This is a genomic window from Mesorhizobium sp. B2-1-3 (assembly GCF_006442495.1).
Lineage (GTDB): Bacteria > Pseudomonadota > Alphaproteobacteria > Rhizobiales > Rhizobiaceae > Mesorhizobium.
The window spans coordinates 52,311-106,807 of sequence record NZ_VFWL01000016.1 but is presented as its reverse complement, the minus strand read 5'-3'; the positions used below and the strand labels follow the sequence as shown (position 1 = coordinate 106,807).

Annotated in this window: 58 protein-coding genes, 1 pseudogene and 1 riboswitch (1 of these 60 only partly in view); of the genes and pseudogenes, 9 read left to right on the top strand and 50 right to left on the bottom strand. The window is 63.7% G+C overall.

Annotation, left to right across the window (positions count from 1 at the left end):
- On the bottom strand, positions 1-803 hold the 5' portion of the coding sequence (locus tag FJ973_RS23470; protein ID WP_140499891.1) for a sugar phosphate isomerase/epimerase. The gene continues 112 nt to the left of window position 1, outside the view; only the first 803 of its 915 coding nucleotides appear in the window; it begins with the start codon at positions 801-803; its stop codon lies beyond the left edge, outside the window.
- Between the two features lie 26 nt (positions 804-829).
- Positions 830-1,942, bottom strand: coding sequence for a Gfo/Idh/MocA family oxidoreductase (locus FJ973_RS23465; protein WP_140557931.1), 1,113 nt, complete (start codon positions 1,940-1,942; stop codon positions 830-832).
- A 459-nt stretch (positions 1,943-2,401) separates the two neighbouring features.
- On the opposite strand from FJ973_RS23465, the gene FJ973_RS23460 reads away from it, so the two are divergent.
- Positions 2,402-3,430 (top strand): LacI family DNA-binding transcriptional regulator, encoded by a 1,029-nt coding sequence (locus FJ973_RS23460; protein WP_140557930.1) that lies wholly within the window; start codon positions 2,402-2,404, stop codon positions 3,428-3,430.
- Between the two features lie 51 nt (positions 3,431-3,481).
- Here the strand turns inward: FJ973_RS23460 and FJ973_RS23455 are convergent, their stop codons facing one another.
- The 17 genes from FJ973_RS23455 to FJ973_RS31460 form a co-directional block, all read right to left on the bottom strand.
- The gene (locus tag FJ973_RS23455) at positions 3,482-4,501 is read right to left on the bottom strand and encodes an aliphatic sulfonate ABC transporter substrate-binding protein (protein ID WP_140557928.1); all 1,020 of its coding nucleotides are present in this window, start codon (positions 4,499-4,501) and stop codon (positions 3,482-3,484) included.
- Between the two features lie 36 nt (positions 4,502-4,537).
- On the bottom strand, positions 4,538-5,437 hold the full coding sequence (locus tag FJ973_RS23450; RefSeq protein WP_140557926.1) for an ABC transporter permease: 900 nt from the start codon (positions 5,435-5,437) through the stop codon (positions 4,538-4,540).
- A 12-nt stretch (positions 5,438-5,449) separates the two neighbouring features.
- Complete coding sequence (locus tag FJ973_RS23445; protein WP_140499899.1) at positions 5,450-6,286, bottom strand: ABC transporter ATP-binding protein; 837 nt, start codon at positions 6,284-6,286, stop codon at positions 5,450-5,452.
- A gap of 13 nt (positions 6,287-6,299) precedes the next feature.
- The gene (locus FJ973_RS23440) at positions 6,300-6,626 is read right to left on the bottom strand and encodes a ferredoxin family protein (RefSeq protein WP_140499901.1); all 327 of its coding nucleotides are present in this window, start codon (positions 6,624-6,626) and stop codon (positions 6,300-6,302) included.
- Positions 6,623-8,248 (bottom strand): FAD-binding protein, encoded by a 1,626-nt coding sequence (locus FJ973_RS23435; RefSeq protein WP_140557925.1) that lies wholly within the window; start codon positions 8,246-8,248, stop codon positions 6,623-6,625. The genes FJ973_RS23440 and FJ973_RS23435 overlap by 4 nt, the downstream gene beginning before the upstream one ends.
- Before the next feature lie 27 nt (positions 8,249-8,275).
- Positions 8,276-8,872 carry a thioredoxin family protein gene (locus FJ973_RS23430; protein WP_140515885.1) on the bottom strand — a complete coding sequence of 199 codons (597 nt, stop codon included), beginning with the start codon at positions 8,870-8,872 and terminating at the stop codon, positions 8,276-8,278.
- 246 nt (positions 8,873-9,118) lie between these two features.
- Complete coding sequence (locus FJ973_RS23425) at positions 9,119-9,568, bottom strand: DUF126 domain-containing protein (RefSeq protein WP_140557923.1); 450 nt, start codon at positions 9,566-9,568, stop codon at positions 9,119-9,121.
- Positions 9,565-10,815, bottom strand: coding sequence for an aconitase X (locus FJ973_RS23420; RefSeq protein WP_140557921.1), 1,251 nt, complete (start codon positions 10,813-10,815; stop codon positions 9,565-9,567). Before FJ973_RS23420 ends, FJ973_RS23425 begins: the two co-directional genes overlap by 4 nt.
- Before the next feature lie 58 nt (positions 10,816-10,873).
- Positions 10,874-11,938 carry an ABC transporter ATP-binding protein gene (locus tag FJ973_RS23415; protein WP_140515891.1) on the bottom strand — a complete coding sequence of 355 codons (1,065 nt, stop codon included), beginning with the start codon at positions 11,936-11,938 and terminating at the stop codon, positions 10,874-10,876.
- The gene (locus FJ973_RS23410) at positions 11,938-12,726 is read right to left on the bottom strand and encodes an ABC transporter permease (RefSeq protein WP_140521546.1); all 789 of its coding nucleotides are present in this window, start codon (positions 12,724-12,726) and stop codon (positions 11,938-11,940) included. Before FJ973_RS23410 ends, FJ973_RS23415 begins: the two co-directional genes overlap by 1 nt.
- A complete protein-coding gene (locus FJ973_RS23405; RefSeq protein ID WP_140521545.1) occupies positions 12,726-13,595 on the bottom strand; it encodes an ABC transporter permease in 870 nt (289 codons plus the stop codon). Before FJ973_RS23405 ends, FJ973_RS23410 begins: the two co-directional genes overlap by 1 nt.
- A gap of 65 nt (positions 13,596-13,660) precedes the next feature.
- Complete coding sequence (locus FJ973_RS23400; RefSeq protein ID WP_140499914.1) at positions 13,661-14,722, bottom strand: ABC transporter substrate-binding protein; 1,062 nt, start codon at positions 14,720-14,722, stop codon at positions 13,661-13,663.
- A 40-nt stretch (positions 14,723-14,762) separates the two neighbouring features.
- Positions 14,763-15,746, bottom strand: a complete 984-nt coding sequence (locus FJ973_RS23395; RefSeq protein ID WP_140557920.1) for a PfkB family carbohydrate kinase — start codon at positions 15,744-15,746, stop codon at positions 14,763-14,765.
- On the bottom strand, positions 15,743-16,795 hold the full coding sequence (locus tag FJ973_RS23390; protein WP_140557918.1) for an ADP-ribosylglycohydrolase family protein: 1,053 nt from the start codon (positions 16,793-16,795) through the stop codon (positions 15,743-15,745). Before FJ973_RS23390 ends, FJ973_RS23395 begins: the two co-directional genes overlap by 4 nt.
- Positions 16,796-16,798: 3 nt before the next feature.
- The gene (locus tag FJ973_RS23385; RefSeq protein WP_140557916.1) at positions 16,799-17,524 is read right to left on the bottom strand and encodes a GntR family transcriptional regulator; all 726 of its coding nucleotides are present in this window, start codon (positions 17,522-17,524) and stop codon (positions 16,799-16,801) included.
- A 458-nt stretch (positions 17,525-17,982) separates the two neighbouring features.
- Positions 17,983-18,147, bottom strand: a complete 165-nt coding sequence (locus FJ973_RS23380; RefSeq protein ID WP_023757858.1) for a DUF3309 family protein — start codon at positions 18,145-18,147, stop codon at positions 17,983-17,985.
- Positions 18,144-18,422: a hypothetical protein gene (locus FJ973_RS31460; RefSeq protein WP_224680453.1), complete on the bottom strand. Its 279-nt coding sequence runs from the start codon at positions 18,420-18,422 to the stop codon at positions 18,144-18,146. The genes FJ973_RS23380 and FJ973_RS31460 overlap by 4 nt, the downstream gene beginning before the upstream one ends.
- Before the next feature lie 151 nt (positions 18,423-18,573).
- Between FJ973_RS31460 and FJ973_RS23370 the strand changes: the two genes are divergently transcribed.
- Positions 18,574-20,973, top strand: a complete 2,400-nt coding sequence (locus FJ973_RS23370; RefSeq protein WP_246675933.1) for a tetratricopeptide repeat protein — start codon at positions 18,574-18,576, stop codon at positions 20,971-20,973.
- A 167-nt stretch (positions 20,974-21,140) separates the two neighbouring features.
- Here the strand turns inward: FJ973_RS23370 and FJ973_RS23365 are convergent, their stop codons facing one another.
- The 4 genes from FJ973_RS23365 to FJ973_RS23350 form a co-directional block, all read right to left on the bottom strand.
- Complete coding sequence (locus FJ973_RS23365; protein ID WP_140557915.1) at positions 21,141-22,163, bottom strand: ABC transporter substrate-binding protein; 1,023 nt, start codon at positions 22,161-22,163, stop codon at positions 21,141-21,143.
- Positions 22,156-22,923 (bottom strand): ABC transporter ATP-binding protein, encoded by a 768-nt coding sequence (locus tag FJ973_RS23360; protein WP_140557965.1) that lies wholly within the window; start codon positions 22,921-22,923, stop codon positions 22,156-22,158. Before FJ973_RS23360 ends, FJ973_RS23365 begins: the two co-directional genes overlap by 8 nt.
- On the bottom strand, positions 22,920-23,738 hold the full coding sequence (locus FJ973_RS23355) for an ABC transporter permease (protein WP_246675932.1): 819 nt from the start codon (positions 23,736-23,738) through the stop codon (positions 22,920-22,922). The genes FJ973_RS23360 and FJ973_RS23355 overlap by 4 nt, the downstream gene beginning before the upstream one ends.
- A gap of 35 nt (positions 23,739-23,773) precedes the next feature.
- On the bottom strand, positions 23,774-24,382 hold the full coding sequence (locus tag FJ973_RS23350) for a YkoF family thiamine/hydroxymethylpyrimidine-binding protein (protein ID WP_140557913.1): 609 nt from the start codon (positions 24,380-24,382) through the stop codon (positions 23,774-23,776).
- Positions 24,373-24,486: riboswitch (TPP riboswitch) on the bottom strand. (Overlaps the previous gene by 10 nt.)
- Positions 24,487-24,703: 217 nt before the next feature.
- On the opposite strand from FJ973_RS23350, the gene FJ973_RS23345 reads away from it, so the two are divergent.
- The gene (locus FJ973_RS23345; protein ID WP_140557912.1) at positions 24,704-25,024 is read left to right on the top strand and encodes a hypothetical protein; all 321 of its coding nucleotides are present in this window, start codon (positions 24,704-24,706) and stop codon (positions 25,022-25,024) included.
- A gap of 139 nt (positions 25,025-25,163) precedes the next feature.
- Here the strand turns inward: FJ973_RS23345 and msrA are convergent, their stop codons facing one another.
- The 6 genes from msrA to FJ973_RS23315 form a co-directional block, all read right to left on the bottom strand.
- On the bottom strand, positions 25,164-25,682 hold the full coding sequence (msrA, locus tag FJ973_RS23340) for a peptide-methionine (S)-S-oxide reductase MsrA (RefSeq protein WP_140557910.1): 519 nt from the start codon (positions 25,680-25,682) through the stop codon (positions 25,164-25,166).
- 184 nt (positions 25,683-25,866) lie between these two features.
- The gene (locus FJ973_RS23335) at positions 25,867-26,178 is read right to left on the bottom strand and encodes a hypothetical protein (protein ID WP_140516297.1); all 312 of its coding nucleotides are present in this window, start codon (positions 26,176-26,178) and stop codon (positions 25,867-25,869) included.
- 100 nt (positions 26,179-26,278) lie between these two features.
- Positions 26,279-26,479 carry a hypothetical protein gene (locus tag FJ973_RS23330; RefSeq protein ID WP_140557908.1) on the bottom strand — a complete coding sequence of 67 codons (201 nt, stop codon included), beginning with the start codon at positions 26,477-26,479 and terminating at the stop codon, positions 26,279-26,281.
- Positions 26,464-26,703 carry an ABC transporter permease gene (locus tag FJ973_RS23325; RefSeq protein WP_140557906.1) on the bottom strand — a complete coding sequence of 80 codons (240 nt, stop codon included), beginning with the start codon at positions 26,701-26,703 and terminating at the stop codon, positions 26,464-26,466. Before FJ973_RS23325 ends, FJ973_RS23330 begins: the two co-directional genes overlap by 16 nt.
- Positions 26,700-26,900 carry a hypothetical protein gene (locus tag FJ973_RS23320; RefSeq protein WP_140499933.1) on the bottom strand — a complete coding sequence of 67 codons (201 nt, stop codon included), beginning with the start codon at positions 26,898-26,900 and terminating at the stop codon, positions 26,700-26,702. Before FJ973_RS23320 ends, FJ973_RS23325 begins: the two co-directional genes overlap by 4 nt.
- Positions 26,901-26,902: 2 nt before the next feature.
- The gene (locus tag FJ973_RS23315) at positions 26,903-27,640 is read right to left on the bottom strand and encodes a glycosyl hydrolase 108 family protein (RefSeq protein ID WP_140557904.1); all 738 of its coding nucleotides are present in this window, start codon (positions 27,638-27,640) and stop codon (positions 26,903-26,905) included.
- 183 nt (positions 27,641-27,823) lie between these two features.
- Here FJ973_RS23315 and FJ973_RS23310 point away from each other — a divergent pair, with 183 nt between their 5' ends.
- Positions 27,824-28,651, top strand: a complete 828-nt coding sequence (locus FJ973_RS23310; RefSeq protein ID WP_140557902.1) for a class I SAM-dependent methyltransferase — start codon at positions 27,824-27,826, stop codon at positions 28,649-28,651.
- Between the two features lie 179 nt (positions 28,652-28,830).
- Here the strand turns inward: FJ973_RS23310 and FJ973_RS23305 are convergent, their stop codons facing one another.
- Positions 28,831-31,404 carry a hypothetical protein gene (locus tag FJ973_RS23305; RefSeq protein ID WP_140557900.1) on the bottom strand — a complete coding sequence of 858 codons (2,574 nt, stop codon included), beginning with the start codon at positions 31,402-31,404 and terminating at the stop codon, positions 28,831-28,833.
- 333 nt (positions 31,405-31,737) lie between these two features.
- Between FJ973_RS23305 and FJ973_RS23300 the strand changes: the two genes are divergently transcribed.
- A complete protein-coding gene (locus FJ973_RS23300) occupies positions 31,738-31,926 on the top strand; it encodes a hypothetical protein (protein ID WP_140557899.1) in 189 nt (62 codons plus the stop codon).
- An 844-nt stretch (positions 31,927-32,770) separates the two neighbouring features.
- Positions 32,771-32,902, top strand: a complete 132-nt coding sequence (locus FJ973_RS31630; RefSeq protein WP_263486248.1) for a hypothetical protein — start codon at positions 32,771-32,773, stop codon at positions 32,900-32,902.
- On the opposite strand, the gene FJ973_RS23295 is transcribed toward FJ973_RS31630, so the two are convergent.
- From FJ973_RS23295 to FJ973_RS23245, 11 genes are all read right to left on the bottom strand, one after another.
- Entirely contained in the window at positions 32,899-33,420 is a 522-nt protein-coding gene (locus tag FJ973_RS23295; protein ID WP_140499942.1) for a helix-turn-helix domain-containing protein, read from the bottom strand. The genes FJ973_RS31630 and FJ973_RS23295 overlap by 4 nt on opposite strands.
- Before the next feature lie 597 nt (positions 33,421-34,017).
- The gene (locus FJ973_RS23290; protein WP_140499943.1) at positions 34,018-34,491 is read right to left on the bottom strand and encodes a hypothetical protein; all 474 of its coding nucleotides are present in this window, start codon (positions 34,489-34,491) and stop codon (positions 34,018-34,020) included.
- A gap of 297 nt (positions 34,492-34,788) precedes the next feature.
- Positions 34,789-35,166 carry a hypothetical protein gene (locus tag FJ973_RS23285; protein ID WP_246675931.1) on the bottom strand — a complete coding sequence of 126 codons (378 nt, stop codon included), beginning with the start codon at positions 35,164-35,166 and terminating at the stop codon, positions 34,789-34,791.
- A 441-nt stretch (positions 35,167-35,607) separates the two neighbouring features.
- On the bottom strand, positions 35,608-36,087 hold the full coding sequence (locus FJ973_RS23280; protein WP_246671736.1) for a hypothetical protein: 480 nt from the start codon (positions 36,085-36,087) through the stop codon (positions 35,608-35,610).
- On the bottom strand, positions 36,084-38,465 hold the full coding sequence (locus FJ973_RS31015) for an HNH endonuclease signature motif containing protein (RefSeq protein WP_181170940.1): 2,382 nt from the start codon (positions 38,463-38,465) through the stop codon (positions 36,084-36,086). The genes FJ973_RS23280 and FJ973_RS31015 overlap by 4 nt, the downstream gene beginning before the upstream one ends.
- Positions 38,465-38,968, bottom strand: a complete 504-nt coding sequence (locus tag FJ973_RS23270; RefSeq protein WP_140557893.1) for a hypothetical protein — start codon at positions 38,966-38,968, stop codon at positions 38,465-38,467. The genes FJ973_RS31015 and FJ973_RS23270 overlap by 1 nt, the downstream gene beginning before the upstream one ends.
- A gap of 2 nt (positions 38,969-38,970) precedes the next feature.
- Positions 38,971-39,624, bottom strand: a complete 654-nt coding sequence (locus FJ973_RS23265; protein ID WP_140557891.1) for a hypothetical protein — start codon at positions 39,622-39,624, stop codon at positions 38,971-38,973.
- Positions 39,625-39,917: 293 nt separating this feature from the next.
- Positions 39,918-42,374, bottom strand: coding sequence for a hypothetical protein (locus FJ973_RS23260; RefSeq protein WP_140557889.1), 2,457 nt, complete (start codon positions 42,372-42,374; stop codon positions 39,918-39,920).
- The gene (locus FJ973_RS23255) at positions 42,374-42,985 is read right to left on the bottom strand and encodes a hypothetical protein (RefSeq protein WP_140557887.1); all 612 of its coding nucleotides are present in this window, start codon (positions 42,983-42,985) and stop codon (positions 42,374-42,376) included. Before FJ973_RS23255 ends, FJ973_RS23260 begins: the two co-directional genes overlap by 1 nt.
- A 177-nt stretch (positions 42,986-43,162) precedes the next feature.
- Positions 43,163-44,152, bottom strand: coding sequence for a Coat protein (locus FJ973_RS23250; RefSeq protein WP_140515933.1), 990 nt, complete (start codon positions 44,150-44,152; stop codon positions 43,163-43,165).
- A 44-nt stretch (positions 44,153-44,196) separates the two neighbouring features.
- Positions 44,197-45,108, bottom strand: coding sequence for a hypothetical protein (locus FJ973_RS23245; protein WP_140557885.1), 912 nt, complete (start codon positions 45,106-45,108; stop codon positions 44,197-44,199).
- 304 nt (positions 45,109-45,412) lie between these two features.
- Here FJ973_RS23245 and FJ973_RS23240 point away from each other — a divergent pair, with 304 nt between their 5' ends.
- Complete coding sequence (locus FJ973_RS23240) at positions 45,413-45,727, top strand: YMGG-like glycine zipper-containing protein (protein ID WP_140521524.1); 315 nt, start codon at positions 45,413-45,415, stop codon at positions 45,725-45,727.
- Positions 45,728-45,986: 259 nt separating this feature from the next.
- Here the strand turns inward: FJ973_RS23240 and FJ973_RS23235 are convergent, their stop codons facing one another.
- Positions 45,987-46,310 (bottom strand): hypothetical protein, encoded by a 324-nt coding sequence (locus FJ973_RS23235; protein WP_140557884.1) that lies wholly within the window; start codon positions 46,308-46,310, stop codon positions 45,987-45,989.
- Positions 46,307-48,082 carry a portal protein gene (locus FJ973_RS23230; protein ID WP_140557882.1) on the bottom strand — a complete coding sequence of 592 codons (1,776 nt, stop codon included), beginning with the start codon at positions 48,080-48,082 and terminating at the stop codon, positions 46,307-46,309. The genes FJ973_RS23235 and FJ973_RS23230 overlap by 4 nt, the downstream gene beginning before the upstream one ends.
- A gap of 322 nt (positions 48,083-48,404) precedes the next feature.
- Between FJ973_RS23230 and FJ973_RS23225 the strand changes: the two genes are divergently transcribed.
- Entirely contained in the window at positions 48,405-49,019 is a 615-nt protein-coding gene (locus FJ973_RS23225; RefSeq protein ID WP_224519113.1) for a methyltransferase domain-containing protein, read from the top strand.
- 143 nt (positions 49,020-49,162) lie between these two features.
- Here the strand turns inward: FJ973_RS23225 and FJ973_RS31625 are convergent, their stop codons facing one another.
- Positions 49,163-49,288: a hypothetical protein gene (locus FJ973_RS31625; RefSeq protein WP_263483546.1), complete on the bottom strand. Its 126-nt coding sequence runs from the start codon at positions 49,286-49,288 to the stop codon at positions 49,163-49,165.
- 4 nt (positions 49,289-49,292) lie between these two features.
- Positions 49,293-49,826, bottom strand: coding sequence for a hypothetical protein (locus tag FJ973_RS23220; protein ID WP_140515957.1), 534 nt, complete (start codon positions 49,824-49,826; stop codon positions 49,293-49,295).
- 158 nt (positions 49,827-49,984) lie between these two features.
- Between FJ973_RS23220 and FJ973_RS23215 the strand changes: the two genes are divergently transcribed.
- Entirely contained in the window at positions 49,985-50,356 is a 372-nt protein-coding gene (locus FJ973_RS23215; protein ID WP_140516300.1) for a nuclear transport factor 2 family protein, read from the top strand.
- A gap of 100 nt (positions 50,357-50,456) precedes the next feature.
- Here the strand turns inward: FJ973_RS23215 and FJ973_RS23210 are convergent, their stop codons facing one another.
- From FJ973_RS23210 to FJ973_RS23185, 5 genes and pseudogenes are all read right to left on the bottom strand, one after another.
- Positions 50,457-51,212, bottom strand: coding sequence for a terminase family protein (locus FJ973_RS23210; RefSeq protein ID WP_140515959.1), 756 nt, complete (start codon positions 51,210-51,212; stop codon positions 50,457-50,459).
- A 347-nt stretch (positions 51,213-51,559) separates the two neighbouring features.
- Positions 51,560-52,219 (bottom strand): annotated as a pseudogene (locus FJ973_RS23205) (terminase family protein); the annotation flags it as partial.
- A complete protein-coding gene (locus FJ973_RS23200; protein WP_140499976.1) occupies positions 52,176-52,571 on the bottom strand; it encodes a hypothetical protein in 396 nt (131 codons plus the stop codon). The pseudogene FJ973_RS23205 and the gene FJ973_RS23200, both read right to left, overlap by 44 nt.
- Positions 52,564-52,944: a hypothetical protein gene (locus FJ973_RS23195; RefSeq protein ID WP_140557880.1), complete on the bottom strand. Its 381-nt coding sequence runs from the start codon at positions 52,942-52,944 to the stop codon at positions 52,564-52,566. The genes FJ973_RS23200 and FJ973_RS23195 overlap by 8 nt, the downstream gene beginning before the upstream one ends.
- Positions 52,945-53,639: 695 nt before the next feature.
- Complete coding sequence (locus tag FJ973_RS23185) at positions 53,640-54,287, bottom strand: glutathione S-transferase family protein (protein WP_140499977.1); 648 nt, start codon at positions 54,285-54,287, stop codon at positions 53,640-53,642.
- Positions 54,288-54,497 lie beyond the last annotated feature (210 nt).

Sequence of the window (54,497 nt, the reverse complement as noted above, 5' to 3'; positions counted from 1 at the left end):
CGCTGAAGATAAAGGTCGTAGTTGAGCGAGCCGAGGCCGGGCGCCGGCAGTTCGATCTCGCCGACGCCGCGGAAGGTGTGGCTTTCCATGGCATCCTCATCGCCGATGTCGGCGTGCTTTTCCGACTTGTCGCTGCCCGAGCGCTTGACGTCCTTGGCATGCGCTATCCTGATCTTGTCCGTCAACGTGTCGAACACCTGGTTCAGGATCTGGTCCATCCGGTCGATGTTGTGCGTCTCGAAATAGTTGGTCGGGTCCATCAGCAGGCCAAGGCCCGGGTGATCGACCTGCGCGAACATCTTGACCGTCTCCTCGACCGAGCCGACGACGTTGTTGACATAGGTTTCGAGCAGGAAGACCGCGCCATGGTCATAGGCCGTCTGGGCAAGATCTGATATCACCTTGCGGCATTCCTCGAACCCCTCCTCGGTCTTGTTCTTGGGGTGGTGCACCCAGTCGGATTCGGTGTTGTAGGTGCCGGTTTCCGAGATCACGTAGGGCGAGCCGAAATGGCGGGCGTTGCGGATGATCTCCTTGAGGTAGCCGACGCGCTTGTCGCGCTCTGCCTTGTCGGGATGGATGATGTTGGTGTAGCCCGACACGCAGCAGACCGGCAGGTTGTGGTCGCGGAAGACATCGCGCACGGTCTTGGCCTTGTCCTTGGTGATCTGCCCGGCGGACAGGTCGATATCCCTGAAATGCAGGTCGAGCTGCACCGTGTTGAAACCGAGCCCGCGGATCTTCTTCGCCGTCTCTTCGAGGCCGTACGGGAAATAGCCCGTGAAAATGCCTGCCTGCATCATGGTGTGAATTCCTCCCTGTAAGCGATTCAGTTACCAGTGATTTCAATTGATCGGGTTGTCGAGATTTCGGAAAGCTTGACCGTGCGGCCCGAAGCGATCGAGCGATAGCCCGCCTCTACCAGCGCCATGGTCTTGACGTTGTCGGCGACGGAAAGCGCCGGTGGCGTGCCTGTCTTCACGGCGTGCTGGAGTTGTTCCATCACGCCGATGAAAGCATGCGGGAACCACATCGTGTCCCAGCTTGGGCTGACCCACTCGCCATCCGTCGTCTCGGCCGAGGCATAGGTGAGCGTCGAGGCCGCACCGGTCGGCCAGCCGATCGTGCCCTTGGCGACGCCCTTGGTGCCGTCGACGCGCCAGTTGATGTGCTGGTCGTCCTTGTAGCCTTCTTGCCGCGGACCGGACCAGACATCCTCCAGCGACACGGCGAGCACGCCGGACGGGAAGCGCAGCGTCGAGACGGTGATGCCGTCGGTGTGTTCGAAAGTCGTGCGCGGATCCTTGCGCGTCAGAGTGGTGATCTCATCGGGATCGCCGAACAGGAAACGCAGCACGTCGAGATGATGCACGCTCATATTGGCAAGCGTCAGCCGGTCGTACTCCTCGAGGAAGCCTTGCCAGTGCGGGATCGCATGCATGTCGATCTGCGCGAAGACGACGTCGCCGAGCGCGCCGCTGTCGATGATCTGCTTCAGCACGCGCATCGACTGGTCGTAGCGCATGTTCTGGTTGACCGAGAGGATCTTGCCCGCCTTCGCCGCCTCGTCGCGCAGCTTCACCGCTTCCTCGACCGACAGCGCCAGCGGCTTCTGCGCCAGGATCGCCTTGATGTGCTTCTGCTCCAGCGCGTGGCGGATCAGCGCCGGCTGCTGGTCCGGCGGGAAAGCCAGGTCGATGATCTCGACTTGCGGATCCTCGATTAGTCGTTCCGGCGTGTCGTGGACGGTCGGAATGCCCCAGCGCGTGGCGACCTTCTGCGCATTCGCCCTTGTACGCGAAGCGATCGCCACGACAGGAAAGCCTGCTTCCTTATAGGCCGCGAGATGGCATTCGGCCATGATCATGCCGGCGCCGACGCAGCCGATCTTGAATTCCCTGGTGCGAACCTTCACGTCCGGCTCGAAGCCTTTGCCTGCCATGTCTTCCTCCCAGAATTCTGTCTTCGCGGCCGTCGTCATCTCGCCAACGCGCCTCCAGATGCTGGCAACCGGAGCCGCGGCATGCGGATCGGATCAGGCATTGGAATTCCCTCCCTCGGGGCCAATGTTTCCTCCACGAGCCCATGAGGGATATTGACGGCAGTCACGGAAGGCTGTCAACATCATGAATAATCAAAACACCTCACAATCTAGCAGAAAGGCGAAGGAATGCGTCATACCGGAATCCATACACCGCTCCTGATGCCTCGATTTGATGGGAAATCTATCTTCCCACGGCGATGCGATCCTGCCGGGCGATCTGATTTAGCCCGGCGGCTTGCGCATCGGCCAAGGCCGGATACATCATTTCCCATCAGAATCGCGGATGGCGAAGAGCAGTCGCCACCCGGCCGGCGGTCGGCATTGCGTGATCCTGATGCATTGAGGAGATGAAAGACGGTGCGTTCCACCCTGACTGACATAGCCCGGGAAGCCGGCGTTTCCGCCGCCACCGTCGACCGTGTTCTCAACAACCGTCCGGGGGTGCGGGCGCGCACGCGCGAAATCGTGCTCGAAATGGCGCAGCGTCTTGGCTACATCGCCGAAGGCGCGAACGGGGCACCTCTCAAGCCCTTGTCCGGCGATGTCATCCGGCTCGACTTCGCGCTGCCGGCCGGCACCAATTCCTTCATCAAGATGCTGCATCGCCACATCGAAGCCCAAGCCTTGGCGCGGCCGGATCTCGATGTCCATATCGCCACCATTGAGGGTTTCAATCCCGACCGGCTCGCACGCCTTTTGCAGGATCTGCGCGGCCAGACGCAGGGCGTTGGGGTCATCGCGCTCGACCATCCAACGGTGCGCGAGGCGATCCGCTCGCTGTCGGCCAACGACGTCAAGGTGGTGACAATCGCCTCCGACATCCTGCATGTGCCAAGGGTCGCGTATATCGGCATCGACAACCGCGCCGCCGGGCGCCTGGCCGGCTATCTGCTCAACCGTTTCATGGGGTCGGAACGTCCTGGCAAGGTGGCGCTGTTCGCCGGCTCGCTCTCCTATCGCGGCCATGAGGAACGCGAGATGGGATTCCGGCACATATTGGCCGAGGAATCGCCCAATCTGGAGATTGTCGAAATGCGCGAGATGCTTGACGACCGCGAAAAGGCCTATTCGGAGGCATCAGCCCTTCTGGAGCGGCACCCCGACCTGGCCGCGATCTACAATGTCGGCGCGGGCAACACCGGCATTGCCCGCGCGCTCAAGGAGCGCGGCCGTGCGATATCGATGGTTTTCCTCGGCCATGAGGTAACCGAAGGCACCAAGGAGCTTCTGCTCGACGGCACGCTCGACGCGGTCATCGACCAGAACCCGCGCGTCGAAGCGCGCGAAGCGCTCAACACCTTGACCCATGCGGTCCGGAGACTGCCTTACGAATTGCACCAGCCGAGGCTCCAGGTGATCTTCAAGGAGAACATCCCGGAAATCTGACACTCTCTGAAATGGAGCGGCGCCGGAACCCCTGCCCGTTCAGCACGCCCACTACTGGACGGCCGCGACTTCCGCGCCGGCCGCGTCGACAAAGCTCTTGTCGATCCATTTGCCGTAGTCGATCGAGCCCTTCAAAAGCCCGGCACCGGCCATGAATTTCTCTTCGCCCTTGAGCGCCTCGATCGCATCGTCGGTCAGCCTCGGATCCTGGTGAAAGACGCCGTCCGCATAGGTCTTGCGTACCGATTTCTCCGACGACTTGGTCGCCTCGACGAATGTCTTGATCGTCTCGTCGGGATGGGCATCGGCCCAGCGCGAAATCTCGATGTCGACCTTCAGCAGCCGCTTGACCAGGTCGGGATATTTCGCCGCGAAGGCGCCGTTGACCGAAATGACGTTCGGCACGTTCCATTCCGGATGGGTGCTGGTGTCGAAGAGCACCCGTGCCTCGCCGGTGTCGACCAGCTTGGCCGCGGTCGAATCCGTTTCGACGAGGGCGTCGATGTCGCCGCGCAGCAGTGCCGGGCCGGATGCCCCGAAAGGCAGGTTCAATCCCTCGACATCACCGGTCGTCAGGCCGACGCTGTTCAGCGCCTTGCTGAAATTCGAGTGCCGCACCGTACCGGTGAGATAGGCGACCTTCTTGCCTTTGAGGTCCTGCAGCGTCTTCAGTGGAGAGTCGGATTTGACCACGATATACGAGCCGCCCGACCGCACATAGCTCGACAGGCCAATCAGCTTGACATCGGCGCCGGAGGCGGCGACGCGCAACGCGGGATTGTTGCCGGTATAGGTGAATTCGATGGCGCCTGTCGCAAGCGCCGTCGTCGCCTCGGAGCCGCCATTGAAGGTGACAAGTTCGACCTTGATGCCGTCTTTGGCGAACTCCTTTTCCCACCAGCCGTCCTTCTGTGCGAGGACGAATTTGAGGTGCCCCGGCGCGGTGCTGCCGATGCGGATGAATTCGGGCTTGTCCTGCGCGAAGGCGGGCATGCCGCCAAGGCCGATGACGACGGCAATGGCGCCCTTCAGGAACAGCCGGCGAAATCCGTCGAATGCAATGTTGGACATGAGGAAAATCCTTGCTGATTGGAATGAGTGAACGGCTCAGATGAGCGAGGACTCGGACTGGCCTTTCCAGGCGGTCGCCCAGCGCTCGAACCAGACGAGCAAATAGTTGACGGTGAGCCCGATGACGGTCAGCGTCAGGATGCCGGCATACATGTCCGCCGTTTCCATCATCAACTGCGAGTTCTGAATAAGGAAACCGAGGCCGGATTTGGCCGCCAGCATCTCGGCGCCGATCACCGCGAACAGCGACGACTTCACCGCCAGCCTTGCGCCGGCGACAACAGAGGGGATGCTGGCCGGCAGGATAACCTTCCGGAACAGGTCGAAGTCGGACGTACCCATCGAGCGCGCCGCCTTGATCAGCAGCGGATCGACCGACTTGACGCCGCTGATCGTGTTGACCAGCAGAAAGAAGACCGAGGAGTAGAAGGTGATCGCCACCTTCGATTCCTCGCCGATGCCGAGCAAAAGGATGAACACCGGAAGCAGCGCGAATTGCGAGGTGTTGCGCAGCGTCTGCACAAGCAGGTCAGAGACCTTCTCGAACAGCGAGTAGCGCCCCATCAGCAGGCCGAGCGGAATGGCCACCACCACGCCGAGAGCGAAGCCGATCGCAGCGCGCTGCAGGCTGATGCCGATATGTTCGACCAGAACGCCCGAGGCGAGCAGGTTCCACCAAGCGACCAGCACCTCGCTCAGCGGCGGAAAGAAGATGCGGTTCAGCCAGCCGAGCCGTGGCGCGATTTCCCACACGAGAAAGAACAGGCCGAGCAGCGGCAAGCTGTAAAGGAAAGTCCCGTGGCTCGTCCCTTTGCGCCGGACCTTGGCACTGTGGGCGGTGATGGCCGGGACTCTTGCGGCGGCCGCCGTCTCGCCGGCGCCGGCAAACAGATGAAGAGCGCCGGCAGGGCCGAACTTTTCGGTAAGATAAGCCATGGCTCTACCTCCTCAATGACTGAAGGCTGGCGACAGCGTCCAGTCCTTTTGCGCCTTGTTGACCTCATCGCGCAGCGCGTCCCAGACGCGGCCGCGATATCCGTTGAATCCGGCGCTGGCGCGGATGTCCCCGTCGCGCGGCCGTGGCAGGTCGATGTCTATGATCTCCTTCACCGCGCCCGGCCGCGCCGTCATCACCACCACGCGGTCAGCGAGGAAGATTGCCTCGTCGATCGAATGGGTAACGAAGATCACTGTTGTCTTGATCTTGCCCCAGATCCGCAGCAACTCGCCCTGCAGGAGCTCGCGCGTCTGCTGGTCGAGTGCGGCGAAGGGTTCATCCATCAAAAGCACTTCCGGGTTGCTCGCCAAGGCGCGGGCGATCGCCACGCGCTGCTGCATGCCCCCGGAGAGCTGGTTGGGGAAACGGTCCTCGAAACCGGCAAGACCGAACAACGACAACAAATGGCGCGCCGTCACCGTGCGCTCGGCCTTGGCGACGCCACGCACCTCCAGCGCGTATTCGATGTTGGCCAGCGCCGTGCGCCAGGGAAACAGCGCATATTGTTGGAAGACATAGCCGGTCTTAGGATCCGGCCTGGTGATGCGCCGGCCGTCGAGCTGGACATCGCCGCCGCTCGCCTGCGTCAGCCCGCCGATGATGTCGAGCAGCACAGATTTGCCCGAGCCGCTCGGGCCGACCAAAGTGATGAACTCGCCTTTGCGGATCGAAAGATCGACGCCGTCGAGCACGGTGACGCGGTCGGTCTCCTCGCCGTCGACGGTGACGAACTGCCCCGGCTTGAGCAGAAAGGTCTTCTTGATATCGCTGACGACGATGCGGTCCATGTCCTGTCGCTTCCTATTGCGCCACGCGGATGCGGTGCGTCGGGTCGAATTCAGAGCCGCCGGCCTTGCCGCGCTTCCAGCCGAGCGCGCGGGCGTAGCCGCCGAACAGTTGACGTGCCTCGACCTGCGCTTCCGTGATGCCGGTCGGCCCCTCGGCGAACTCGGCCACGTAAAGCGCGTCGGTCGGGCAGTAGATTTCACAGAGAAAGCAGGTCTGGCAGTCGTCCTGACGGGCGATCACAGGCGCGCCGTCCTTGGTAGCGTCGAACACATTGGTCGGGCACACCTTGACGCAGATGTCGCATTCGACGCAGCGCGCGGCCGAGACGATCTCGATCATGACGCCAGCTCCGCCAGGCGCTCCGGCGCCCCGGCAATGCGGAAGTCGTCGACGCCGGTGATGACCAGCCGATGCGCGAGGGCCGGGTTCTTGCCCTGCAGATCGGTGCGCCGATGCATGCCGCGGCTTTCTGTCCGATGCAGCGCGGCCGCCACCGACCAGCGCCCCGCGGCGGCGATCGACGCCGCCTCGCGCGCGCGGACCCGGTCCACCCCTTCGCCCCGCAGATGGTCGCGCACGTCGCGCCAGACACTCTCCAGCCGCCCCCGGCTTTTCTCCAAGCTCTCGCCGTTGCGGAAGAAATTTTTGTCGAGCGGCGTCACCTCGTTGCGCACCGCCTCGATGACCTCGCCTGCAGCGATGTCGGCACGCGGCGAGGCCGCCGGGCGCAGGCCGGCCTGACCGAGTGGTTCGACGGTGTCGCGGAACGCCCTGCCGCCGCGACGCTTCGAATGGGTCGAGGCGCCCTTGCCCGCCCACCAGCCGCTGGCCAGCGCCCAGGAGGAATTGACGGCGCCGCCGCCCGATACCGCTCCGGTCATGATCTCGCGGCTGGCGGCGTCGCCTGCGACATAGAGGCCGGGCACGCCGGTGGCGCAGTCGTCGGAGACGATGTCGATGCCGCCGGTACCGCGTACCGTGCCTTCGGCGCGCAGGGTGATGCGGAACAGCTCGGTGAATGGATCGACACCGGCGCGGTCATAAGGCACGAAGCAGTTCGGCTGCCCTTGGCGCAACCAGCCTTGCAGCGCCGGCTCCGCCTGATCGAGCCGCGCATAGACCGGTCCCCCGATCAATGCGCGCGCCACCTCGTCCTCGCGGTCGCCGATGCCGTTGCGCAGCGGCTCACCGGCAGGGCCCAGGATCGGCGATCCATCCTCGCGATGGAATGAGGCCCAGCGGAACGGCAGCCCCTTGTTCAGCGAAGACCCAAAGGGCCCCAACGTGTATTTGCCGGTAAACTCCATGCCCGACAGGCTGGCACCGGCCTCCGCCGCCATCAGATAGCCGTCGCCGGTCAGTCCAGTCCCGCCGAGGATGCGCTCACGGAAAGCGCAGCCGCCGGTCGCCAGCACCACTGCGTTGGCGTCGACGCGCCAGTCCTGGCCGGCCTGCCGGCCGATACCGGCCGCGCCTACGACGGCATCGCCATCCGACAGGAGTTCCAGCGCCGGATGATGGTCGAGCACGGTAACGCCAGCCAGAAGCACACGGCGGCGCATGAAGCGCATGTAGTCGGGCCCGCGCAGATTCGCGATGTAGAGCCGGCCGTCATCCTCGCTTGGGAACGGATAGCCCCACTCGGAAAGCCTGAGCAGGTTGCGATAGGCCGTGTCGACGCAGCGCAGCATCCAGCGCTGGTCCGCAAGCTCGCCAGTGCGCTGCCAGCGTCGCTCGACCACCGCATGCCTGTTGTCGCCCGGCGGTACGCACCAGGTACCCGTATTGGACGGCGCGGTGGCGCCGCTGGTGCCGAGATAGCCCTTGTCGGCCAGCACCACCTGCGCGCCGCTTTCGGCAGCGGCGACCGCCGCCCAGGCTGCGGACGGGCCTCCGCCCAGCACGAGCACGTCGGTCTGGAGTTGCAGCCTGTCGGACGCGGATCTTTGAGGCATGGACATGGATGCTCTGCGAAGGAGTGCGAGGCGCTAAGCAGCGCGCGCAGCGCCCGAGAACCACGCCGGCTCATTGCCGGCGCTCCATTTGATGTTGCAGCCGATCGACGGCACCTGGCCGGCGGCGGGCCTGCCGCCCTCCAGCACCGCGTCGACCGCCGCGCGCAGGTCGTTACCCGTCACCGCCTTGCCATTGCCCGGCCGCGCATCGTCGAACTGGCCATGATAGGCAAGCCGCCGGTCGGCGCCGAACAGGAAGAAGTCGGGTGTACAGGCCGCGCCATAGGCTTTCGCCGTCTGCTGCGAGGCATCCTTGAGATAGGGGAAGGAATAGCCGAATTTCTCCACTTCCTCGCCGATGCGGGCCAGCGTCTCTTCGGGATGCGCCTCATGGTCGTTGGCATTGATGGCCACCACTTGCAGCCCCTTGCCCGCATATTCCCTGGCGAAAGCGGCAAGCTGCTCGCGGATCAGCACGACGAAAGGGCAGCGGTTGGAGATGAAGGCGACGAGCAAGGCAGGCTTTGCATCGAAATCGCCGAGCCGGTGCAGCACGCCTTGTGCGTCGGGCAGCAGGAAATCGGCCGCTTTGGTGCCAAGCTCGATCGAGTTGGATTCTGTCTTCGGCATCGATGCGCTCCCTTCTTGCTGCCGCTCAGACGGACCATGCCGTGCAGCGCCGGACGAAGTTAGTCTATGAATTTAGTAGAATTATAGGCTAGACAACCCGCCTCCGGTCAACCGCGCCGCTTGGAATATCGTGCCAATGTTTCGGGCCGGGCGAAAAGTTTGTTCGAACGGAAGGCCGTTTTGAAAGAAATGAGATTTGGCGGGGAGCGAAGCGCCAACTGCCTTCGTCGTCCGCGTCGAGCTTGGTCAGGAAACGGTTTCCTTGCGGACAATTGCCCTGTCATCCCCGCCGACGCGTATCGCGATCCGCTCGCCGGAAACAATGCCGTCAATCTCGCAGACCACCAGCGGCATGCTGATCCCGTAGAGAAATTCCGCGACGATGGCGCCCACTGCCAGGATCGGGTCAGGCCGTTCCAGGAGGATGCCGGCCGGCGCCGTGCCCCTGCGGATTGCCTCGGCCAGCACCGAGGATGAGGACGAGGAGCCGCGCCCGCTCGGCATGATCAGGATTTTCCCGGCGACGTTCTGGCCGAGGCCAGGATGCGAGTGATCCATTATGTCGCCTGTCGTGGCATCAACGCCGCCCCAGAAGCTCAGCGGTTTCGAGAATACCAACGCCCGGCCCTCGGCACTCCCGGCCAGTTGGAAGGTGCCGGATCGCTGGACGACGCCCGGTTCCACCGGCGCGGTCATGACGCGCCCCGCACGACATGCCCCACCGCGGCGGAGCGGATGCAATCCGCCATATCCGCGAACGCAACCGTCACGCCGATATTGCCCGGAGCGTAATGCGCCCATTTGCCGGAATTGGTCATCACCACGCCGTCGAGCCGTTCCAGAATCGCAGTGACATAGGTGCAGGTGTCGGCGACGGGGATCAGGCCGAACGCCTGTGTGCCATCAAGCGCGCCCTCCTCCTGCAATCGCGTCAGCGTCGCGCGACCGGTGTTGACATAGATCGGGATGCCCCTGCCCGGCGCGATGGCACGCAGCAAGGGCAGCAGGCGCATCCATTCCGCATGCGAGAAATGCGGAGTGCCCAGCGACACGGCCGCCAGCGGCGCCCCGTCGGGTACGCGCGACAGCCTGGCCAGTGCATGATCGATATCGGCGCGCGTGATGCGGATCGTCCCTTCCGGCGCTTGACCATGGAACGCCTCGTCGAGCGTTCCCGCTTCCGGCGTGATGCCGACCGCATGGAACAGCGCCACGGCGCCGGTAGTCGCTGCTGCCGCGCCCAGCGCCTTCAGCTGGTCCTCGTCGCGCGGCCGTGGCAGACCTGTGACAACCGGAACGCGATCGCCGCTGGCTTGCCCGATGATCAGTCCGACGCCGACGAACAGGGCGTCGCTCGGCTCTGGCTCAGCAAAGTTCAGCTCGAACAGGATGCGGCCGCGCCGGTTCTCGCTCAGATGCAGGCCCCAGGCCGGCGCGCGGCCCGTCATGGCGCAGCACAGGTCGATGAAATCGCCATAGCGGTTGGTGCGCGCGCCGATCACCGAATTTGCAAACACGATGGCATTGGATTCGCCCCAGGCGATCTGCTGCCCGAAACCTGGCCGGAACCGCGTCTGGTAGGGCGCGCAGGTGAAGGTCGCCTGGCAGCCGAGCTCGATATGCGCCTTCATCAGCCGCCGCGCCGGCGCTTCCTCCGCCGCCGGCATCTTCACCATGCCGGGATGGATGAGATCGAATGAGCCGACATTGAGCGTCGTCGGCACCTGCACGCGGCCGCCGCCCTCGACCAGCCGTTCGACGAAATCGAGCCCTGCCGTGCCATGGTAGAGGCAGCCATCGATATGGGCGCCGGCAATGTCGAGGAGGCTGTCCGCTCCGACGGCTTTGGAGAAGGCGACGAGGATCTTCATGGCCGCGGCCGCCGACGGCCCTTGCTCGCCGTCGAGCATGGATTGGTCCTCGGCAGTCAATTCCAACGTCATTGCCGCTCTGGCCCCTACTCGATCTTATGGCGCGAAGGAACGCCAGCAGTTCAGTGAACTACCCCGCAGGGATCAACACCGTGCTCTGCGGCGACCAGCGTAGTACGACATGCTGACCTTCCGCCAGCCTGTCAGCGCCGGTGTTCTGGACGATGACCTTCAGCGTCTGGCCGGCACGCTCGACAAAGTAGGTGCTGTTGTTGCCGGCGAAGATGCGTTTGGAAACCTGGCCCTTCAGTATGTTGGCATCGCCCTCCGAAGTTCCGGCATCAAGGGCAATCCGAATACGCTCCGGACGCACGGCGCAGCTTGCCTTTGCGCCGGCGGCAAGCCTGGCGCCGGCCCCGGCGGCGATCGTCGTGCCGTCCGCTAAGCGGATGCCGTTGCCGGTGGTATCGCCGCGAAAGATGTTGGCATCCCCGAGGAAGATGGCGGCGAATTCGCTTTTCGGCCTGTCGTAGATCTCCTCCGGCGGCCCTTCCTGCACCAGCCGGCCATCGCGCAAGATACCGATGCGGTCGCTCATCGTCAGCGCCTCTTCCTGGTCGTGGGTGACGAAAATGGTTGTGATGCCGATCTCGCGCTGGATGCGCTTGAGCTCGATTTGCATGTCGACGCGCAGCGCCTTGTCGAGGGCGCCGAGCGGCTCGTCGAGCAAAAGCACGCGTGGCTTGGTGACGATGGCGCGCGCCAGCGCGACCCGCTGGCGCTGGCCGCCGGAGAGCTGATGCGGCTTGCGACCGCCGAGCGAGCCGAGCTGAACGAGGTCGAGCGCGCGTTGCACCTCGGTGGCAATCGCCGCCTTGGCCTCGCCGCGCACCGACAGGCCGAAGGCGACATTGTCGGCGACGCTCATATTGGGGAACAGCGCGTAGTTCTGGAACACCATGCCGATGCGCCGCTTCTCGACCGGTACCCGCTCGACGCTCTCGCCGCCGATGGCGATGCGGCCGCTGTCGGGAAAATCGAAGCCGGCGATTTGCCTGAGCAGCGTGGTCTTGCCGCTGCCTGATGGCCCAAGCAGCGCGTAGAAGCCGCCATCGACGAAATCGATCGAGACGTCGTCCAACGCCTTGTGCGCGCCGAAGCTGCGCGAGACGTTTGATACCTGGACGCCCGCCATTATTTCTCTCCGCCGAATTTGAAGAAGCGCGCTGTGAGCAGCATCAGCGCCATTGACACCACGATTATGATGGTGGAGACCGCGTTGATCTCGGGCGTGAAACCCTTGCGGATCGCGGCGTAGATCTCGACCGGCAGCGTCGTCTGCCCCGGCGTCGCCAGGAAGTAGGACACCACGAACTGGTCGAACGACACGGCGAACGCAAACAAGCCGCCCGCGATCACACCCGGCATGATCCACGGCAGCGTAACCCGGTTCGTCACCTGCCACTGATTGGCCCCGAGCGAGCGTGCCGCCTCTTCCAACTCCGGCGCGAAGGTTTGCAGCCGGGCCGAGACGACGACGATGACATAGGGCAGCGCCAGCGCGACATGGCCGAGCAGGATGGCGAACAGGCCGCGTCCAATGCCGATGCCGAAGAAGAAGATCAGCATCGCCGTGCCGGTGATCAGCCAGGGAATGGCGATCGGTGGGAACAACAGCGCCTGCAGGAATTTCTTGCCGCGGAATTCATTGCGGTAGAGCGCCAGGGACGCCGCCGAGCCGAGCACGGTCGAGATGACCGTGGTGATAACGGCGATCTCGATGCTGTTCCAGGTGGCGGCGATGAGCTGGTCGTTCTGCCACAGCGAGGCGTACCATTCCGTCGTCCACTCGAACGGCAGCTGGTAGAATGGCGAGACGTTGAACGACATCAGCGCCATGATAATGATGGGCAAATACAGGAAGGCGAGCAGCACCGCGATATAGAAGCGGCCGAGCCACTCCAGGATACGCGTCGTCGCCATCACGCCACCCTCCGCAGCACCGGTGCGGCCAGCGCCAGAATGATCAGCACGACGGCCAGCAGAATGAAGGAGAGTGCGGCCCCCAGCGGCCAGTTGAACACGGCGACGAACTGGTCCTCGATCACCGTGCCGTAAAAGGTGCCGCTGCGGCCGCCGAGGATCCGCGGCTCCATGAAGGAGCCGACGACGGGCACGAATATGAGGGCCGCGCCCGCCACCAGGCCCGGCATCGACAGCGGGATGATGACCCGCTTCAGCACCTGCAGCCGCGAGGCGCCGAGCGAGCGTCCGGCCTCGAGCAATGAATCGTCGATCGCCTGCAAAGTGAGATAACAGGTCAGCACCATGTAGGGCACATAGGAGTGCACCAGTCCGATGATGATCGCCGGATAGGAATACATGAGGTCGATGTTGATCTTGAACGGCAGCACAGCGTTGAGCGCGGTGTCGAGAATGCCACCTTCGCGCAGAACCATCGCCCAGGAGAAGATGCGCACCAGCCCGTTCGACCAGAACGGCAGGATGACGAGCAGGAAGATCGCCTCGCGGCTGCGCCCCTTCAGCACCTTGGCCAGTACATAAGCCGCGGGATAGCCGATGACGATGCACCACAAGGTCACCTCGAGGCCGAGGCGCAGCGAGGCGAGCAGCAGCGTCAGGTAAAGGTTCTGCGAGAAGAAGGCGGCGTAGTTGCCAAGCGTGAACGCCCACGGCTTTCCCGTCAGCGGCAGGTCGGTCATGAACGAGAAGAACACCATGGCCGACAACGGCAGGAAGATCGCCACCGTCAGCCAGAGATAGGCGGGCGCCAGCAGCGGCAGTGCCGACCTCAGCCCGCCGCGCACTGCGACCGCACCCTCTGCTGCCATGCTATCCTCCTCCCCGGATTGGAAGGACCAACCGGCGCGAACGCCGGCTGGCCCTGGCGCGGGTTTTACTTCACGTCGACCTTGAGCTGCTGCCAGAGCGTAAGATAAGCTTCGCGCTGCGCATCGGTGATCGGAGCCTGGAACTGGATGCGCTTGGCGACTGTGGGATCACCCATCACCTTGCGGTTGAACGAATCCTCGGGCAACGCTTCCACCGCCTTGGTGTTGGCCGACACCGGTGCACCGACCTTGGTGACCCATTCGACATAGAATTTCGGATCGATCATGTAATTGATGAAGGCTTCGGCGCCCGCGACATTCTTGGAGCCGACCGGGATGGAGAAGGCGTCCAGCCAGGCGACGGCGCCTTCCTGCGGGATCACGAGCGAGACCGGCAGCTTGAAATGCGTCTTGGCGCGGTCGGCCGAACCGCTCCAATAGGTGCCGATGTCGATCTGGTTGGAAGCCACCATCTGGTTCCAGTCGTTCTCCGAGCTCCAGAAGGTCTTGATCTGCGGCATCAGCGAGGTGAGCTTCGTCTTGACCGCGTCCATATCCTTGATGTCGTTGATGTTCTGGCCCGTCGCGATGGCGCCGAACTGCACCGCCTCGACGGCGTCGTCGCGGATGACGACGCGGCCCTTGTGGGCGGGATTCCACATTTCGGCGATCGACGTCGGCGGCTTGTCGAAGGACTTTTCGTTGATGGCAAGGGCGGTCAGGCCCCACACCCACGGCACGCCATAGACCTTGCCGTCATGGTCGAGCATCGGCGAGTTCGCCTTGTCCTTGCTGATATCGGCATAGTTGGGCAGCTTGGAGGTGTCGATCGGCTGGATCAGCTTTTCAGCCATCGCCTGGTCGTTGAAGGCGGCGTTGATCATGACGACGTCATAGAGGCCGGGATTGGTGCGGATCTTGGTCAGCATTTCCTGTTCGGAATTGAAGAAGTCGTTGACCACCTTATGGCCGGTCGCCTTCTCGAAGGCGGCGATCGCCCATGGCTCGTCGGCGCCGTAGCCCTTCCAGTTGAGCACGTGCACTTCATCGGCCTTGGCGGCAAAAGTAAGTGCGGAGGTGAAGACGGCCGTCGCCGTCAGCAGGGCAGTAAAGTCAGGCATGCGCATGTTCGTTCCTCTCTTTTGTTTGCCCGCTTCCCGGGCTTAATCAGGCTGTCTGATGGGCCTTCCGGTTCTGGCCTCGCGCGCCGGTCGAGGGACCGTCGGCATAACTCAGGAAAGTCTGGATTTCCGCGTCGGCGGGCGCGGATGAACCGCCATGGCGGGTGACCGAAATGGCCGCCGCCGCATTGGCGTAGCGCGCCGCCTCGAAAGGCGGCATGCCACGCGCGAGCGCACTTACGAAGGCGCCAATATGAGTGTCGCCGGCGCCGTTGGTGTCGACCGCCGCCACCTTGAAACCGGGAATGGTTCGGGCGGAGCCGCCCGCCAGTCGGATATGGCAGCCCTTGGCGCCGCAGCGGATGACGACGCCGTCGGCATTGGGACAATGATCGGCAAGCAATCGCGCCGCAAGGGCGTCGGCATCGCCCGGGCCGGCAATGTCGGCGGCTTCCGTCGCGTTGCAGCTCAGCCATGTCGTGCGGGCGAGCACCCGCGACAGGGTGGCGCGCGAAATGTCCGAAACGACCGGCGTCGGGTCGAGGACAAGTGGAATGTCCGCCGGCAGCGTCTCGATCCAGTCGGTGAGCGCGTCGCGGCTGCCGGGATAGCTCAGCGTGTAGCCTGACGTGAACACCCAATCCTCGGGTGCCACCAGAACCGGCGCCATCAGATCGAGGCTGAGCACGCTCTCCGCCCCCGGCCACGACACGAAAGTGCGTTCGGCATCGCTGGAGATCATGGCGACGCAATTGCCGCTGTCCATCAGTGGCGATGGCTGGATCAGCGTCTCGATGCCTTCGGCACTGAAGGCGGCGCGCAGGAAGTCGCCATTGGGTCCGCTGCCGAGCTGGCCTGCGAATACCACCTTCATGCCGGTGCGGATTGCCGCGACCATCATGTTGAAACCGCCGCCGGCGACCTGGGCGTAGCTCGACGCCGTCTTCTCCGTGCCCGGCGCCGGCAAGGCATCGATGCGGTAGACATAATCGACCACCGCGCTGCCGATATGGACGAGACGCGCGCTCATGCCGCCGCGTCCTTGCCGGGGCCAGCCTGCTCCAGGCGGCTGTTCGAAGTCCGCGCCGCGACGAGATCGACGGCGAGCGCACGAACGGCCGCCATGTCAAAGCCTTTGAGGCGGGCGATGCGGTCCTGCGGCAATCGTGAAAGGCCGGTGCAGGCGCCGGCCATGCCTGCGGCGATGGCGCCGATCGTGTCGGTGTCGCCGCCGAGATTGGCGCTGATGACCGCCGCTTGCCAAGCATCGCCGCCGGCGACCTCCAGCACCGCAAAGGCGGCCGGAACGGACTCCTGGCTGGCAACGCCGGTGCCGACCAGATCGGTGATCAGCCGGACCGCATCTTGCGGCGCCTTGCCGCGAACCAGATCCTGCGCCCAGGCGACGCGCGCGGCGATGTCACCGCCGGTCACCCAGTGGCCGTGTGTAGCCCCCCGCCTCGCCGCCGCGACAGCGCTGTCGGACGCGGCGCGCCAGTCGCCGCCGGCGATGCCGCGGCTGACGGCGGCCGCGACCGCCGCGGCGGAGGCAATGGCGATCGAGGTGTTGTGTGTCGCCCGGCAGGTTTCGGCCACCTTGTCGACGAGCGCATCCAGCGGCTCCGGCTGCATCATGATGCCGACCGGCGCGATGCGCATGGCCGCGCCATTGGTGTCGCCGCCGCGCCCAGCCTCCTCGGCTGGCACGCCCTTGTTGATGGCGTCGATGGCGCGCTTGGTCGACGGTCCCAAAAGGTCGTAGCTGCCGCGCGCCTTGACCTCGCGCTCCCAATCGAGCAGCGCGTTGACCCAGCGCGCATGGTCGAAGCGGTCGCCTGAGGCAACCAGGATGCGGCCGAGCAGCAGCGCCTGCTCGGTATCGTCGGTGATAGTCCCGGCCGGCAGCCCTTTCGACACCGGATGATCGGCAAAGGGCGAGACGAAATCCTCGACATGGCCGTAGAGTTCGGCGATGCGCTGAGGCGACAGAAGCTGCGTCGGCATGCCGAGCGCGTCGCCCAGCGCCCCGCCGACGAGCGCACCCATGGCGCGGTCCATCTCAAGCTCGTTCTCCGGCATCGCTCAGAACCTCATATGCAGCGCGAAATGGGCGGGATTGAGCAGGCTGGTGACATATTCGACCGGCCGCTCATCGGCCGCACGCGTCAGGCGACGGCCGCGCAGGAAGGGTGTGCCTTGCGGGCACCCGAGGATAGCGGCGTCATGGGCGTTCAACATCTCGATGTCGACCCACTCCTCGCCATGGTCGGGTACAAGCCCCGCTTCGCGTAGCGTCTGGTGCAGCGAGCCTTCGCGCAAGCCCCGCAGAGGCACGTCCTCCAGCTCTGGCGACAGCGGCAGGCGGCTGCGTTCGATGGAGATGGCATGGCCGTCGCTGGCATTGGTGCGGACCCGGTCGACGGCGATGAAGAGCGGACTTTCGACGCCTAACAGCACGGCAAGGTCGTGGTCTTCGATCACCTCCAGCCGCAGCGTCCGCGTTTCGGCGTTGGCGCCGGCATTGGCCAGCGCGCGCGACCATCCGATCGCATCATCGACAGGCTTGCCGTCAAAGGTGACGAAGGATCCGATGCCGACCTTTGTGGTGATCAGCCCGCGGCTGGACAGTTCCTCCAGCCCCTTGCGCACCGTGTTGCGGCTGACGGAAAAGCGTTGGACGAGTTCATTTTCGCTTTGCAGACGGTCGCCGAAACCCAGCACGCCGGAACGGATCTCGTGTTCGAGAACGGTGGCGATCTGCTCGGGCTTGCCCGTGCCGGGAGACAGTTTGATCGCGCTCCGCTTCATATAAGTACCTGTATAGTGAACCTGTCTAGTCTTGTTTAATCTCTCCTCGTATAGCGGGCTTGTCAATGGGACGGGTCATGTGCCCCGATGCACTGCTTTCGACGATCAGCCGGCCGCAGGCGGCAACGAAGAAGGAATTTCCCCATTGCTGGACGCGTCGCACCGTGTCGCGATCCTGCTGCGGTGACCCTACCGGCAGAAGAAGGAAAGCCCGCTCCGGGAACCGGGGCGGGCCTTGGAGGAGGACAAGGGTGGGACCTCTCCTCTTGCTTTCCACGGGGGGTGTGGACCAAAATCACCTTACGGGAGTTTCGCCAGACGCCGGATCACAAGCCTGTTTGCCCGCATCACGATCCGGTGCGCGCCGGCATCGACATGGTCACAGGATCGCGATCAGCGGCCAACGCATGTCGCCCCAAAGCGGTTCTCGACTTGTGAGAACGACGTGCACGACGCGCTTAAATGCGTCCGAGCACGACCAGAATAATGACGATCAGCAACACAAGCCCTAGCCCGCCGCCGCCATAATAACCGGTTCCGTAGAACGGACCGCCGCCGAGGCCGCTGAAGCCGCCGAGCAGGGCGAGGATAAGGATGATGATAAGGATGGTTCCAAGACTCATGGCTTCCACTCCCGCAGGCACTTGTGCGCCGGTTCCGGCACTTCTGGGTTGAGAATGTTGCTCACAGACAACGCTTTGAACGCGTTCGCGTTCCACCTAATGCAGGACGTCGAGAAGGCGACGGCGCAATTCGTGCAGCAGTCTTGCCGCAACGGCGGGCTTTCCGACCGGCCACCGCGCAGGATACGATACAGCTGAAGGTACGTGATCACGACGTGGACGGCGAGATTGTAGAAGGATAAAGCCGACAGCAAAAACAGGCAGTTGAGCGTCAAGATCGGATCCACTTCGACTTATCTCGATCTTGCATCGTCAGATCTGTGAGAGCGGATTTGCAATTCATGCTTGCATTTCTGGAACAAATAAGGAACAGTAGGGAACCTAGCTGCCAAGGCGGATTAAAGTTTTGGGGGGACCAGCGATTTGATGAGGTGGAAGGATGCGCGGCTCCTCGCCGCCGCGATCGCGATGACAAGCCTTGCGCCCGACCGGTGGCCCTCAGCCGGGCTTGGCGCCGCTCTCGCCCGGAACACGCCTGCGCTCGCAGCCGAGAAGGATTATGCAACCTGCTTCGGCGAGGACATCGAGCCGGACAAGCGCATTGTTGCCTGCTCCGCGATTGCGGAGGACGCCGCAGAGCCGGCGCGCAGCCGCGCCACAGCCTATTTCCAACGGGGCGTCGCTCTCGGCGACCAGAAGCAATACGACCGATCGATCGCCGACTACAGCGAGGCGATCGCGCTCGATCCGAACGACGCTTCCGCGTATCTCAACCGCGGCGCCGACTGGTTCAGCAATGGAGACGACGACCGTGCGATCGCGGACTTCAACATCGCCATCAGCCTGGAGCCGTCTTCCAGCGATGCCTACAGCAACCGTGGCCTCGCCTTCCTGCACAAGGGCAAGATCGACGCGGCCATCATCGATTTCCAACAGGCAATCGAGGCGGACCCTCAGAATGGCAAGGCGCATGCGGGCCTGGGCATCGCCTGGGACAGGATGGGCGACCCGAAACAGGCCCTGGCCGAGTATGACGAGGCGGTCCGTATCGATCCCAACAACATATTGGCCAATGTCAAACGCGGTATCGCCCGCGCCGCCGAGAGTGAGTTCGATCCCACTGTCACCGATGACGATGCTGAACAGGCGCCCGGCGAGGACTTATCCGCCGCCAAGGATACGACCAGCAATCGCGCAGCCGCAAAGACCTTGATCGAGCGTGCGGGGATGCGGCTGTCGAAATATGGCCTCGAAGGCGCGCTTCTCGATTTCGACAAGGCGATCAGCCTCGATCCCGACAATGCGGACGCCTATCTCGGGCGCAGCCGCGCAAGGACACTCAAGGGAGACAGCGCCGGAGCGGCGGCGGATTGCCTGCGCGCCATCGAGCTTGATCCGACGCGGGCAGGAAGCTGCGGCGCTCAGCTCGCCGCCGACCAAAGCAAGCCGGCACCGTTGCCGGACACCCAACAGCAAAAGCAGCGAGCCGTCGTTCCGGATATCACTGCTACCCAAGACACGCTGGCCGCAAGGGTTCTGGAGGCGACCGATCCGCGCGCCCTCGAAGCGATCCTTGGCGGCGATGCCTTCCTGGACATGGGCAAGTACGATCAGGCGATCGGCGCCTACAACAAAGCGATTGCGCTCGATCCGAACAACCGGTTCGCCTATTACGGCCGCGGCAAGGCCCAGGCCGCCAAACGCGTTTACGAGCAAGCGATCGCCGATTACGACACGGTCATCCAGCTCGCCCCCAATTTTGCTGCGGCTCATTCTCGCCGGGGCCTCGCCAAGATCACGTCAGGCGATGCCGAAGGCGCTCTTGCCGATTGCAGCCGGGCTTCAACACTCGATCCAAAAGCGCGCGACGCCTACTTCTGCATGGGCATGGCCTGGCACGCCAAGGGCGACGCGGGGCGCGCGATTGCCGCCTATTCGGTAGCCATCGAGATCGATCCGAAAGACGACGCCAGCCATTACGGGCGCGGCATGGCGCGTGCTGACAGGAAGGACTATGACGAGGCAATCGCCGACTTCGGCCAGGCGATCAAGCTCGATCCCGACAATCGCGATTACGCGGTCGCCCGCAAGGCGGCTGTGGCTGCGAAGGGACAGGGCGATATGGCGGCCGCCACGCTCGGCGCCGTCAGCTCGGCGGCGGCCACCGCCAGTTCAGCCGCCGGTTCGGCCGCACCGAGCGATACTGATTCGGCCGCCAAGGCGCTTTTCGCCAAGGGTCGGAGGCTGCATGAGAAAAATGACTATGACGGCGCCATAGCCCTGTATGGCAAGGCGATCGCACTGGTCCCGGCATTTCATGACGCCTATCTGGCCCGGGCCATGGCTTGGGAGGCCAAGAACGATTATGCTCATGCTGTTGCCGATTACACGCAGGCGATCGCGATCAATCCGAATATAGCCGAGACCTACTACAGTCGCGGCCAGAACCTCAGTTTCCAGGAGAACTACGACGGGGCGTTTGCCGACTTCGAAAAGGCCATCAATCTCAACCCCGCGGACGCAAGGGTCTATGCCGATCGAGGCCTCCTGTGGATGGGAGGGCACGAGGACGTCGCCGCGCTGCGCGATTTCGAAAAGGCCATCAGCCTCGATCACAAGAACCCCTTTGGCTATTTCGGTCGAGGCGTGATCCGAACCAGCAGAGCGGACTATGAAGGGGCCATCGCGGATTTCAGCCAGGCGATAAGGCTCAAGCCGGATTTCGCAACCGCCTACGAGGCGCGGAGCCGGGCGTGGGAAGCCAAGGGCAACCGCAAGCGTGCTCAGGCCGATCGCAAGAAGGCACTGAGCCTTGGGGTAGATTAGACGGGCTTTTCGGGAGGGTGCGGATTTTGCGTTGGAGTGGTTTGGGCATAATGGCAGTCGCCGCTCTGTGCTTTATTGCCTTAAAGGTTTGCCTTGGGCGCAGCTCTGACGAGACTGACGAAAGGCAATCAGCTTGAGCAGCGCTGGCGCCCGATGCGGTTTGATCCCTACCCCAGATAGAAGTTACTGAAATAGTTGCCAAAATCCGGTTGCCGGGCAACGGGCTCGCCGTCCCCGTTCCGGAGGATGCCGGCGGCGAAGAGATAGGAACCGATCGCTTCCATCTTGGCCGGATCCATGCTGCCTATGGCGCCGTTTTGCCGGCGCAGATAGTGCCCGTCGATCAGCGTCTTCAGCGAGGCGTGGATCAATGCCGGATTGGTCAGGGCACCCTTGTTGGCGGCGATCAGCAGTGTGGCCGCTTCTTCGGGATGATCGACGGTGAACTGGTAGCCGCGCCGCGTTGCCCGTATGAAGCCCGACGCCAATTCCGGATTTGCACGCAGATACGCATCGCTAGAGGAGATCAGCGTGGTGTGCTCGTCGGGGACGCCGTAGTCGGCATAGACGAAGCTTCGCTGTTTGACGCCTTTCAGTTCTGCCTCGACGCCTTCCCAGGTCGAGACCTCCAACGTGAAGTCGATCGAACCGTTGGCCAGCGCCTCGTAGGCGGAGGTACCAAGCGTCACCGTTTCGAAAGCCCCCTTGCCGCCGTCGTGACGGATGATGGTCGAGATCAGCGCGTTCTCCCAGGCACTGCCGAAACCGCCATAGGTCAGGCCGTCAAGATCCCTGGGGGTTTTGATCTCGTCACGCGCTGCATTGAACACCAGCCGTCCGGTTTCGGACTGCACCACGGCATAGACCGCCTTGAGATCGGCGCCGGCGGTTTTCTGGGTGAAGAGGCCGATGGAGCCGTTGATGCCGAAATCGGCAACGCGGTTGGCAACCAGCGTGCCTGCACCGGTATCGCTGTAGGGCAGGATGTCGACCTCGAGGCCGGCCTCGCTGTAAAACCCTTTGTCGCGAGCGACGAACAGGCCGATATGGTTGGTGTTGACCGTCCAGTCCAGCGCCACCGTTACTTTCCGGGCGGCCGCCTGGGCAAGAGATCGGCCTGGCCGGGCTACAAAGGGAAGGCCAGCAGCGGCAGTGAGCAGCAAGGCTTGCCGGCGCGTCAGGTCAGTCATGGTCCATGTCCTTCTGGTGGCTCGGGTTGAGGAGGATGTCGAGGATCTCGGCTTCGAGGGTGCCGGCCTGCCGTGCAGCGCCGCCGGCCAGTTCGCGTGGACGCGGCAGCGGCACGGTGATCTCAGCGACGATGCGCGCCGGCCGCGCCGAAAGCACATAGATGCGGTCGGACAGGAACACAGCTTCGCGCACGTCGTGGGTGATCAGCAGCGCCGTCCAGCAGTGGCGCCGCCACATCTGTTCCAACCAGCGTTGCATGGCGGCGCGGGTCAGCGCATCGAGCGCGCCGAACGGCTCGTCGAGCAGCAGCATATCGCGTTCCTGCACCACGGTGCGCAGCAAGGCCGCGCGCTGGCGCATGCCGCCGGAAAGCTGCGCCGGAAAATGCCGTTCGAAACCGGCAAGCCCGAATTCCTCGAACAGCGGAGCAACGCGAGCGCGGGCAGCCTTGCGCCTGACGCCTTGCACCTCAAGCCCGAGCGTGGCGTTGTCGAGAATGCGCCGCCAAGGCATCAACGCGTCGCGCTGCGGCATGAAAGCGAAATGCCGGCCGTGGTCATCGAGCGGCTTGCCGTCGAAGAATATCTCGCCCTCGCCGTGAAGCGCGCCGGTCAGAAGCTGGAACAGCGTCGACTTGCCGGCGCCGGAGGGGCCCAGAATGGAGACGAATTCGCCGGCGCCGACGCTGAGCGAAATGTCGGCAAGCACGTCGAGTCCTTCGAAGGCCTTGCGCACATGTCGCAGTTCGAGCCGGTTCATCGCCACGGCCCCTTTCCTGCGGCCCGCCCGCCGGCGGTCCGTTCCCATGGCATGGCAAGGCGCTGGACCAGCATCGTCAGCCCGAACAGGACGAGCGTCAGCACGGCGCTGACGGCGACGGCGGCCAGCACCAGGTCCGGGCGGAAGTTGTTCTTGGCGTTGAGCATGTAGATGCCGAGGCCCTTCGCCGCGCCCGCATATTCGGCGAAGATGGCGCCAACGACGGCATAAGTGATGGAGATCCTGACACCGGCGAAGAAGTAGGGCAGCGCCGAGGGCAACCGCGCCAGGACGAAGACACGCCAGCGCCCTGCTCCCATGGCGCGCAGCATTTGGCCGATCTCAGCCTCCGTCGCCTCATAGCCTTCAGCCAAAGCCACCAACATCGGAAAGAAGGTGACCAGCGCCACCAGCATGATCTTGGGCATCAGCCCAAAGCCGAACCACAGCACCACCAGCGGTGCAATCGCCACCAGCGGCAAGGTCTGGCTGACCACGAAGACCGGAAAAAGGGCGCGCCGCAATGGCTGGAAGAAGTCGATCAACATCGACAGCGCAAAGGCACCGCCGAGCGAACAGGCAAAGCCTGCGAGCGTGGCACGGAGGGTTGGCACGGCGTTATCGGCCAGCGCGTGCCGGTTGAGCATTGCCTGAGCGAAGACGCGCGATGGCGCCGGGAGGATTGTCGGCTTGATGTCACCAAAGCGCGCATAGAGTTCCCACGCGGCTAGCAGCAGCCCCACCGAAAGCATCGCCGGAGCGGTTCTGGCGATGAGGTCCACGATCGGAGGCGAAGGGGCGGACGGGGAGGACACGCACGTACCCGGAGCGGATGGCGCGGGGCGCGCCGTCAGACGGCGGTGGGGCTGTTGGCCGAGACGGTGACGTCGAGCGTTACGTGACCGGCACCCGGCCCGAAGCGACAAAAGGCCTCGTTGAGTGCGGTAAAAATGGCGCCTGTGTCGCCGCGCAACGTTGTGCAGAAATGCTTGGAGCGCTCATATACGCCCGACTGCTTCAGGAAGTCGATGCAGCCATAGATCTCGTCCATGTGGTCGTCGGTGCCCATGACATAAAGCGAGAACTGCGCCGCCGCCGGCTGGCCGGTGGCGGCTACGCCGCGCACGGCGGCGATAGCGGCTTCCTTGCGCGGGCCGAGCGGCCCGGCAGGTCCGCCAAACGCGTCGGAGCGGCAGATCGGATCGTCCGGCTCGCCCGGGCAGCCGCGCGAGATGGCGGCCGAAAGCACGCAATGCTTGCCGCTGCGCGCTGCCGCCACGAACAGGTCGCGCATGGCAGGAAACAGCACCTCGGGCGGCCCGACCAGCAAGGTCGAGATATCGTCGGTCTCGATCCGCAGTCGATCACGATAGGGGTCCAGTGCCCCGAGCGCGCCAAGGATGACGCCGACAAAATCGCCGGACATCGGATATAGGGAAATCTGTGCGCCTGAAAACATCGCCCGCCTCGCTCCGCTGGTATTACCCAGATCAGCTTCTAGGGTCTGTGGGCTTGCCGCCCCCGTCTCAGCCCCGACCGTACGGAGCACCCCTGTGGATGGGCGCGTTAAAGCACCAATCGGGCGGCTATGAAAGCTGTTTTTTCAGGACCATCGCTAGAAATGCATTGCGGCAGGCCTGATTTATGGGCGGTTCCGTCGGGCCCGGTCTGAGGGAAATTTGTCCGGAACCTTAGCCACGACGAGTGGTTGTCCCTATAGTCGCAAACGCGACGAACTTCGTGGAAACGAGCGAAGACTTCACAGAAATGGAGACAAACCATGTTCATGAAAATCCTCGCAGCTTCGGCTCTTACAATTGGTCTCGCGACTTCGGCGATGGCGCAAAGTGCTGGCGGAAACGGCGCCAATAATAATGGGCCCGGCAGCGGCCAGTCGGTCACGGTCGACCCGAACACGCCGGCACCGCCGAACACGGTGGATCCTGGCACGACCGGCAGCACGACCGCCATGCCCGACGGCATGAATTCGAGCGCGGACCGGAACTGTCCGGCCAGCCCACAAGGTGCTCAGCCGGATGCCAGCCACACCGCTCCGGGCACGGCTTCGCCGACCGTCAATGACAAGCATTGCGGCAAGTAGCCATTCGCCGAAACTGCTGGAGAACGCCACGGGGCGCCTGTTCCGTGGCGTTTCCGTCTCTGGATGTTTCACCCTCGCCGAACAGGCAGGCGCCTGAGACGTAAACCGCCATCGGCCTTCGTCTCGGTTCGGGGGGCGTCTACGAAACAGCCTTTTCGCGAACCGGCAGCTTCCAGCCCGGCCTGACGAAATGACAGGTGTAGCCGTTCGGGTATTTCTCCAGATAGTCCTGATGCTCGGGTTCGGCTTCCCAGAACGCGCCGGCCGGAGCCACCTCGGTGACCACCTTGCCGGGCCACAGGCCCGAGGCGTCGACGTCGGCGATGGTGTCTTCGGCGACGCGCTTCTGCTCATCGCTGGTGTAGTAGATCGCCGAACGGTAGCTCATCCCCACATCGTTGCCCTGGCGGTTGCGTGTCGTCGGATCATGAATCTGGAAGAAGAACTCCAGCAGCGTACGGTAGCTCACCCTGGCGGGATCGAAATTGATCTCGATGGCTTCGGCATGGGTGCCGTGGTTTCGGTAGGTGGCATCAGGCACGTCGCCGCCGCTGTAGCCGACGCGCGTGGACAGGACGCCCGCGATGCGTCGGATCAGATCCTGCATGCCCCAGAAACAGCCGCCGGCAAGCACCGCGCGTTCGCTTGAAGTCGCCATATCAAATCTCCCCAAAGCAACTCCGGGGAAAGGTTGTAGCCGTTTCCGTCCGGAATTGCGCACGATAAAACTGGAGGCCCGACGCTATGACAGCCGCTCCAGGATTTCCCATAGATGGGCATTGTCGTCGGCTTCGTCCAGTCGACGGGGGCGTCCTGCTGCCGATCACCACGGACGCGCGGCGTCACTCCCCAGGCCTGAACCTGCGCACCACGACCTCGAATACGATATCCGATATCCACATCGCGCAGACGCCGATGAGGAATGCGGCCGCCAGGGTCGTGGTGTCGTCATTGGCCATCGGCAGGCCCATGGCGCGGGAATACTGGACCACGGGCAGCGTCAGATAGGCGGCGGCTAGCGCGCCGCAGATCGGCGAGGCCACCATCTCGCGCGGCTTGTAGCGGTGGCGCGACAGCGCGCGCAATATGCCGCCGGACAGGCCGGCGACCACCACCGGCACCTTGATGCCGAGCAGGTCGAAAATATCATGCATCATTTCATTGTCTCGCGATCAGGGAACAGAATGACCGATCCGGCACCGAAGATGAGCAGTCCCCCAGCAGCGGGGCCCGAATCGAGCGGCAACACGATCGTCATGGTTTCCACCCGCACAGTTTCTCGCCCTTGCGGTTGTGCGCCAGCAGCGTCCGGACTTCCACATCCGACAGCGCTGCGACGGCGGATGCGGACAAGCGCAGCGGGCTCGAGACCGCGCAAAATCCGCCGGTGACGGTGGTGCAGCCGGCTACCGCGACAAGTGCTGCGGCCGCTGCGGCAATCAATTCCTTGCCCATGACCTGAGCTCCTTTCGGGCAGTGGCGGCGGGCAGCGCGCCGATATCGTTGTCAACCTGATCGGCGACGTCGCGCGCCGCCGCCTCGGCCGCGGCCTGCCGGCTGCGTTCGGCGCGCTCGCCGGCAAGCCGCTGGCGAACACCCCAGCCAAACGCGGCGACGATGGCTGCGCCGATGCCGAGAACGGTCGAATTGCTGAGCAGGAAGGAGAGGAGCGCGCTCATTGGTTTGGCGCGTCCTTGACGAGATAGCCGACGGCAAACACGGCAAGCGGCAGCAGTGTGGCCCATGTCTCGGCATCGTACCAGGATGGCCAGACATTGCGCACGAAGACGCCGGAAATCGAAACGGCGGCGGCGGCGATGGTCGCGGCCGTCAGTTTGTTGGTCGGGCGGATGGTCGGCTGGGTTGTGGTGGCCATGATCAGAACATTCCTTGCAAGGCGGCGGCGATGTGGTGCCAGGCGGCGTAGGCGACGAGCAGGCACGCGACAATGATCCCGCCCGCCTTGGTGGCAGCTGGGATGTTGGCGCCGGCAGGCGCCGCCGCGACCGGTTCGACGGCATCTACGGCAGCAGCGCCGCCCGGCGCCGCCGCAGCAGCGGCCGGTGCAGGATATGGCCGCGTGGCCGATGCCTCGCCTGCCCCGACAGCCGTCAGCAGCAGCGCCTGTGCGCGGACGGATCCGACCCGGCTCGACCAGCCTTTGCCGAAAGTCGACCAGGTCGGAAGCCGCTTCAGGAAAGCCAGGCGGGCATCGCAGAGATTGTCGATGACGACGGCGGCCGGTCTGGAACTGACGGCAGCGAGCGTCTCGGGCCCGATGCGGCCGTCCGGGGCGGCGCCGACCACTGCTTGAAGATATTTCGCCGCCCTGCCCGGCCCGCTGTTCACGGCAAAATCGAACACTGCGTAGTCCACGCCATCGGGCAACTCGGCGCCAGCCACCGCATCCCAGTAGAAGCGGCGGTACACCGTGGCGAGTTGGGCATCGCTGATCTTCCTGAGATCCGCCTTGGCGGCATCCGCCTTCACGTAGCGGCGGAAATTGGCGAGAGTGACGCCCTTCATGGTGGCGCCGCCCGGATCGGCCGGATTGTCCGACCAGCCGCCTTCGGATTTGAGGATGAGCGCAAGCGCCCGCGTAAAATTGCGGTCCATGATATCCCTTTCGATTTCTGGTGGATGGGGTGAGTGGGTGATCGCCGGCAGCACAGGGGTGCGGATAGTCGCCGTTGCGCGCGCCTCGGTGCCTACTTGCAGTGCATCAAAACCGAAGGTCGCCTTGCGCGCCGGCCGACGCATGGTTAGAAAAAATACAATTTTAGGACGAACAGGTCTGGGATGAGAGACTTTGTTGGCGCCGCGCGGCGCCTGGCCTTCAACAGCCTGTCGGCCGCCATCGATCGCCGCTGGAACGTCGACCCGCTGGGCTCGGGGCCGCGTGCCCCGAAAGAGGAATATCTGAGGCTGTTCGAAGCCACCCGGCGCGTCTCATTCCCTGAGATCGACAGGCTCGAGGCCGAAACCGGCTTTGCCGTCGATCGCGACTGGCTCGACGAACTGGCCCTCCACACCCAGATCACCATCAAGACCAGCGCGCTCGCCTACCCGCACGGGCGGGTGCTCTACAGTCTTCTTCGCCGCCAGCTGGCCGACAGCCCAAGGCCGTTCACCACCGTCGTCGAGACCGGCACCGCGCGTGGTTTCTCCGCGATCTGCATGGCCAAGGCACTCGCCGATGCCGGCGCCTGCGGGCATGTCGTCACGCTCGACGTCCTGCCGCACCATCATCGCTTCTACTGGAATTGCATCGACGACCATGACGGCAGGAAGTCGCGCGCCGAACTGCTTCGGCCGTGGCAGCCGCTGGCCGACCGGATCATTTTCCTGCAAGGCGATTCACTCCTTCAATTGCCCAGGGTCGGCGTGAACCGGATCCACTTCGCCTTCATCGACGCGCAGCACACCAGGAAGAACGTGCTGGCCGAGCATCGCTGCGTTTCGGGCGTTCAGCGCGAGGGCGACATGGTCGTATTCGACGACGTCACGCCGGGGTCCTTCGATGGCGTGGTCGAAGCGGTCGCCGAGATCGAGCGGCAGGGCCGGTACGAGGTGCGCCGTCTGAACGCGTCCAAGCAAAGAACCTATGCCTGGGGCGTCAGGCGGTGACGAGACGAGAGCCCGGATAAACCATCGGAGGCGAGACCTTGCTCAGAAATATCGCCCGCAGGCTTTATCTCGGCATGCGCCGGAACATCGACACCCCGCCCCATGGCGGCCGATGACTACCTGAAGGTGCCGTACTTCCCGATGGCGACGAAGCATTGCTGATCCTGCAAGAAACCGAACTAGCGCACCACCCAGCGATTGAGCCTGACCGCGCGGCCGGCAGCGGCTGCTGCCGGCAAGGCATTGGTCAGTGTCACCGTGTTACCCGAAGGTGCGCCGTTCACAGTTGTGTGGTGCCATTGGAGCTCTGCTCCGGTAATCACAGTGTCAAGTTCGATTCCAATACGGTCGCCAGCCGTGATTCCCGCGACGCTTGCTAGGCCAATCGTGGTGGCACCGGAAATGGCGGCGGTGGAGATGGTGGTCTTCAATAGGAATGTATTTCGATATCCACCAAATTGTGCCCGCTCGATGGTCGCTCCAACGGGAAGATAGCTTTCCATAAGGAAGCTATAGCAAAGCCGGCTGATGTCGGTCTCTTGATCACGCAATCGCAGGATGGGCGCAGCGAAGCCTTGTTCAAAATCGATACTTTCAATGATCGTTGCGCCAATCCATCCGGACGCCCCAACGAAGAATGAGGCGACAGATGGGTGTATCCACAGCCAGTTGGTCGAAAATTCATAAACCGATGCACCGGTCCGAGCGATTGACTGGCCGTTGCTGCCTTTTGCATAGTACGGGGCATTGCCTGACATCACGGTGCCAGAGGCGTCGAAACAGATGACCGTAATGGCGCGCGAACCGTTAAGGAAGTTGAGGAACGCGTGCTGTGTGGTGTTGGCTTTTTTGTAGATGTGGCCGACAGCCTGGCCCGAGCTTGACACCACAAGTTGGCCGTCGCCGTTGGCCCGCGACGTGCGCGCCGTGACACCATTGGTCAGGAAGGGCGATGGAGCTGCATAACCGCCGGTCGCGCTGTCGTACAAAACGACGCCAGGTACCGTGATGCGGCCCTCGGCCTGCACCGGAAAGAACCGCTCGCCCTGAAAGCGCCTCACCAAGTTGGCCCCGCCAGTCGGCCTATTCGACATATCTCGCAGCGAGACAAACAGGCGCTTCAGATCAGGCGAAAGGATGTTCGCGTCATCGATGCCTGACGCGCTCAAAAGATCAATGTTGAAGGAGGCGAAGCCAGTCGCGGATGGCACGTTGACGAGGGCAAGTGTGTTGGTGAAGGCGCTGTAAGTTTCGATGCGCGCATTCTTGAAAAACACGGTGGTCAGGTTGCTGGTGCTGCCGAGCGCGGCGCAGATGAAAGCTGCATGGCCGACGCCGGCCGAGCCGCCATCAATGCCGATTTGAGGGCTGTCGATCAACACCTCTTCAACGGCAGCGGTCTCGGCGAGCGTCAGCTTGAAGGTCCCGCGACCCGCCGCTTTCTGGTTGGTGCCGACGTACCAGGTTCCACCGCGGAACTGGTTGTTTACGAAATAGCTCGCGCCAGCCAGATCGCAATGCACATGGGAGCCGTTGTTGTAGAGAGTGATGATGTTGAATTCGTTGCTTACCCAATTTGTATTTGCCGCCAGGCCGTCGAAATAGAGCCCTTCGTCATAACCACGGGCAGCAAGCCAGAGCTTGCTCTCAGCCATGCCGCCGAAGTGAATGCCTCGCGTGTTGGCGACAACAGATTTGTCTGGTGTATTCTGGACTTCCAACCAGATCTTTGCGCCGCGCAAAACATTGGTTCCGGTCCCACCGATGCGGACCGCCGAAAGGCCGTCGAAAGCACCGCGTATCAGCGCCCCCTTGCCATTGATCTCGCTGATGTCGCGCCAGTCGATAGAAGAGCCAACGGCGTAGTATGTTGCTACGGCAGGCAGGACGAGCACGGCCTTGGTAATCCGGCAATAGGAGCCGAGCGCGTTTAACGCAAGCGCGTTGTCGGCAAGGCCTTCACGGGCGCCAAACATCGTGGCGGTGGCGACGCTTTCATTCAACACCCAAAACCCGCCATTGACCGCATCGGTCGTCCCGTCCGGCATGAAGCGGTCGGCGGAGCGGAAATAGGCCAGCGCCGGGTAGCCGCCGGCTGTGATCGCCGCGCGCGACATGCGGGCATAGTTGGCGCCGCCCACCAGGGTTGCCGGGGTCGTGAAGACCGGGGCGTAGAATTGGGTCCTGATGCTCTTGACGCCGGCAGCGATCGTCGAGCCCGATGCTGTCGCCACGGATGCGTAGATCGGCACGTTGACGCCCGAAACCTGCGCGGCGTCCGCGGCATATTGCTGGGCCAGGTCGCGCGCGAGTTCCGCGATGTGGATGACTGCCGCCAGCGCTCCGCCGATATCCCCGAGCGGATCATCCGACAGATAGTAGGAGATTACGATGTCGCTCGTGCCGATCACCGGGTTGAGGGTCTGGAAAGCGTAGACCAAGCCACCCGAAACAACCCCCTCCTGCACGTGAACGGTCGTTCCCTTCTGCATCGTGCGCGCGGTGCGGGCGTCGGCCGCGCGGTACCAGTAGCCCTCGCTCGCCGTATAGATGCCGTTCAGCCGGGCGTCCGACTGGTTCTTGACCAGCACCCGGTCGCCGACGGCGGTCAAAACCCCGTCGATCGTCTTCAGGCCCAGGATCCAGGCAACGCCGTCGACGATGACCGTCTCCAGGTTTGCCGTCGTCGCCAGGCGCACGGGTTCGCGCTCGCCAGTCAGAAGACGAACGGCGGCAGTTGCGGGTCGGGCCATGAGGCTTGCTCCATAAAAAAGCCTCGCGAAAGCAAGGCTTGGAATTCGGGTTGGTTGGCGGCGTGGCGACGGGTTCGGATGGGATAAGCGCTGGCCCGTGCGGCCACGGCGCCACGGTCATTCAGGTTCTTCCTTGAGAAGTTTGGTCACGATCGCTCGGCTAGGCGAGAGACGATTCAGCGGTCGGTTTTCTGTCCTTGGGCACGCACTTCCTGAACAAGCAGCAATGCCGGCTTGCTCCCGGACTGGCTGCCGTGTTAACACCCGCGCACTGCGGTGGCTTGCGCTATGGGAGCGTCAATGTCGCAGCGCTTCCACAAGGTGTGATTTCCGATGAAAAAATCCGCGATTGTCGTCGCTGCAAACGACAACCGCACGGCAGAAGAAAGGCCGTTCGCTTCCCGGTACAAATCCGTTGGAGCGGTAGCGGCGCCGGCGGATTCACAGGCAGCAGGCGAAGAGCCGACCGAGGCCCGCGCCCTGACGGCTTTGCAGATGTTCTGTCGCGTAGCGGGCGTCTAGATCGCCTTTGAGGCTTCATCCAGACGGCAAGGACAGGCTCTAAAGTCCCGACCCGCTGTATCTGGTGGCCTCCTTCCACAATGCGAGCGCAAGGGCGGGTGTCCGCCCCTTCACCGCATAGTCGCGGTCCCGGTAGCTTCCGGCCGCAATCCACACCGTTTTCGAGCGTTGATAGATCGTAATGCCCCGCTCGCTCGCCCGCGCGAACAGTTCTGTGTCATTTCGATACATCGGTTCCAACCCCTGTGGCCCCCTCAAGGGGTAAGGTGCAACGAACATGCCAAAGTTTACGCCTAGCTAATATTATACATCGCAGAGCTGCCAGCTGCGCCATCGAAGTGAACTGGCAGCCCTAAAGCCAAGGTGTTCCGTGGGTGTTTCCGCTGTATTGCACCTGAACTGCCCCCAGGTAACAGAATAGACCAATCCGGAAACATTTGCTTAAAATTGTATTCTTTGGCCATCGGTGCCGCCATCGTCGGTCGAGGAGTTCGTGGAGCGCCGACTACCTGTCAACAAGCGCTGGCCGGGCGGCTTCACATGCCCATGCTGCGATTCCAGAAAAGCATGGCGCCTCGAGGGCCGGCCGTGGCTTCGGATGCGCAGGCAAAGGGGGCCTGGGTGCTGGAAACAGCCTCCATGATCGCTGGGACCGTCATGCAGGGCACGCACCCGCTGCTGCGCAAATGGTTCCTGGCGGCGTACCTGAGGGCGACGCACTCCAACTCCATTTCAGCGCTGCAGCTCCAACCTGAACTGGGTGTCTCTATAAAACCGCCGGCTGGTGCTCCGCAAGCTCCGGCGGGTAATGGTAAACCGGACACCGCTTTTCGGAACTGTCGACGTGGACGAGTCCGCCATCCCATATCGGCGCAAGGAGGACGCGCTGGAGATGGATGGCAGCAGCAGCAAAGCCAACCAGATATGGATCGCCGGAGCGGTCGAGACGGTCGGCAACCGTGGTTTAGACTACTAGGGAGACGGCGCCGCCACTTCGTCCTCCATGTCGAGCGATTTTTCGACTGCCTCCGGATTCCGGGCGATGGTCCAAAGGAGAGTATTCGCAGCTGCATCCGGTTCCGAACGGCCTTGCTCCCAGTTTCGAAGCGTTGCCAGATCAAGGCCATACCTCACGGAGAACGCCTCCTGGGACAGCTTCGTGCTATCCCGAACTTCGCGAACGCTTATCGGCCGCGGCGCATGAACCTTCGCGATCACTCCTGCGGACGAGAGTTCGTCCTTCAGTGCTCGCAGGTCGTCGACGCAAGGAACGGTCACGAACGCCTTGCCGTGATCGACCATCTCAGTGAGGACCGCATGGGCCGTCCTCAGCGGCAGATGCCTCCTGACGAGAACCCGAGCAGCTTCAGGAGTATTCGCGCCGTGTAGAAAGCTGAGGCTCAGCCGGACGGGAGAGCCTGACGACACCCGGACGACGTCCCGGGTTCGCACCCGTTGTCCGAACCGCTCCATGAACTTCGATGTAGTCGACATTAAGCTTCTCCGCGATCACTCGACCGAGCCTGCGCAAGTTGGACCAACCCCATTGGACCTGGGCATCGCCCCCAATATGGAGGTCACGGACGACCAGATGGTTGCCGCCCATTTCCACTTCTCCCAATAGCTGAAGCACGCCATCCGGCGTGACGACATCAAAGAGGAGGCATGGGTCCTCCGAGATGTCGGCGTCCAGAATGAGTTCCACGTCATCGGGCTGCAAACGCGATCCCTACGCAACTTGCTTATAGAAAATATGTCCGGTGCTGGCGAGCGTCAAGGCCTGACCGATCTCCGAATTGGCGAGATACTGACAACACTCGAATCGTGCCAACTTAGCCCCAGCCTACGCTAGTCGACCGGGAGAAGGGGACAGACGCAGCACCATATATTGTGGCTACCAAAATTAGGTCGCCTTGATCAACTTCAGCTTCATCTGCGTAGAATTGCCACGACTCATCATCGGCATCATGTGAGGCCTAGGCAACCCAGCCGCCACCACCAAATATTTTTCCGGTCGATATGACGGCCAAATTTTCTGGATCTTCGAACTTCCATTTATCCATATCTTAGGCTCTTCTGCTTGCCGAGACATCATTCTTGAAGCAGCGGCAGAATCTTTTCGTCGAGGAATTTAAGCCGTCCACTCAACATCTCGGCGTTGGCGGGATTCGCCGGGACATTAACGGGAATCAGCTTCGCCACGGACTTCCCTTGCCGCGCAGCTTCAACCCACTCATCCATTGCACCGATATATCCGTCCAGCGCCTCGTACGGGGTCTCCAAATCGTCACCGGGCATGTACGCTGGGGGTACATCACCGACGAGCACCCATATCCATCGTGGCACATCTGGTTTCCCGGGTGAAATCTCAAAGAGAAAAATGTATATTATCCCTTCGGCACCATATCCGAAATACTCGCCTTCGATTCTCCTTACCCAGTCGTATGATTTGATATATTCACGAGCTTCCAGAAGGGCGCTGTCAAGGTCATCATCTGCACCTGGGTCGTCTGCTGGTAGAGGAAGACGGCTTACTTTACCGAGATCCGGGGTAATTTTGCTCACAATTTCTCTCCACTACTTATCTTAGTCCGCCGCCATCGTCTCCTAGCCCAGCGCTGAAAATCGCCGGCTTCCATGTGGAGCCTTATGTGCTCTTCCCTGGTACGAGGCTTAATATTTGATACGTGATTTAGCCCACCATTGGCGACGATAAGATCTTTTCGTCGAGCCCGGCTGACATTAAACCGAAGGCAGATGTGTGACGCTGCTCAAAATTGGATTTGGCATTGATCGTCATGATTAACTCGACACTTATCCGAGGCGCTTTAACGTTCGTCGGCAACAACGCGGGCGACCCCACTACTTATTGCCGACGTCGAACGGTTGGATGGATGCGGAAGGAAGTCCCAGTTCATCAAGCACATCGAAGGCGCGCTCCGATATCACGAGGTTCAGTTTCTGATTGACGCCGAAGTCGTCGTGACCTGCTCTACCGTCCACCTTGAGCCAAACAAACGGAGGGAGCTCGACATCGGGCTGCAGCTCCAGAAAATTTTCGGATTTGGTGACTTCGGCAGGAGCGAATGTAGCGCCGGAGATGCCAATATCGAGCAATCCGCGCTTGGCTTCTTCCGTCACCAGGAAACAAGGAAAAGTGGTGACAAGCGCGTCGCCGAACCATCCCTCAACCTGATAGTGGAGCTTGCTCACGGCAGGCGGATGGACGCTGGGGTCCATAACAGTGTTCTCACCCAGCCCGCCAGCCACGTCAGGCCTAACTTCATAATATCTCATCAATCACCTACCGGCGGATCAAACAAATGCCCATATACTTTGTCTAAATCTGTCGCGTAGTCAAGAACTTGCTGCCGGGAGGCGGTTGCGTGCGTCCTATTCGTCAATTCTGATCGAATGACTTTTATACACAAAAACGACTTCATAGAAATATTGTCTCACGGAATTGTCGATCGACTGTGATGGCGGCCATCATTCACTCCCGGTCCGAGGCGGCAACCATCGCCTCAGTGGGGGCCATATAGCCATCTGCGCAAGCGTTATATGCGCACTGGTGTTCCTGGTGGCAGGCCTCGCACCTTCGCGATAATTTGGCCCATATATGCCAATAGACGTCCAGATCCGATCGTCCAACATTGGCGCTTATTGCGAGACGCCAGCACTTCACTTTCGAAGTAACGGAAGAACATTATCATCAAGGAACTTGAGGCGCCCACCCAACATTTTCGCATTTTCAGGAATAGCCGGCACGTTCACCGGTATAATGTCCTCGACCGACTTTCCTTCTCGCGCGGCTTCGACCCATTCTTCCATAGCGCCTATATAGCCGTCCAGTGCCACATAGGGCGTCTTGGCGTGGTGGCAGCTTATATAGGCCGGGGGCACGTCGCCAACGATCACCCATGTCCATGGCGGTACATTCGACTCGGCCGGCACGAACTCGAAGAGAAAGACATATATAATTCCGTCGAGTCGATATCCAAGGTATTCACCTTTGATAGCCGATACCCAGCTATGCGATTCCAGATATATTCGTGCATAGTGGCGAGCGCCCTGGAAGTCGACGCTGCCAGACCGATTGCCCGGGGGCAGAGGTTTTACGCTGCTCAGATCAGGACCGGCATCACCCAAGCTTGTGTTCACGGCTTTAACCCTCTCTTGCCTCTACTCCAACTGCCCCACATTTTAAAATGGCCTTGTTCTTTGTGATGCTTGATGTGGTCGGCTTTGCTGAGTGGCCCGTAATTCCACACATCATCTGTTCCGCCCAAAGACTTTGGCTGTTTGTGATGAAGATCCATGTACCAACCCGTGTCGGGATCTCTGGGCCAGTCCAAATTGTACTCCTTTTCCCATTTCCTCCGAAGAGACTTGGAACGCCCACCAAGCCAACCTGGCAGCTGGTCGTGAACTACAATTGACCCTTCTTTCAAGAACTGATTGCCAGCGCCCCATAACGCACCGGAGGCTACGCCGCTCACTATCGATTCATCACGGCCGGCGGCTTCGACCCCACCATAAGCAGCGCCCTCAGCGCCCATTAGGCCGGTACGAGCAAGAAGGCCGGACAGTCCTTCCATGGTGGCTGTGCCGAACCTGCCACTGAGCGTGATGCCGGCCTCTCCAAGACCGCGGCCGCTCAGATACGCACCAAGTGCCTCCGCAGCCGTCCCTGCGGGGCCAGCTCGATCCAGTGCATCTTGTGTCCTGGCACGCTCAGCGGCGAGCTCCTCCTCGTAGTTGCTCCCCGAGATCAATGAATTCATGCGGGCAGCAAATTTGTCGGAATACCCAAGGGTCGCGCCGTCTGCCATCAGGCGTACGGTGTCATTGAGCGCCACGAGCGGCTTCAGGTAGCCAGGCAAGGCGTCGAAAGCCGCCAGATTTCGGCTGACACGCTCCTCCGCGGATACGGGAACTGAGTTGTTCGCAATGCTTCGTGCAATCCGAGACTGGTTTTCGTCGCTCAGTTGCAGCGCCATGGCTGCCAGAACACCTGGATCGGATGTGCCCGTGAACAGATCGCGCAGCACCGCATCCCGCTCGCGTTGCGGCACGCTCTCATCGTTCAACGTGTCGACCAGGTACTTAACGACAGACGGCGGCAGCGGCTGGACTTTTTTGATTCCAAGCTGCAGCTGCACGGCGACAGAGCGGGCGACCGCCTTCTGGTAGGCAGCCGGATCGTAGCTGTCCTCGCTCGATACCGCGTTCCAGTATGCGTCCGCTGTCGGGTCGATCTTGCGGACAAAGTCGGCAGGAGCGGCGGCACGAGTCTGCAAAACCTGCCTGGCGGCGGCTGATGCTATCTCAAACTGCGCCTGATCCTGCTCCGAGGTGGTACTGCCCGGTTTTGGCTTGGCTGCAAACAGCTTGGCGTCAATGGCAGCCTTCGGCATTCTGACCATGTCGAATGCCTGAAGGCCGACCTCGAAGGTCCGTTCGAGGACCAGAGACTGTTTGCCGCCTTCCTCGACGCCGTAAACTGCGGCGAAATCACCGTCGTCCGGCTTCTTTCCAGCGTAGCCGCCAGTGTACATGAGGGCATCCGGTGCGTTCTGGCGAGCGAGTCGGATATTGGTGTGCGCATCAAACAGCTGCTCAGTCATCGCGACCTGGACGTTTTGGCCAAGTTCCTGAAGGTCGTCCGGCGACAGGTCGGCAATCCATGAACCCGCAGCCCACGTTGCGGCATTCGCGTGAGGCGTCTCAGGGTAGCCCGCCGGCTCGTCTATTGAGACATTGGAGTTCGCAGCGAGTTTGGTCGCGGCAGCCGAACTATTCACGGCATTATCCGTCGTACTCACCTGCATCGACGCTCGCGCCCCGCCCAACATCTCGGCGACCCGCGTCGGATCCTTCGCGATCATCGCCTGAACCAGCGCCTTGGCCGTGTTGCTGCGCCAGGCCACTTCCGCCGCTTGCCTGATAACCGGGTTTCCGATCTTGGCGATCAGATCGGACCCGTTCTGACGGATCGCCTCGAAAGCTCCGATGTCGTCCGGGTCGCCTTTTGCGATGGAGCTGGTGGACATGGTGTCGACCTTCGCCCACTCCGCCAGCTCATACTCATCGCGCTGCTCCTGCTGCCGCTGTGCCATGCGCGGCGAGCCGGCCGCGCGCATCGGCTCCTTCTGCCTGGCGAAAGCGGCGCGCTGGCTCTCCGGTATGTCAGGCAGAGCCTCATCGAACAGCCTGTCGAACAGGCCGGGCTTGACCACCTGCCCGCTGCGCGGGTCGACCTCGCCATACATCGCATCGTGCAGGCCGCCGCCGTCGGCCGGCGCATTCGCCGCCACCTCGTCTTCCGCCTGCGCGACCCGCTCGGCGAACCGGCGGCGCGCCAGCTCCGCGTCGAACGCTTCCTGCCGCTCCTTCATCTGCCGGTAGCGCTCGGCGACGGCCGAGAGCTCGTCGCCAAGATCCTGCATCGCCCTGCCGGCCGGCGACCCCTCGGGATAGGAAACGCCATTGCCGGCCTCGAGCCGGCGCTGGGCAAGCTGGAGAGGAATCGTCGCCATCAGTAGAGGCCCCCCTTGAAGGCGCCGCCCGGCGCCTGCGGGAAGGCGCCCTTGCCGAAGGTCACGGCCTTGGTCGGGTCGTAGAGACGGGAGAGACCGGACACGAGGCTGCCGCCGGCCTTGAAGATCGACGCCGCCGCGGCCTGCCTGCCGGAGTAGCGCGCGAGCGCCGCCTGGCTGTCGAGAGTGTTCCGGCGCAGCGCCGAGCCGTACTGGATCGCCTTCAGGTCGAGCTGGCCTTGCCTGGCATTGGCCGCCAGCACCTCGGCCGGCGAGCCCGATAGGCCGACGCCGGAGGCGCCCGCCCGGGCCCGCGCCTCCGAAAGCAGCAGATCCTGCCTGTGGCGCTCCTGGCTCTGTTCGAAGGCGGCACTCTGCGCATCGGCCTGCGCCTGCTGCCCGTAGGCCTTGGCCTGGTAACCGGCCGCCTGGTTTTGCTGCCGGCCTTCGATCAATGCGCCACCCACCGAGATGGCCGTGCCGAGAAGGGCTAATGTGCACATGGTCAGCCTCGCTGGGATGCGGCAATGGGGGTTTTCCTGGCCGCCCGCGCACCGAGCGCCGGTCGCGGGTCGAGCGCGCCGCCGGGGTTGGTGAACGACAGAAGCAGCCTGTCGGCCTGGATTGCCGGGCGGCTGAGGCGCGCCGGCGCCGCTGCGCGCGGCCCGGCCATGGCGGCGCGGCGGGCAACGGCCAGGTTCACCTTCAGGTCAGGCATGCCGGCGGCGTCGAAGAGGCCGTTGGCGGTGGCGAGCGCGCGGGCGAGCGCATCGGCCTCGAACAGTTCCTGGCGCAACAGCTCGACCAGGCGGCGCACGGCGCGCCAGCGCTCGGTCAGCACCTCCGCCTTGGCTTTCGCTTGCCCGCCCAGCGCCTCGACGGCGGCGCGCGCCTCTCCCACGGCGGCCGCGGCACGGCATTTGTCCGCTGCCGCGATGATCTTCTCCAGCAGCGCGACGACGTCGTTGCAGTCGTCCAGCGCGATGCGCGCGGCGGAGAGATCGCCGTCGCCGAAAACGGCGCGGTCCTCGGCCTGTTCGCAGCCGCGCCGGCGGGCGATCGCATCGTTGAGGTCGGCATCGAGCAAGGCGATGACGGCAGCATATTCGGCAGCCGTCCGCGCCCTGCCGAGCTGTTCGGCATGGGGGGATGTGGTCACGGGATGGGTTCCTTGTGGTGGGCTGGAGGCGGTGGAGCGCCGATCTCCCCCCTTGTGGAGGAGATTGGCAGGGCAGAGGGAGGCGCGAAGGATCGCGGCGTTGATTCAGCCTGGGTTCTTCGCCCCACTCAGTGGGGAGAGGTGGCTCGGCGAAGCCGAGACGGAGAGGGACGGCGCCGACCTGTGCCGGAGACCCTCCGGCAGAAGCGCCTGCGCCTTACGAAGGCCCCCTCTCCGACCGCTTCGCGGCCACCTCTCCCCCGCCTCGCGGGGGCGAGGAACGCCAGCTCGCCCTACGGCTCGGCGTCGAACACTGGCGTAAATGCCCTTATCGTGCAGGGCGTCGGGTTGACGTGGCGGATCCGCACCCGGCCCTGCCCTTCCCAGCTGTCGTCGATGGGCACCTCGACATTGCCGGTGAACAGGCTCGCCTTGCCGTCGGGCGCGACGAGGGAGGGCATGCGCACGCTTTCCCAGCGGCCGCGGATCAGCGACTGCACCTGAAGCCCTGTCGTGTCGGTCTCGAGCAGCGACAGGATGACACCCGCCACCTTCTTGCGCCGCCCGAGGATCGAGCCGTCCCGGCCGGCGACGTCGAGCTCCAGCGTGTCGGCCTGCGACTGGAACGCAAGCCCGGCCTGCCATCTGGCCGCGACGGCGCCGCCGGGCAGCGTCACCTGGCCGGAGGCGACCGGCAGCCCGCGATAGACCTTGCCGCCGGCCAGCACGTCGACCTTTTCGCCGTTGAGATGGGCAAGCCCGGACACGGTGTTGACGGCGGCGCCCGAATAGGTCAGGCCGCAATCGACCTGGAAGGCGTCCTCCAGCGCCCCATATTCGAACGGCGCCGTCATGATCTCGATATAGCGCCTGGTCACGCCGCCGATGGTCCGCCTGACGATCAGCCAGATGTCGTCGACACCATCCTGGCCGGGCGTCACCACAGCGCTTTCGACGGCCGCCCAGCCGGAACCGGCGACGGTACCGCCGAGGCGGTGGCGGTGCATGCCGCGCACCTCCTGCGAGGGCTGGTGGGTGTAGCCGCCGAGCTCGCCATTGTCGAGCGGAAACCAGAGCATCGGGTCGGGGTCGGTCTGGAACGCCAGCTCGACCACGCCACGCTTTGCGATATGCTCGGAGATCTGGCCGATATCGTCGGAGGTGAAGCGGCCGGTCGAAGCCTGCGTCAGCTCGGCGATCGAGCGGCGCGAGCGCGTGACATAGAGGAACGACTGGCCTGCATCGACGGGGCGGATGCGGGCACAGCCCGACGTGCGCGAGCGCCGGTTCTTGAACGAGGACGGCGTCAATGCCTCGTCGATGCCGGAGCCGGAGAGCGCGCGGACGCCGCCGAGCGTCCCGATCAGCAGCGCGCCGTCCGATTCCGCGATCCACGTGATGTCGTTCGCCTGGCCGCCGCCGGCCTGGAGGAATTCCAGCGCGTCGTCATCCTTCTCGCCCAATGCGAAATTGTTGAAATCCCCCGTTGCCGAGGCGTAGACCGAAAACTTGCGGCTGAAGGCCAGGCGCTCCTCGTAGAGCGATCCGCTTTCGACATATTTCCCCGGCACAAGCGTGCCCAGGCGCCAGCGGGATATCGGGCTGAGGTCCGGCAGGGCAAATCCATGCAGTTGGACTTTCACCGCCGTGGCGCTGGTGCGGCTGGTGATCTTGGCCCAGCGCCAGCGGCCATCGGACGCAAGCAGGCGAATGGCCCGGCCGACGTCCGAAGCCTGGAAGCCGGCACCGCCATTGATGCCGGCGGTCGATGACGCCGTGAGGTCGAACGGCGTCTGGCTGGCCGCCGCCCGGTTGAGGTTCAGTTCGGAAAACGCGCTGTCCGAGGCGCCGTTGATCGCCTTCCAAGTAAAGCGGTGATATTCGAACGCCAGCTTGTTCAGAAATTCGTAGTAGCGGGTTTCGCCGCCCGACCAGCCGGTCTCGCCGGTGCGGCTGTCGAGCGTCACCCATGTCGCGCCGTCATTCGATCCTTCAAGCACCCAGATAGTCGGCGTGCGGTCGACCGTTCCGCCGGTGCGTGCGGTCAGATAGTAGTTTTCGACGATGGCCTGCGCGCCACCGGCAAGCTGGTAGGTGACCGAGCCGTTGGTGGCACCGGCGATGCCGCTGTCCGTCTCTGTCGCCTTGTCGAAAAGCTGGAAGGCGTCCCCTGCCCCGCCCATGCCTGAGACCGTGCCGGAAGGCGCGGTGTTCGACGTCATCTTCGGCGTCAGCGCCCCATAGTCCGCGGGCGTCAGCGTGGTCGGCGTATCGTTGATGTCGTCATAGGGCCCGTCGTCGATCGCGTAGTCGTCGAGCGCCCATGCCGTATGGGCGGTGCGCGTCAGCACCTTGAGCGGATAATCCCTGTGGGAAATCCACATCTGGTCCGCGGACTGCACATAGTCGAGATCGAACAGGTCGGCTTCAAGATAGGGCGAGGCCACCTCGACCGTGCCGACACGCGCGCCATAGGCGTAGACGCGGATGTAAAGATTGCCGAACTCCAGCATGTAGGCCTGGTCGGCCGAGAAGATGAACGGGATCGCCCGCGTCGCCTTGGCGGACGTCTTGACTTCGCCGACGAAACAGGTGCCGCCGCGCTTGCGGATGCCGCCATGCGGCAGGGTGACGAAGTTTTCGCATTTCGACAGCGCCGCGCGGTAGAGATCAAGCGAGGCGCGCGCGTGCAGGCGTGGCGAGATCTCGCCGCGGGTGAAGACGTCCTGGACCGGATAGAGCGTCGCCATCAGCGCATGGCCCCCGCATAAAACCGGCTGTCGCCGCGCTGCCGCGCCCAACTCGATGTCGAAAGCCGTCCGCCGCGCTGGATGGCCTGCGCGGTGAAGGCGGCGTCCAGCGCGCGGTCGTAGGCCGAACGGGCAATGTCGATCATGCCGGCCTTGTGCGTCAGCGGATGCGCGATCTTGATGGCGAGTGCCGCCACCAGCACTTCGGTGAACGGCGCGTCCCAGTCGTTGGGGTCGGTGAGGTTCGCGACATAGCGGATGGTGAGTGGTCCCGCCCGGTCGCTGTAGACCAGCCCCGCCTCCTGCCGCCACGAGATCGCGATGCCGTCCGGCTCGCCATTGTGGGTCAGCGGCAGCGGGCGAAGGCAATCGACGGGGAGTTCATAGACCCAGTTCAGCGTGCAATCGCCGAAACCGGTATCGCTGCCGGCCAGGGATGCCGAAAGGATGGCGAACACCCAGGCGTATTTCGTCAACTCGGCCTCGCGGGTCAGGTCGAAATGCATGTTGAGCAAGCGCGCGGCCTTGATGTCCTCGTCAAGGCTGTCGATCGGCGCCTCGTCGAGGGCTGCCAGCGCCATATTGGCGATGTCGGTCGGGGTTATGGCCATGGGTAAGGCCTCCGTGGGTTGTGATTGGGGGAAGTGCGTCTTTCTCCCCGTTCACGGGGAGAAATGCCCGGCAGGGCAATGAGGGGCAGCGCCGGCATCGACGGTTGGCGTCAATGTTCAAGCGCCGGCGCTCGCAGGAAGGAGGTGGGCCTGGCCCACCTCCCGGGAGACGAAACCCTATGCCTCGGTCGTCTTCAGAGCGATGAACGTCATGGTCTTGACGCTCGACGCGGTGCGGTCCCAGTTCGCCGCCAGCGCCAGCTCCGCGTCGGTGGCGAATTCGCCGGCGGTGGAGGCGTCGAGGAAGCGGGTGCCCGGCACATGCGGCACGAAATGCCGGCGGCCGACCATTTCCGTCACCCCGCCGCCATGGCCCTGGCGCGGCTTGCGGTCGAACTCGAGCGGCCCGCCTTCGGTGTTCACGGGCAGCTCGTTCCACAGGATCGCCTTGTCCTTGAACATGAACGCGGTGTAGACGCCCGCCGCCTGCGGGATGTCGTCGTCGACCACGCAGCGCAGCCCCATGTAATAGGGGATGAGCGGCCCGCCCTGCTGCGAGGACGGCACATAGTCGATGAGGTCGGCGAGCTTCAGCGCTTTCATCTGCTTGGAATGGATCCAGAGGGTGCGGAACTTGTCGGCGCGGTCGCCCATCAGGTAGGCCGCCTCGATGATGTCGGTGTCGACGATGGAGGCGCCGGTGGCGCGCACCAGGTCGCCGCCGTCATTGGCCAGATTGTCGGCGACGACGCCCTTGAGCATGCCGATGAGGGTCAGCTTGTTGGCGCGCTGCCAGTACTCGGTCTGCCGCTTGACGATCAGCTTCTGCGGATCGTCGCCCGCCAGGATGGAGGTCAGGTCGGGAACGCCCCACGCCTGGGCGCGGACATTGCGGGCGGCGACCTCGCGGCGCGAGCCGATCTTCTTCATCTCGATGGAATCGGCCGGGTCGTCATTGACCGGCTCGGACGGATCGTTGCCGAGGTCCTTCCAGCCGGGCATGTCGACGGAACGGCCGCCCATCGACAGTTTCGAGGAGATGGCCGGATCGGAAAACAGGATGCCGGCCTGGTAGATTTCGAGCGACTGGACGTGCTCCTCGAAAGCGTATTGGGCATAAACGGACGGAACGATCGCGTCCGCGATACGGGTATAGGCGTCTGCCATTTTGTCTTCCTTTGAGAGATTGATCGGCGGCTGATGCGTCGGGATCAGAGCGGGTTGTTCGGCATCCAGAGATCCGGGTTTTCGCCCGCTTCCCTGGCCAGCCGCCGGGCGCGTTGAGGGTCGCTTTTGACAAGGGCTGAAATGGCCGAAACGTTGCGCTCGCCGGCGGCGTTGCGCCGGAAGGGGTTTTGCCCCCGCGGCGCCGCGTCGGCGTCGATCGTGTCTTCGCGGAACATCGCCTCGCCGATCGCCTGGAAGGCCCTGGCGATCTGCGGATCGGTCAGGGCGCCGTCGGGCAGAAGGATGCCCTTCTGCTTGTAGGCATCGACCAGGCCGAGCTTCTTCATCGCCCGGTTGGCCACCTCCAGCTTCTGGCGAAAGCCATCGCTGTCGGCCGGGCCCCAATCCTTGACGAGGTCGTCATGGGTGGCTTCGACCGAGCGGGCGAGCGCTGCCTGCTGGGCCGCCGCCTGCTCGGCCATGTAGCCGACGAACCTGTCATGATAGGCCTGGGCGATCTTCGGCGTGGCGCCGGCTTCGACCGCCCAGGCCTTGGACGCCTGGGCGAGTTCGTCCGAATAGGCGAAGGTTTCCGGCAGGCCGTCGGGCCGCCGGTATTCGACCTTTTCGGGCGATGTCAGCGGACGCATCGCCTCGGGCAGCCGGGCATGGAATTTGTCCCAGTCTTCCTTAGGCGCGTCCCTGGCTGGAACGCGCAGGCTTTCGCCCTGCCGCCGCTCCAGCTCCGCATAGGATGTGAAAACCCGATCGAGGCTTTCAGGCTTGGTCCAGCCCTTGGCTTCAGCAAGCTTGCGGTTGCCTTCGGAAAGACCGTCAAACCAACTTTTGCCGGCAAGCACGGCGGACCCGTTATCCGCGCCTGCCGGAGGCCGTTCCGGGTTGCCCGCCGGCTGCGACGAGGCAGCCACGGACCCGGCATCTGCCAGATCTGTCATGTGATGTTCCTTTTGAGGGTTAGGTTGGAAGTGAACTGGTGGCGCCGCCAATCGTCCTTGTGTGAGGGAGAGGAGCGGTCTACGCGGCAGGAAGGGCGGCCAGACACGGCCGGGACCGCTCAGGCTGAATCATTTTGACAGGCATCGGCGCTAGCGCCTTGTTCGAAAGAGGTGTTTCGCCTCCCGGTTCATCAACGCCCGAGAAACCATGTCTTATATCGTGACAGCCTGTGCCGCCGTTCCGCCGCAATGCGGCCGCACGGGACGATCGATAGGGATTTCAAATCTTTAAGGGAGACGTCACATGAACCTTCACAAAACAACTGCCGCCGTTTTGATGATCGCCGCGCTGGCGGGCTGCGCGCAGACGGAAGGCCAGCAGCGGGCCGGAACCGGTGCGCTGATCGGCGGCGCCGGCGGCGCCCTCGTCGGCCAGGCCATCGGCGGCAACACCAAGAGCACGGTCATCGGCGCGGCCAGCGGCGCCTTGCTCGGCGCCGTCGTCGGCTCGGCCACCACCCCGCAGCGCCGCGGCGACCAGCTCTGCCGCTACCAGGACCGCTACGGCCGCATCTACACCGCGCCTTGCGACGACCGGTACTACAACGGCAATTATTGAATCACCGGCGGCCAGACCGCCGATCTCCCCCCTCGTGGGGGAGATGTCCGGCAGGACAGAGGGGGGCGCCGTAGAGCGCCGACCTCGGTCGCTGCCGAACTTTGAACATGGCCATATGTTTGTCGTCTAGGGCCCGGCTTGAGCGACCGCTCGTGATTTGATCGCCGTGCGATGAACACGGCAAGGCCGGCGGGACAGCGCCCCCCTCTGCCCTGCCGGGCATCTCCCCCACAAGGGGGGAGATCGGCGCTTCAGCGCCTCACCTCTCCTCCTCCCGTGCCGCCTTTTCCAGCGCCACGAGCTGCGCCTCGTCCAGCGTCAGGAACCCCATAATGTGCTGCACCACTTCGGCGCGCGCGTTGCTGAGCGCGCTGTGCAGCTCGAAGCCATTGGGGGTTCTGGTCCGCGCCATCCACTCGCCGTATGACGGGCGCCTGAAATAGCCGACCGTCGCCGCGAGATCGGCCAGCACCATTTCGCCGTCCTCGCCGGAGAACACGCGCAGATACGCCTTGACCAGCGCCTCGCGTGCTTTGGCGGGGCCGCCGCTTTGCGACGCGTGGGCGAAGCGTTTGCGGCTCATGCGCGCTGTCCGGCCGGCATCGCGCCCTGGGCGCCGGCATCAGGTGTCGGCCCATCGGCGGTGCCGCCCTGCAGCATGCCTTGCAAGCCCTCGAGCAGGCCGCTGTCGCGCGCCTGCACGGCCGCCGGCACCGCGTCCTTGGCCACCTTGCCGGCGGTGGCGATCGCCGCCATGCCGGCCTGCGCCTGGCTGGCCTTGGCCCTCGCGTCGCGCAGGCCCGCCACCTCATCCTTGCGGCGGAAGATGCGCTGCGGGCTGCGGCCGGCGCTCTGCACGATCTTGAGCGCCTCGTCGCTGTCGATATTGTCCATCACATCAGGGTCGAACTGCGCCATCTGCATGGCCGTGGTCACCAGCTGGATGGTGTCGCGCGCTTCCGCCGAGCGGCGCAAGACATCGAGCGGACCGGTGAAGGTCGGCCGCACCGCCTTGCCCGCCAGGCTCGCCGGCGGCAGGAAGCGGCTGTCCTCGTCATAGAGACCCTTGTCCTCCAATATGCCGAGCTCGCGGTCGAGATTGGTGGCAAAACCCGCCTGGATGATCGAGCCCGACGGCCCCAGCAGCGCGCCCTTCTCCTCCTGGCGGATCAGCGCCTCGGTGGCGGTCATCTGCGGGTTCTGCACCAGGGTCTGGAACAGGTTGACGAACATCATGTCGCGGATCTCCTCCGCCCGGCTCGCCGCATAATCGAAGGCGTAGCTCGGGTTCTGCCCGGTGGTGATCGGCGCGATCAGCGGCCTGCCATTGTCGTCGATGAGGCCCGGATAATTCTCGCCCGGATCGAGCACCGGCACGTAGTCGAGCCTGGCCTTCGACGCCGTCGGCGGATCGGTGATTTGTTGCAGCGCGCGCAGGCCCGAGCGGCGGACCGCGTTTTCCTCGCGCACGGTCGTCAAGGCTTCGATGGTCGGCGAGATGCCATAGGCGTCGCCCTCGTAGCGGCGCCAGTTGAAGGCCGACACCGGGAAGGTGCGAAACCCGCTCTCGCGCACGATCTCCTCCTCGTCCTCGATGACGTGGTAGGAGGCAAAGGCGGCGTCGAGATAGCGGTAGCTTCCGCCCGAGCGGTACATGCGGCGCTCGTCACGCGGCTGGATGCACTGGATGAGCGCGATCTTCTCCTCGCATTTGGCGGGATCGTCGACCAGCGTCCTGATGCGCGCCGGCAGTTTTTCGTAGCCGAGCAGCTGCGCCGCCTGGCGCGCGGTGCGTTCGTAGCGGCGGTGGAAGATGTCGACCTGGCCCCAGCGGTTGCGCGAGAGATAGCCTTCCACCACCGGGATCGAGGCGTAGCGGATCAGCGTCGAACCGAACCCTTCCTCGGCATAGAGATAGGCCGGACCGTAGCGCACGACATTGCGCAGGCAGGCTTGCGTCGCCGGCACGAAATTGGAATTGGCGGAGTAGCGCAGCGAAAACAGGAAGTCGCGCAGGTTTTCCGCCCATTCCTTTTCCTCGTCGGTCTCCTCGTCGTCCATCTCGGCGGTGGTCAGCCCGTGCCATTTCTCCGACTGCGGGATGATCAGGCTTTCCAGCCCGGCGGCCAGCCGGTTGGCGGCCGAGTTGATGGTGTTGGCGTAGACACGGGCGCCGCGCCGCTCCTGCCGCTCGGTCTGGCTGTCGCCGCGGCGGGCGCCGCGCCCGGACAGGATATCGGGCGCATCGGGATCGCAGAACTCCGCCACCGCCTCCCAGACGGGCTCGTAGGCGGCGCGCTCGCTCTCGAGTTCGGACTGGCGGGAAAGAATATCGCGGGCGCGGGAATCGGTCATGGGGGTGCTCGCTGGCTGAGGAAGAATTATGAAGGGAGATCGGGGCGCTGAAACTGCCAATCTCCCCACTTGAGGGGGAGATGGCCGGCAGGCCAGAGGGGGGCGCCGTAGAGCGCCAACTTTTGCCTTAAGCTGCTTTCCAGGAATGAAATTGGTGGCTGCGCGATCGTTCGAAGGCCTGCGGGACAGCGACCCCCTCTGTCGCCTCCGGCGACATCTCCCCCTCAAGGGGGGAGATCGGCAGCTTCAGCCGACGATGTCATTCTTTTGCGCGGTTCTTGGTCTAGGAACGTCTCGCGGCGGGGTTTTGCAGGAGGTCGATGTGACGACGACAAGCCTTGCCGCCCTGAAGAACCAGAGCAAACGTACCGTTAAACGGCTCATCGGCTACGATTCCCGCAACTGGCTGCGCATCCGCCAGATCGAGGCCTTCACCACCTTCCTGACGGCCGCCAACCGCAAATCGCGCGACGTGATCGAGATCTCGCCCGGCTGGAATCGCTACTGGAAGGCGATGTGCCCCAACTATCGCTCGGTCGACTTCCCCGATTTCGACATCTGCAAGGATCGCACCGACGAGCAATATTCCATCGTCATCGCCGATCAGGTGCTGGAGCATGTACAGCGGCCGCAGGCGGCGGCGCGGAACATCCACGCCATGACCCGCGAGGGCGGCTGGGCGATGGTGGCGACGCCCTTCCTGTTTCGCGTACACGCCAGGCCGCACGACTACAACAGGTGGACGCCGGCCGGCCTGAAGCAGCTGATGGTCGATGGCGGCTTCGCCGAGGACAACGTCCAGGCGTTCGGCTGGGGCAACAAGGCCTGCGCCCGCGCCCACATAGGCGGCCCGGTCCGCGCCTACGGCCTGTGGCGGGACCTCAGCAACGACGAGGAATACCCGATGATGGTCTGGGCATTCGCGAAGAAGGGGTGAGCGGTGGAAGCTGCCAATCTCCCCCCTCGTGGGGGAGATTGGCAGCGTTCACCCGCCACGCCGCTTCACCAACCTTGCATGCCGTCTCCAATACCACCAGTCCAGCACGCGCCGGCGAAAACTGCGCTTCATCGCGGTCATGGTCACATCCCCAAAAGCACGCGGCGCTGGCCGGCGAGGCTGCCGGGCGCCAGATCGGTCTTGATGGTGCTGGCCGTGCCCTGGCGCTGTTCGAGCTCAGCCCGAAGTGCTGCTTCGCGCGCCTGCACGTCCTTATCCCCGGCCGTCGGCACTGCCGGCAGCGGCTTCAGTTCCGGTGGTTTTTGAAACAGACACATGGTTCCAGCCTTCTCTTGTCCAGTCGTAAAGGAAAAAATCTTCGCCGTTCCTGCCATATCCAGGCAGCAGGCAGCGCTGCGTGGCGCCGAGCCGCCCAAGCCAGCGCAGCGCCAGTTCATTGCCGGCCAGCGCCCGCGCCTCGACCCGCCAGGCGCCGCGGGCGGAAATCTGCGGCCCGAGCACAGTGTGAAAAAATCCGGTGATGCCGGGCACGCAACGCTTCATGCGGCGCGTGCCCCAGCTCCAGGCGATCCAAAGCCCGCTCCGCTGCTCGGCCGCACCGAAGCCCGCCTCCGGATTGCCGTCGAGCTCGGCCACATAGGCAAGTCCTTGCAGCGCGGTAAGCGCCAGCAGCGCCGGCGACCAGTGGTCGAGCTGGCAATCGATCTCGGCGCGGTCCTCGGGCCGCAAATTGGCGGCGATGTAGGAGAGGTCGCGCAGGGTGGCGGGGACGATGCGGAAGGTCATGCGGATGCCAGAGCCGCGGGAATGCGGTTCATCTTTGTGAGTGCAGCGGAGCCTGTGAAAGGCCCACGCCCTTGACCGGTCTCCTCGCCGGTGACCTACTTCGACCATCGAATGCGGGAGCAAAGACATCGGTCATCCAATTGAAGGGAGACGGGCGAATGGACATTCGATCGACGCTGACGCAGCTATGCGAGGCCTTCAACGCGCACGATCTCGATCGGATCATGGCGTTCTTTTCCGACGACTGCATTCTGGAGATGCCGAGGGGAGGCAAGCCCTGGGGTTCTCGTTTCGAGGGCAAGGCAAACGTACGGAAAGCACTGGCGACACGCTTTGAAGGCTTGCCCGATGTCCACTACGGCAACGCCGAACATTTTGTGGATTCGACCGCCGATACCGGCATCTCGAAATGGACGCTCACCGGCACCACACGCGAGGGGGAGAAAAAGGAGGTCCGGGGTTGCGACTTCTACACGTTTCGCGACGGCAAGGTGATCCGCAAGGATTCATATTGGAAAATCCTGGAGTAGGCGCAGGGACATCGCAGCGAGGGTCATGGGCCGGCGCCGGAGCGCCCGTTTCCTCCAGCGGGAATTGCGCTGCCGCGACGCTCCGAAGAGCCCTCCGCCCTCACCTGAACGCCCCCAGCGGATCGCTCTGCCCCTTCGCCCGCCTCGCCGCCCTGAACTCCGCCGGATCCACCATCGCCTCGCGCAGCATCATCACGCCGTAGCGCGTCGCCGCCATCAAATCGTCGCGCAGTTTCACCACCTGGCCGTCCTTGCGATGGTAGAGCCGGAACTCCTCGAACCAGGGGACAAGCGTCGAAAACACCTTGAAGCGGCCGGATTGCATGCGGTCGAGCATCTCCATCAGCCCGGCCTCGACCGAGACAGAGCCGTCGGGGAATTGCGCGTGGCGGGTCAGCATGTTGAGCCCATGCGCGGCATATTGCTTGGCGAGCGCCGTGCCCGCCCCTTCCAGCGTCTCGCGGCGGCCGTCGCGCGGCCACGCCCAGGGCAGCCATTCGCCCCAAGGCTTCAGGGTCAGCGCCTGCATGGCGGGAGTCTGCTGCGAGGCGCGCGCGGCCTTGGCGACATAGACGACGTCGGCCTCTGTATCCCAGGCGAGCTCGACCGCGGCGGAAGGGTGGTCCCAGCCGAAATCGAGCGCCCCGATGCGCGGCCAGTAGCGCGGCAGCCGGAACGGCGCGCAGGCAATCAGCTCCTCCGCCACCGGAAAGATGCGGCCGGACCCCAGCACCGGAATGCCCCGGGCGCGGGCCTCGCGCTCATGCGCGGGATAGGCGGCAACGATCGCCGCGCGCTCCTCGGGCGAATAATGCTCGGCGTCGTCTATGGTCATGAAGGTGACGTGACGGGACATGGGGGATCCTGAATCACTTTCGAGATAATCGATGTAGCGTCTTGTGAAGGCTACGTTTTTCGGACCAACGTCGCGCCGCCCCTCACCTGCCTGCCGGCATCCTCTCCCCGTATAGTGACGGGGAGAGGGGTGCTGTTGTCGACGGTTTCGCCAATCGCGAACGTTCAAGAATCGGCGCCGAGATTGCGGCCAGCTCCCTTCTCCCCGTCATTACGGGGAGAAGGTGGCGGCAGCCGGATGAGGGGCAGCGCCGACGAAGGCGAGCAAGCGCCAAGTGCGATGCCGCTCGTCCCCAATCAGTTTCTTCTCCATCACCCCTTCCCCATCCCCTCCACCTCCGCCGCCGACAAAAACAGCAGCACCACATCGGACATGCCGAGCAGCGGCGTGAAGGTGACGATGGTGATGCCGCCGGTGGCGTTGGTGCGGGTCAGGCCCTCGGAATAGATGTCGAGCGGCGGTTCCTCGTCGAACCAGACGCCGTGCAGCGTTTCGCCCTGCCATTTCTCGCGGCCTTTCTCGAAACTCTTGAACGACAGCACGCTCTCGCCGGCCTGAACATCGCCGCCGCCGCCATGGCGCACCACGACGCTGTCGAGCGCGCCCGGCGCGCCACGGCCCATCATGGTGTCGACGATGGCATCGGCCGGGATCATGCCGGTGCCCCATTGCGCCTGCTGCTGCGGCGGGCCGACCAGCACGCGCTGCGGATTGTCGCGCGTGCCCTCGCCGGTGACGCCGGCGGCCCACAGCCGCACCGGCGCATCGAAAATCTTGCCTTGCCACCACGCGGGATAGCGGCCCGTCAGGTGCATGGCCCATTCGGCGCCGCCGGCGCGGGTCTTGCCGAGCTGGTTGCCGGCCATGAACAGCCGCTCGCGGTTGGCGGCGCCTGCCGCGTGAAACGCCGCCTGCCTGGCATAGGGCCGGTAGGCGGCAAGCTGGTTGGTACGACGCCTGCGGTCAAGCTCCGCCAGCAGCGCCAGATATTCCGTCCTCGCCGCCACCGGCGATGTCTTCGAGGAACGGTTTGACCGCGGCTTCGAGCGCGCGGATGCGGCTGCGGATCTCTTCATCGCTCAGGGCATCCAGATGGTTGACGGCGACATCGAAATCCTTGGGCAGCACCGAAAGCACGATCTTCAGATACTGGTCAGGCTTGTCGGCCCGCACTTCGGCGATGACGCCGGCGCCATGGGCGCGGAAATCGGCGCGCACGGCGGCGAGAAAGTCGTCGCCCAGCGTTTTCTTCGGGCGTTTGCGGCGGGTCTCCGGCGCGGTTTCCGGGCTTGCGCTCCGGCTGGCGGCCGGCTTGCGCCCTTTGCCGCGCGCCGGCACTGCGGCGGTTTCGTCAGCCATGGCCCGTCACCGCCTCGGCATCGCCGGCCTTGGCCTTCGACGGCACGGACTTGACCGACCGGACCCGCTTCTTCTTCGAGCGGGTGGATTTCCTCCTGACGTTCCTGGCGCCCTTCGGCTGCCGGGCAGGTTTTGCGACGCCCGGCAGATCCTTCAGGCCCGCCATGGCGAGGCCGATGGCGCCGCTATGAATTGTCGCCTGCGGGAAAGCGAAGCCGCCGGCCGCGTCTCGAACCATGCCGATCAGCACGCCGGTTGCGACCTGCTCGATCCGGCCGAGCCGCGTCTGCGGTGCCGCACCCTCGAATTCGCCAATGGCGCTGACGACCTCAAGGCCGTCATCCCCGGTGATGATGGTGGCATAGCGTGGCATGGGATTTCTCGCGGATAATCGTCAGGTTCGAAACGTCGCATTCCTTCGCGTCCCCTCTGTCCTGCCGGACATCTCCCCCACGAGGGGGAAGATCGCAGCTTCGGCGCCTCGCTTTTTTCTACAACGTTGGCGATTGGCGAAAGCCGGGACAACAGCCGATCTCCCCACCCGTGGGGGAGATGGCCGGCAGGCCAGAGGGGGGCGCCGTAGAGCGCCATCGTTCGAAGAGGAAAGCAAAACCAGAAACACAAAACCCGCCTCGGCGGCGGGTCATCGGCGCAACTCAGCACCATAGATAAAAACATAGCATAGTTGCCTTCACCCCGTCAACAGGTTTTAGGAAAAAATTCCTTATCGGCTTTAGGCATCCCCGCGCAGCGAATGCACGCCTACACGGCATGGGCGAACAGGATCAGCCCAACTAATGAACCGGGGCTTCGTCACAATCTCGCTGTGAAGGTCGCTAAGCGCGTTGAATGAAGATCCGCTCGAATATCGCGCCAATACCCAGCACGACCGGCGCTCTTGTTTCGGCGCGCCAGAATCAAAAACCCGCCTCGGGGGCGGGTCATCGGCGCAACTCAGCACCATAGATGAAAACATAGCATAGTTGCCTTCACCCCGTCAACAGTCTTTAAGAAAAAAATCCTATCTTGCCCGTCCCAGCGTGATCCTCCCCCGGCCTATCCGCTTTGTCAGTTGGGTGCTGGAGCATTGACCGCGAATTGCGCGGCGAACGCCCTGCCATAGGCGGGCCGGGCTTCGCCGCGGGCCACATAGGCAGCCAGGTTTTGATATTCGTCCAGAATGCCCGACATTCTGAGCCGCAGCAGCACAGATACCATCAACAGATCGCCCGCGCTGAACGCGCCGTCGAGCCAGTCGGCGCCGCCCAGATGGGCCGAGAGCCTGTCCAGCCGGGCGCGAACGCGGTCCTTCACCAATGGCAGGCGCTCCTCGCTCCAGGGCTTGTCGGCCTCGAATATTTTTGCCGTCGTCAGTTCGAGGATCGGCAGCTCGACGGTGTTGAGCGCGGCAAACATCCAGGTGATGGCGCGGGCGCGGGCATCGCGATCCTCCGGCAGCAGCCCCGGATACCGCTCGGCAAGGTGGAAGACGATCGAGCCGGTCTCGAACAGGCAGAGCGAACCGTCCTCGTAGGTGGGGATCTGGCCGAAGGGCTGAATGGCCAGATGGTCGGGCGCCTTCATCTCGGCATGGGAAACAAGACGAACCTCATAGGGCTGGCCCACTTCCTCGAGCGCCCAGCGAACGCGCGTGTCGCGCGCCAGTCCCTTGCCGCCGTCGGGCGACCGTTTGAATGCCGTAATGGTGATTGTCATTGCATCCGCTTCCTTGCCTGTTTCCTGGGCTTCCTGGCGATGACGAACAAGCCTGCGCTGCAGCCCGACATCGGTCTTGAACTATTTTCCTTGCCGGGCGCGGATCGCGAATGGATGTCCGCGCGTTCTGAACGCCTATGCACGCCGCCTCAAAGTGACCTCGGTTTTGGGCGACATGCGTAGGCCGATACCTGCAAGTGCGTCGCACGG

What these genes read in the sequence shown, in the direction of transcription:
- FJ973_RS23445 (WP_140499899.1), bottom strand. Translation starts at nt 6,286, where the DNA reads ATGGACCGCATCGTCGTCAGCGATATCAAGAAGACCTTTCTGCTCAAG.
- FJ973_RS23270 (WP_140557893.1), bottom strand. Translation starts at nt 38,968, where the DNA reads ATGTGCACATTAGCCCTTCTCGGCACGGCCATCTCGGTGGGTGGCGCA.
- FJ973_RS23325 (WP_140557906.1), bottom strand. Translation starts at nt 26,703, where the DNA reads ATGAGCGCGCTCCTCTCCTTCCTGCTCAGCAATTCGACCGTTCTCGGC.
- FJ973_RS23425 (WP_140557923.1), bottom strand. Translation starts at nt 9,568, where the DNA reads ATGACCGCGCCGGTGGAACCGGGCGTCGTCCAGCGATCCGGCACCTTC.
- FJ973_RS23360 (WP_140557965.1), bottom strand. Translation starts at nt 22,923, where the DNA reads ATGAACCGGCTCGAACTGCGACATGTGCGCAAGGCCTTCGAAGGACTC.
- FJ973_RS23295 (WP_140499942.1), bottom strand. Translation starts at nt 33,420, where the DNA reads ATGTCGACTACATCGAAGTTCATGGAGCGGTTCGGACAACGGGTGCGA.
- FJ973_RS23285 (WP_246675931.1), bottom strand. Translation starts at nt 35,166, where the DNA reads ATGGACCCCAGCGTCCATCCGCCTGCCGTGAGCAAGCTCCACTATCAG.
- FJ973_RS23370 (WP_246675933.1), top strand. Translation starts at nt 18,574, where the DNA reads ATGAGGTGGAAGGATGCGCGGCTCCTCGCCGCCGCGATCGCGATGACA.
- FJ973_RS23215 (WP_140516300.1), top strand. Translation starts at nt 49,985, where the DNA reads ATGGACATTCGATCGACGCTGACGCAGCTATGCGAGGCCTTCAACGCG.
- FJ973_RS23245 (WP_140557885.1), bottom strand. Translation starts at nt 45,108, where the DNA reads ATGACAGATCTGGCAGATGCCGGGTCCGTGGCTGCCTCGTCGCAGCCG.
- FJ973_RS23380 (WP_023757858.1), bottom strand. Translation starts at nt 18,147, where the DNA reads ATGAGTCTTGGAACCATCCTTATCATCATCCTTATCCTCGCCCTGCTC.
- FJ973_RS23455 (WP_140557928.1), bottom strand. Translation starts at nt 4,501, where the DNA reads ATGTCCAACATTGCATTCGACGGATTTCGCCGGCTGTTCCTGAAGGGC.
- FJ973_RS23465 (WP_140557931.1), bottom strand. Translation starts at nt 1,942, where the DNA reads ATGGCAGGCAAAGGCTTCGAGCCGGACGTGAAGGTTCGCACCAGGGAA.
- FJ973_RS23410 (WP_140521546.1), bottom strand. Translation starts at nt 12,726, where the DNA reads ATGGCGACGACGCGTATCCTGGAGTGGCTCGGCCGCTTCTATATCGCG.
- FJ973_RS23405 (WP_140521545.1), bottom strand. Translation starts at nt 13,595, where the DNA reads ATGGCAGCAGAGGGTGCGGTCGCAGTGCGCGGCGGGCTGAGGTCGGCA.
- FJ973_RS23415 (WP_140515891.1), bottom strand. Translation starts at nt 11,938, where the DNA reads ATGGCGGGCGTCCAGGTATCAAACGTCTCGCGCAGCTTCGGCGCGCAC.
- FJ973_RS23240 (WP_140521524.1), top strand. Translation starts at nt 45,413, where the DNA reads ATGAACCTTCACAAAACAACTGCCGCCGTTTTGATGATCGCCGCGCTG.
- FJ973_RS23440 (WP_140499901.1), bottom strand. Translation starts at nt 6,626, where the DNA reads ATGATCGAGATCGTCTCGGCCGCGCGCTGCGTCGAATGCGACATCTGC.
- FJ973_RS23250 (WP_140515933.1), bottom strand. Translation starts at nt 44,152, where the DNA reads ATGGCAGACGCCTATACCCGTATCGCGGACGCGATCGTTCCGTCCGTT.
- FJ973_RS23335 (WP_140516297.1), bottom strand. Translation starts at nt 26,178, where the DNA reads ATGCATGATATTTTCGACCTGCTCGGCATCAAGGTGCCGGTGGTGGTC.
- FJ973_RS23200 (WP_140499976.1), bottom strand. Translation starts at nt 52,571, where the DNA reads ATGGCTGACGAAACCGCCGCAGTGCCGGCGCGCGGCAAAGGGCGCAAG.
- FJ973_RS23350 (WP_140557913.1), bottom strand. Translation starts at nt 24,382, where the DNA reads ATGTTTTCAGGCGCACAGATTTCCCTATATCCGATGTCCGGCGATTTT.
- FJ973_RS23235 (WP_140557884.1), bottom strand. Translation starts at nt 46,310, where the DNA reads ATGAGCCGCAAACGCTTCGCCCACGCGTCGCAAAGCGGCGGCCCCGCC.
- FJ973_RS23385 (WP_140557916.1), bottom strand. Translation starts at nt 17,524, where the DNA reads ATGAAGCGGAGCGCGATCAAACTGTCTCCCGGCACGGGCAAGCCCGAG.
- FJ973_RS23390 (WP_140557918.1), bottom strand. Translation starts at nt 16,795, where the DNA reads ATGCCGGAGAACGAGCTTGAGATGGACCGCGCCATGGGTGCGCTCGTC.
- FJ973_RS23420 (WP_140557921.1), bottom strand. Translation starts at nt 10,815, where the DNA reads ATGACGTTGGAATTGACTGCCGAGGACCAATCCATGCTCGACGGCGAG.
- FJ973_RS23300 (WP_140557899.1), top strand. Translation starts at nt 31,738, where the DNA reads ATGAAAAAATCCGCGATTGTCGTCGCTGCAAACGACAACCGCACGGCA.
- FJ973_RS23230 (WP_140557882.1), bottom strand. Translation starts at nt 48,082, where the DNA reads ATGACCGATTCCCGCGCCCGCGATATTCTTTCCCGCCAGTCCGAACTC.
- FJ973_RS23305 (WP_140557900.1), bottom strand. Translation starts at nt 31,404, where the DNA reads ATGGCCCGACCCGCAACTGCCGCCGTTCGTCTTCTGACTGGCGAGCGC.
- FJ973_RS23365 (WP_140557915.1), bottom strand. Translation starts at nt 22,163, where the DNA reads ATGACTGACCTGACGCGCCGGCAAGCCTTGCTGCTCACTGCCGCTGCT.
- FJ973_RS23320 (WP_140499933.1), bottom strand. Translation starts at nt 26,900, where the DNA reads ATGGCCACCACAACCCAGCCGACCATCCGCCCGACCAACAAACTGACG.
- FJ973_RS23220 (WP_140515957.1), bottom strand. Translation starts at nt 49,826, where the DNA reads ATGACCTTCCGCATCGTCCCCGCCACCCTGCGCGACCTCTCCTACATC.
- FJ973_RS23310 (WP_140557902.1), top strand. Translation starts at nt 27,824, where the DNA reads ATGAGAGACTTTGTTGGCGCCGCGCGGCGCCTGGCCTTCAACAGCCTG.
- FJ973_RS23395 (WP_140557920.1), bottom strand. Translation starts at nt 15,746, where the DNA reads ATGAGCGCGCGTCTCGTCCATATCGGCAGCGCGGTGGTCGATTATGTC.
- FJ973_RS23195 (WP_140557880.1), bottom strand. Translation starts at nt 52,944, where the DNA reads ATGCCACGCTATGCCACCATCATCACCGGGGATGACGGCCTTGAGGTC.
- FJ973_RS23330 (WP_140557908.1), bottom strand. Translation starts at nt 26,479, where the DNA reads ATGGGCAAGGAATTGATTGCCGCAGCGGCCGCAGCACTTGTCGCGGTA.
- msrA (WP_140557910.1), bottom strand. Translation starts at nt 25,682, where the DNA reads ATGGCGACTTCAAGCGAACGCGCGGTGCTTGCCGGCGGCTGTTTCTGG.
- FJ973_RS23450 (WP_140557926.1), bottom strand. Translation starts at nt 5,437, where the DNA reads ATGGCTTATCTTACCGAAAAGTTCGGCCCTGCCGGCGCTCTTCATCTG.
- FJ973_RS23315 (WP_140557904.1), bottom strand. Translation starts at nt 27,640, where the DNA reads ATGGACCGCAATTTTACGCGGGCGCTTGCGCTCATCCTCAAATCCGAA.
- FJ973_RS23255 (WP_140557887.1), bottom strand. Translation starts at nt 42,985, where the DNA reads ATGGCCATAACCCCGACCGACATCGCCAATATGGCGCTGGCAGCCCTC.
- FJ973_RS23260 (WP_140557889.1), bottom strand. Translation starts at nt 42,374, where the DNA reads ATGGCGACGCTCTATCCGGTCCAGGACGTCTTCACCCGCGGCGAGATC.
- FJ973_RS23430 (WP_140515885.1), bottom strand. Translation starts at nt 8,872, where the DNA reads ATGCCGAAGACAGAATCCAACTCGATCGAGCTTGGCACCAAAGCGGCC.
- FJ973_RS23210 (WP_140515959.1), bottom strand. Translation starts at nt 51,212, where the DNA reads ATGTCCCGTCACGTCACCTTCATGACCATAGACGACGCCGAGCATTAT.
- FJ973_RS23435 (WP_140557925.1), bottom strand. Translation starts at nt 8,248, where the DNA reads ATGTCCATGCCTCAAAGATCCGCGTCCGACAGGCTGCAACTCCAGACC.
- FJ973_RS31015 (WP_181170940.1), bottom strand. Translation starts at nt 38,465, where the DNA reads ATGGCGACGATTCCTCTCCAGCTTGCCCAGCGCCGGCTCGAGGCCGGC.
- FJ973_RS23345 (WP_140557912.1), top strand. Translation starts at nt 24,704, where the DNA reads ATGTTCATGAAAATCCTCGCAGCTTCGGCTCTTACAATTGGTCTCGCG.
- FJ973_RS23185 (WP_140499977.1), bottom strand. Translation starts at nt 54,287, where the DNA reads ATGACAATCACCATTACGGCATTCAAACGGTCGCCCGACGGCGGCAAG.
- FJ973_RS23400 (WP_140499914.1), bottom strand. Translation starts at nt 14,722, where the DNA reads ATGCGCATGCCTGACTTTACTGCCCTGCTGACGGCGACGGCCGTCTTC.